The 52,784-nt window shown below is 48.4% G+C and carries 52 protein-coding genes and 1 pseudogene; 18 read left to right on the top strand and 35 right to left on the bottom strand.

Annotated features, from left to right (window positions below):
- Window positions 1-827: 827 nt before the first annotated feature.
- Together H6F93_RS01715 and H6F93_RS01710 are read left to right on the top strand one after the other, a co-directional pair.
- Window positions 828-1,727 (top strand): DUF4365 domain-containing protein, encoded by a 900-nt coding sequence (locus tag H6F93_RS01715; protein WP_190678689.1) that lies wholly within the window; start codon window positions 828-830, stop codon window positions 1,725-1,727.
- Window positions 1,728-2,010: 283 nt separating this feature from the next.
- Window positions 2,011-2,865 (top strand): hypothetical protein, encoded by an 855-nt coding sequence (locus H6F93_RS01710; protein ID WP_190678687.1) that lies wholly within the window; start codon window positions 2,011-2,013, stop codon window positions 2,863-2,865.
- 73 nt (window positions 2,866-2,938) lie between these two features.
- On the opposite strand, the gene H6F93_RS01705 is transcribed toward H6F93_RS01710, so the two are convergent.
- Window positions 2,939-3,094, bottom strand: a complete 156-nt coding sequence (locus H6F93_RS01705) for a hypothetical protein (protein WP_190678684.1) — start codon at window positions 3,092-3,094, stop codon at window positions 2,939-2,941.
- Between the two features lie 104 nt (window positions 3,095-3,198).
- On the opposite strand from H6F93_RS01705, the gene H6F93_RS01700 reads away from it, so the two are divergent.
- The gene (locus H6F93_RS01700) at window positions 3,199-4,677 is read left to right on the top strand and encodes an ApeA N-terminal domain 1-containing protein (RefSeq protein ID WP_190678682.1); all 1,479 of its coding nucleotides are present in this window, start codon (window positions 3,199-3,201) and stop codon (window positions 4,675-4,677) included.
- A 192-nt stretch (window positions 4,678-4,869) separates the two neighbouring features.
- On the opposite strand, the gene ltrA is transcribed toward H6F93_RS01700, so the two are convergent.
- Together ltrA and H6F93_RS01690 are read right to left on the bottom strand one after the other, a co-directional pair.
- The gene (ltrA, locus tag H6F93_RS01695; RefSeq protein ID WP_190678680.1) at window positions 4,870-6,582 is read right to left on the bottom strand and encodes a group II intron reverse transcriptase/maturase; all 1,713 of its coding nucleotides are present in this window, start codon (window positions 6,580-6,582) and stop codon (window positions 4,870-4,872) included.
- 1,377 nt (window positions 6,583-7,959) lie between these two features.
- Window positions 7,960-11,118: a tetratricopeptide repeat protein gene (locus H6F93_RS01690; protein WP_190678678.1), complete on the bottom strand. Its 3,159-nt coding sequence runs from the start codon at window positions 11,116-11,118 to the stop codon at window positions 7,960-7,962.
- 181 nt (window positions 11,119-11,299) lie between these two features.
- On the opposite strand from H6F93_RS01690, the gene H6F93_RS01685 reads away from it, so the two are divergent.
- Entirely contained in the window at window positions 11,300-11,479 is a 180-nt protein-coding gene (locus tag H6F93_RS01685) for a hypothetical protein (protein WP_206755697.1), read from the top strand.
- A gap of 2 nt (window positions 11,480-11,481) precedes the next feature.
- Here the strand turns inward: H6F93_RS01685 and H6F93_RS01680 are convergent, their stop codons facing one another.
- Both H6F93_RS01680 and H6F93_RS01675 read right to left on the bottom strand, forming a co-directional pair.
- On the bottom strand, window positions 11,482-14,997 hold the full coding sequence (locus H6F93_RS01680) for a HEAT repeat domain-containing protein (protein WP_199313419.1): 3,516 nt from the start codon (window positions 14,995-14,997) through the stop codon (window positions 11,482-11,484).
- Window positions 14,998-15,175: 178 nt separating this feature from the next.
- On the bottom strand, window positions 15,176-15,742 hold the full coding sequence (locus H6F93_RS01675) for a tyrosine-type recombinase/integrase (RefSeq protein WP_190678673.1): 567 nt from the start codon (window positions 15,740-15,742) through the stop codon (window positions 15,176-15,178).
- Window positions 15,743-15,944: 202 nt separating this feature from the next.
- On the opposite strand from H6F93_RS01675, the gene H6F93_RS01670 reads away from it, so the two are divergent.
- From H6F93_RS01670 to H6F93_RS34970, 3 genes are all read left to right on the top strand, one after another.
- On the top strand, window positions 15,945-16,121 hold the full coding sequence (locus H6F93_RS01670; RefSeq protein ID WP_190678701.1) for a ribbon-helix-helix domain-containing protein: 177 nt from the start codon (window positions 15,945-15,947) through the stop codon (window positions 16,119-16,121).
- A 301-nt stretch (window positions 16,122-16,422) separates the two neighbouring features.
- The gene (gene parA, locus H6F93_RS01665; protein ID WP_190678671.1) at window positions 16,423-17,061 is read left to right on the top strand and encodes a ParA family partition ATPase; all 639 of its coding nucleotides are present in this window, start codon (window positions 16,423-16,425) and stop codon (window positions 17,059-17,061) included.
- Window positions 17,058-17,420 (top strand): ribbon-helix-helix domain-containing protein, encoded by a 363-nt coding sequence (locus H6F93_RS34970; protein WP_199313418.1) that lies wholly within the window; start codon window positions 17,058-17,060, stop codon window positions 17,418-17,420. The genes parA and H6F93_RS34970 overlap by 4 nt, the downstream gene beginning before the upstream one ends.
- 392 nt (window positions 17,421-17,812) lie before the next feature.
- On the opposite strand, the gene H6F93_RS01655 is transcribed toward H6F93_RS34970, so the two are convergent.
- From H6F93_RS01655 to H6F93_RS01560, 20 genes and pseudogenes are all read right to left on the bottom strand, one after another.
- Window positions 17,813-18,625 carry a formylglycine-generating enzyme family protein gene (locus tag H6F93_RS01655; RefSeq protein ID WP_190678667.1) on the bottom strand — a complete coding sequence of 271 codons (813 nt, stop codon included), beginning with the start codon at window positions 18,623-18,625 and terminating at the stop codon, window positions 17,813-17,815.
- Window positions 18,626-18,793: 168 nt separating this feature from the next.
- Window positions 18,794-18,919: pseudogene (locus tag H6F93_RS01650) on the bottom strand (formylglycine-generating enzyme family protein); the annotation flags it as partial.
- 53 nt (window positions 18,920-18,972) lie between these two features.
- Window positions 18,973-20,073 carry an RNA-directed DNA polymerase gene (locus H6F93_RS01645; RefSeq protein ID WP_190678665.1) on the bottom strand — a complete coding sequence of 367 codons (1,101 nt, stop codon included), beginning with the start codon at window positions 20,071-20,073 and terminating at the stop codon, window positions 18,973-18,975.
- On the bottom strand, window positions 20,070-20,417 hold the full coding sequence (gene avd, locus H6F93_RS01640; protein WP_190678661.1) for a diversity-generating retroelement protein Avd: 348 nt from the start codon (window positions 20,415-20,417) through the stop codon (window positions 20,070-20,072). The genes H6F93_RS01645 and avd overlap by 4 nt, the downstream gene beginning before the upstream one ends.
- Before the next feature lie 123 nt (window positions 20,418-20,540).
- A complete protein-coding gene (locus H6F93_RS01635) occupies window positions 20,541-21,512 on the bottom strand; it encodes a formylglycine-generating enzyme family protein (RefSeq protein ID WP_190678659.1) in 972 nt (323 codons plus the stop codon).
- A gap of 80 nt (window positions 21,513-21,592) precedes the next feature.
- Window positions 21,593-24,253 carry a formylglycine-generating enzyme family protein gene (locus H6F93_RS33745; protein WP_242043260.1) on the bottom strand — a complete coding sequence of 887 codons (2,661 nt, stop codon included), beginning with the start codon at window positions 24,251-24,253 and terminating at the stop codon, window positions 21,593-21,595.
- Between the two features lie 62 nt (window positions 24,254-24,315).
- Complete coding sequence (locus tag H6F93_RS01625; RefSeq protein ID WP_242043259.1) at window positions 24,316-25,314, bottom strand: AAA family ATPase; 999 nt, start codon at window positions 25,312-25,314, stop codon at window positions 24,316-24,318.
- 78 nt (window positions 25,315-25,392) lie between these two features.
- A complete protein-coding gene (locus tag H6F93_RS01620) occupies window positions 25,393-26,640 on the bottom strand; it encodes an effector-associated domain EAD1-containing protein (RefSeq protein ID WP_190678654.1) in 1,248 nt (415 codons plus the stop codon).
- A 31-nt stretch (window positions 26,641-26,671) separates the two neighbouring features.
- A complete protein-coding gene (locus H6F93_RS01615) occupies window positions 26,672-27,445 on the bottom strand; it encodes an effector-associated domain EAD1-containing protein (protein WP_190678652.1) in 774 nt (257 codons plus the stop codon).
- Window positions 27,446-27,857: 412 nt separating this feature from the next.
- Window positions 27,858-28,091, bottom strand: a complete 234-nt coding sequence (locus H6F93_RS01610) for a hypothetical protein (protein ID WP_190678650.1) — start codon at window positions 28,089-28,091, stop codon at window positions 27,858-27,860.
- A gap of 512 nt (window positions 28,092-28,603) precedes the next feature.
- Window positions 28,604-29,266, bottom strand: a complete 663-nt coding sequence (locus H6F93_RS01605) for a Na(+)/H(+) antiporter subunit B (RefSeq protein WP_190678648.1) — start codon at window positions 29,264-29,266, stop codon at window positions 28,604-28,606.
- Window positions 29,263-29,853, bottom strand: a complete 591-nt coding sequence (locus tag H6F93_RS01600) for a DUF4040 domain-containing protein (RefSeq protein WP_199313417.1) — start codon at window positions 29,851-29,853, stop codon at window positions 29,263-29,265. Before H6F93_RS01600 ends, H6F93_RS01605 begins: the two co-directional genes overlap by 4 nt.
- Complete coding sequence (locus tag H6F93_RS01595) at window positions 29,846-30,151, bottom strand: monovalent cation/H(+) antiporter subunit G (RefSeq protein ID WP_190678646.1); 306 nt, start codon at window positions 30,149-30,151, stop codon at window positions 29,846-29,848. The genes H6F93_RS01600 and H6F93_RS01595 overlap by 8 nt, the downstream gene beginning before the upstream one ends.
- Window positions 30,148-30,405, bottom strand: a complete 258-nt coding sequence (locus H6F93_RS01590; RefSeq protein ID WP_190442083.1) for a hypothetical protein — start codon at window positions 30,403-30,405, stop codon at window positions 30,148-30,150. The genes H6F93_RS01595 and H6F93_RS01590 overlap by 4 nt, the downstream gene beginning before the upstream one ends.
- Window positions 30,402-30,785, bottom strand: a complete 384-nt coding sequence (locus H6F93_RS01585; protein ID WP_190678643.1) for a Na+/H+ antiporter subunit E — start codon at window positions 30,783-30,785, stop codon at window positions 30,402-30,404. The genes H6F93_RS01590 and H6F93_RS01585 overlap by 4 nt, the downstream gene beginning before the upstream one ends.
- A complete protein-coding gene (locus H6F93_RS01580; RefSeq protein ID WP_190678641.1) occupies window positions 30,782-32,224 on the bottom strand; it encodes a cation:proton antiporter in 1,443 nt (480 codons plus the stop codon). Before H6F93_RS01580 ends, H6F93_RS01585 begins: the two co-directional genes overlap by 4 nt.
- Window positions 32,221-32,580: a cation:proton antiporter subunit C gene (locus H6F93_RS01575; protein ID WP_242043258.1), complete on the bottom strand. Its 360-nt coding sequence runs from the start codon at window positions 32,578-32,580 to the stop codon at window positions 32,221-32,223. The genes H6F93_RS01580 and H6F93_RS01575 overlap by 4 nt, the downstream gene beginning before the upstream one ends.
- Window positions 32,581-32,948: 368 nt before the next feature.
- Window positions 32,949-34,361 carry a cation:proton antiporter gene (locus H6F93_RS01570; RefSeq protein ID WP_190678639.1) on the bottom strand — a complete coding sequence of 471 codons (1,413 nt, stop codon included), beginning with the start codon at window positions 34,359-34,361 and terminating at the stop codon, window positions 32,949-32,951.
- A gap of 162 nt (window positions 34,362-34,523) precedes the next feature.
- Entirely contained in the window at window positions 34,524-34,856 is a 333-nt protein-coding gene (locus H6F93_RS01565; protein ID WP_190678637.1) for a P-II family nitrogen regulator, read from the bottom strand.
- A 96-nt stretch (window positions 34,857-34,952) separates the two neighbouring features.
- Window positions 34,953-36,194 (bottom strand): sodium-dependent bicarbonate transport family permease, encoded by a 1,242-nt coding sequence (locus H6F93_RS01560; RefSeq protein ID WP_190678635.1) that lies wholly within the window; start codon window positions 36,192-36,194, stop codon window positions 34,953-34,955.
- Between the two features lie 422 nt (window positions 36,195-36,616).
- On the opposite strand from H6F93_RS01560, the gene H6F93_RS01555 reads away from it, so the two are divergent.
- A complete protein-coding gene (locus H6F93_RS01555; RefSeq protein WP_190678633.1) occupies window positions 36,617-36,781 on the top strand; it encodes a hypothetical protein in 165 nt (54 codons plus the stop codon).
- A 4-nt stretch (window positions 36,782-36,785) separates the two neighbouring features.
- Here H6F93_RS01555 and H6F93_RS35595 read toward each other — a convergent pair whose 3' ends face one another.
- Window positions 36,786-37,112, bottom strand: a complete 327-nt coding sequence (locus tag H6F93_RS35595) for a sodium-dependent bicarbonate transport family permease (RefSeq protein WP_524537877.1) — start codon at window positions 37,110-37,112, stop codon at window positions 36,786-36,788.
- Here H6F93_RS35595 and H6F93_RS35590 point away from each other — a divergent pair.
- Window positions 37,051-37,359: a hypothetical protein gene (locus tag H6F93_RS35590; protein ID WP_524537878.1), complete on the top strand. Its 309-nt coding sequence runs from the start codon at window positions 37,051-37,053 to the stop codon at window positions 37,357-37,359. The two genes, H6F93_RS35595 and H6F93_RS35590, sit on opposite strands and share 62 nt — an antisense overlap.
- A 469-nt stretch (window positions 37,360-37,828) precedes the next feature.
- On the opposite strand, the gene H6F93_RS01540 is transcribed toward H6F93_RS35590, so the two are convergent.
- The 8 genes from H6F93_RS01540 to H6F93_RS01505 all read right to left on the bottom strand — a co-directional run bounded on the left by H6F93_RS01540 (window position 37,829) and on the right by H6F93_RS01505 (window position 46,738).
- Complete coding sequence (locus H6F93_RS01540) at window positions 37,829-39,928, bottom strand: site-specific integrase (protein ID WP_190678628.1); 2,100 nt, start codon at window positions 39,926-39,928, stop codon at window positions 37,829-37,831.
- 498 nt (window positions 39,929-40,426) lie between these two features.
- The gene (locus H6F93_RS01535) at window positions 40,427-40,735 is read right to left on the bottom strand and encodes a hypothetical protein (protein WP_190678626.1); all 309 of its coding nucleotides are present in this window, start codon (window positions 40,733-40,735) and stop codon (window positions 40,427-40,429) included.
- A gap of 215 nt (window positions 40,736-40,950) precedes the next feature.
- Window positions 40,951-41,793, bottom strand: coding sequence for a hypothetical protein (locus H6F93_RS01530; protein WP_190678624.1), 843 nt, complete (start codon window positions 41,791-41,793; stop codon window positions 40,951-40,953).
- A 279-nt stretch (window positions 41,794-42,072) separates the two neighbouring features.
- Window positions 42,073-44,958 carry a DUF3987 domain-containing protein gene (locus tag H6F93_RS01525; RefSeq protein ID WP_190678621.1) on the bottom strand — a complete coding sequence of 962 codons (2,886 nt, stop codon included), beginning with the start codon at window positions 44,956-44,958 and terminating at the stop codon, window positions 42,073-42,075.
- A 244-nt stretch (window positions 44,959-45,202) separates the two neighbouring features.
- On the bottom strand, window positions 45,203-45,412 hold the full coding sequence (locus H6F93_RS01520) for a ribbon-helix-helix protein, CopG family (protein ID WP_190678620.1): 210 nt from the start codon (window positions 45,410-45,412) through the stop codon (window positions 45,203-45,205).
- A gap of 238 nt (window positions 45,413-45,650) precedes the next feature.
- Window positions 45,651-46,265: a Uma2 family endonuclease gene (locus H6F93_RS01515; RefSeq protein WP_206755696.1), complete on the bottom strand. Its 615-nt coding sequence runs from the start codon at window positions 46,263-46,265 to the stop codon at window positions 45,651-45,653.
- Window positions 46,243-46,557 carry a hypothetical protein gene (locus H6F93_RS01510; protein WP_190678615.1) on the bottom strand — a complete coding sequence of 105 codons (315 nt, stop codon included), beginning with the start codon at window positions 46,555-46,557 and terminating at the stop codon, window positions 46,243-46,245. Before H6F93_RS01510 ends, H6F93_RS01515 begins: the two co-directional genes overlap by 23 nt.
- Before the next feature lie 10 nt (window positions 46,558-46,567).
- Window positions 46,568-46,738, bottom strand: coding sequence for a ribbon-helix-helix domain-containing protein (locus tag H6F93_RS01505; RefSeq protein WP_190678613.1), 171 nt, complete (start codon window positions 46,736-46,738; stop codon window positions 46,568-46,570).
- Between the two features lie 167 nt (window positions 46,739-46,905).
- On the opposite strand from H6F93_RS01505, the gene H6F93_RS01500 reads away from it, so the two are divergent.
- From H6F93_RS01500 to H6F93_RS01465, 8 genes are all read left to right on the top strand, one after another.
- A complete protein-coding gene (locus H6F93_RS01500; RefSeq protein ID WP_190678612.1) occupies window positions 46,906-47,871 on the top strand; it encodes an acetate and sugar kinases/Hsc70/actin family protein in 966 nt (321 codons plus the stop codon).
- 1 nt (window position 47,872) lies between these two features.
- Window positions 47,873-48,145 carry a hypothetical protein gene (locus H6F93_RS01495; protein WP_190678610.1) on the top strand — a complete coding sequence of 91 codons (273 nt, stop codon included), beginning with the start codon at window positions 47,873-47,875 and terminating at the stop codon, window positions 48,143-48,145.
- A 27-nt stretch (window positions 48,146-48,172) separates the two neighbouring features.
- Entirely contained in the window at window positions 48,173-48,430 is a 258-nt protein-coding gene (locus tag H6F93_RS01490) for a hypothetical protein (RefSeq protein WP_190678608.1), read from the top strand.
- On the top strand, window positions 48,427-48,654 hold the full coding sequence (locus H6F93_RS01485; protein WP_190678606.1) for a hypothetical protein: 228 nt from the start codon (window positions 48,427-48,429) through the stop codon (window positions 48,652-48,654). Before H6F93_RS01490 ends, H6F93_RS01485 begins: the two co-directional genes overlap by 4 nt.
- 74 nt (window positions 48,655-48,728) lie before the next feature.
- Window positions 48,729-49,235 (top strand): hypothetical protein, encoded by a 507-nt coding sequence (locus H6F93_RS01480; RefSeq protein ID WP_190678604.1) that lies wholly within the window; start codon window positions 48,729-48,731, stop codon window positions 49,233-49,235.
- 4 nt (window positions 49,236-49,239) lie between these two features.
- Window positions 49,240-49,386 carry a hypothetical protein gene (locus tag H6F93_RS01475; protein WP_190678602.1) on the top strand — a complete coding sequence of 49 codons (147 nt, stop codon included), beginning with the start codon at window positions 49,240-49,242 and terminating at the stop codon, window positions 49,384-49,386.
- Complete coding sequence (locus H6F93_RS01470; RefSeq protein ID WP_190678600.1) at window positions 49,379-50,131, top strand: hypothetical protein; 753 nt, start codon at window positions 49,379-49,381, stop codon at window positions 50,129-50,131. The genes H6F93_RS01475 and H6F93_RS01470 overlap by 8 nt, the downstream gene beginning before the upstream one ends.
- A gap of 57 nt (window positions 50,132-50,188) precedes the next feature.
- Window positions 50,189-52,060: a hypothetical protein gene (locus tag H6F93_RS01465; protein ID WP_190678598.1), complete on the top strand. Its 1,872-nt coding sequence runs from the start codon at window positions 50,189-50,191 to the stop codon at window positions 52,058-52,060.
- Window positions 52,061-52,092: 32 nt separating this feature from the next.
- Here the strand turns inward: H6F93_RS01465 and H6F93_RS33615 are convergent, their stop codons facing one another.
- Window positions 52,093-52,245, bottom strand: coding sequence for a hypothetical protein (locus tag H6F93_RS33615; protein WP_206755695.1), 153 nt, complete (start codon window positions 52,243-52,245; stop codon window positions 52,093-52,095).
- A gap of 154 nt (window positions 52,246-52,399) precedes the next feature.
- On the opposite strand from H6F93_RS33615, the gene H6F93_RS01460 reads away from it, so the two are divergent.
- The gene (locus tag H6F93_RS01460; protein WP_190678596.1) at window positions 52,400-52,579 is read left to right on the top strand and encodes a hypothetical protein; all 180 of its coding nucleotides are present in this window, start codon (window positions 52,400-52,402) and stop codon (window positions 52,577-52,579) included.
- The last annotated feature ends 205 nt before the right edge of the window (window positions 52,580-52,784 follow it).

Below are 52,784 nucleotides of genomic sequence, written 5' to 3'. Positions count from 1 at the left end.
CTAGAGCAGCTATAGGCTTATGCTAGTGCACTTAGCTTGCTTCTACTTGAGTGACCGTGGCGTACTACAGAATGAGGCTGTTTTGCCTGATTTTCCTATTCGCCAACAGCAACAGTAGTGGAGAAATTTTGGCGATTAAGGCTAGAGAGCTTACTGTTTAAAGCTTTCAACGATTGTCTTAATTGAGCAATTGATAGTTTGAACTGTCCCATTTCTGACTGTTTCTGGGGTAGTCCATGCTGTAAAAGCTCGATTTTGCTTTGTTTTTGCTTACTTACTGCGATCAGACCGCTCATCATAAGTGGAACAGCTTGTCCCTAACGACCATTCTTTCTCGGCTGCTATACAAAGGCATAAATGAGCCTACTATGCAGAATCATTCTGTCGATTTACCTGTTTTGGAGTGATATACAAAGTTATTCTGCTTATTCTCCGAAGCTGAGTGGATAGGCAGAATCGTTCCGTCTAATCAATGTTGAATTGCCTGGTAGCCACTGTTAGTGCTTGGGAACCCTGTAGGTAGCACGGCATCCCAACTCTACGTTGGAGCCGACGAACACCGTTAGCCCGACGACGCGGCTTAGACCGCATTGTCGGACCGCTCAGGTTACTGGTGGTGACGGTACACAAAGCTTATTTGTTAGTACTCAAAATCACGTTGCTTGAGGTTTCTGTAGAATGATGTTCTGAGTTTGTAAGCGAGAGAGCCATTTAAAGAATCAGGGTTGCAGTTAGCCCGTAGATCAGTTGTTAGAATTGAGACTTCCACCTTCTAAGTGGATTCTTGCTAGATTAGCTCCTGCTTAGAGTTAAGAAAACTAAAATTTATGCCTGGAAAACGTTCTACCAATCTCCGTAAAGGAGATCGCGCTGAAGGGTTTGGTATTCAAGCACTTCGCTCATTTGCTGCTGTAGCTCCGGTTCCGAGAGAAGAAGATATTGGGATAGATATTATATGCACTCTTCTTCGCCCTGAAGGAGCATTACAATACGCTGAAGATTCGTTTTTTGTCCAAATCAAGTCTGTTTCAGTATCAGAAATAACATATGAGGATGACGACTACATCTGGTTATGTAATCTTTTGTTACCAATTTTTATAGCAAGAGTAGATCTTGGAGCTTCTAAAATTGAAATCTTTTCAATGCAACGAGTCTTCACGCGAGCAAAACGTTCGTGTAAGGGTGTCAAAGTATATCTAGGTGAAGGGGATTCTAATTCCGACCAAGACGTTGACTGTGTCCCATTAGGGCATCCAATACTTGAGTGGACAAGTGCTGACGAAGCTAAGCCAAGCTTTCATGAGGATATTTATCAGATAATGAAGGCTTGGGTTATGCATGAGCAAAAGAACAGATTGCTGCGTCAAGCGCATAGATGCCAGGAGCTTGATTGGACGACTAATAAGTTTCCTCGCATAGGTACTGCGAGAATCGGTGCAGATGATGAGGCTTTGAGAAATTTACTTGAAGGTATAGCTCCCTTTTTATTTCCACTTGCAGACTCTCTTTTAGGACAATTTTGTTCTGGCGATGTTGAAGTGGTTAAGCCCCTAAAGAGTGTTTTTGAGTTAGATCAACTCATACGATTATCTGGTGTTGAGACAGATCCCGCACCAACAATTTGGCTATTAGCAATCAAGAATTTAGCGAAAAGTATGAATGAGGAGGAGAGAAAAACTCAATTGCCTCAAATCCTTAAAGAATGGGGTTTTCCTGTCAATGAGTAGCCCGCACCCCAACAACCACGCTGCACCGGAACGTCCAATGTTGTTGCTTGGGTTGCAAAGGCTAGTGCGTCCGGTGGCGTGAACGTTAGGCTTCTCATGTTAATTTCATTCTCCGGACGAAATAAGCTATACAGGGATAGGTAATTATTAATGCGTAGCACTTAAGATTAATGATTCTAATTTTTTAGCCATAGTGGGAATCTTACATTGTTATATACCGTACTAGTGCCTCCAGAGTTAAGCACAGTGTAGTCTAGCTCTTTAACTGAAGAAGGATAAATATATGGATGATTTACAGTCGGGAGTTATTGGATTGTGCGGCAAATCTGATCAAGTTTTTGCTTTCTACTCTCCTAATGGTCCAGCCCATTTTGTGAAACAATCATCAGCCTACTATCTGGTGAGATTAAGGCTGTTAAGAAATCTAATTATTCAGTTTATTTCAGAGGGTGAAACTGATACTGCCAATTTCATCAATCTATTAGAAGAGCTCCGATGTGATCAAGATATCTGTCCAGCTCTACCCGAAGAAATTGTTTTGTCTGTTTCGTTGCCTCAGCTTTTGCTTGTACTGCAAGAGCGGTATAAAACTCAAGAAAATATTTGTAATTGGGTCATTTCGGCATTTGGAAAATTGATCTGTGAGCTAGAATCCGGTCGCATAAATTATTACGATGATTCTGATTTTGAGATCAGACCTCTAAGTGATGTTAGAAAACACGTTGACATAAGCCCAGCAACCCTAAAAGCAGCACAAGGCGATGAATTAATACATGAGAATATAAAAACATTGCTGAATCGAATGAGCGCTGCAATTGACAATTCTGATCCAGCTGGTGTTTTACATGCAAGTGCTTGTGTGTTTGAAACACTAGCAAAAGATATTGTCGGTCTCCCTAGCGTGCAAAACCAAACTTTGGGTGGTTTCTTTGAACGGTACCGAAGAGACTCGAAGTTACCAAATGAACTTCTAGAATACATTAATGACATATATCAACAGCGTAACAGGACACCATTGGCAGGGCATGGAAGCCTGAACAACCCGAATATTAACATCGCGCAGGCTATAGTTTTAGCTGAAATAACTTCTGCCCTTGTACGGGCAGAATATAAACTGCGAATCACCCAAGATATCTAGCACAGAGACGTAGTAAACTCACTGCAGAACGACTTGAGTATAAGGCGCTTATAATTCGCAATATTCAGCTTACCTAACACCATGCTGCACCGGAACGTTCAATATAGCGGTTGAGTCGCAAAGTTTGTTTGCGTCCGGTGAGCGGAAACGTTATGCAGTATCTAATATCAGTACTCAATGCCCGTTGCCAACCTAATAGTGGTTCAATAAGCGGGATGAAAACTGTCATTTGGGCACCCGGATTCCCTTTGATAGCTTGACGAGGATAAATTCTTCTTCCTCTAGTGAGCCTAAAATACTGGATGGGTGTTTGAGTTTGGAGAAAGGGCGTTAGTGAGGCAAAATTACGAAGGGTTTAAAAAGGCAGGGAGCTTCACGCTCACAAACGGCATTGAACTCCAAGGCGAACTATGTTTGCAGGGAGCGGCAACGACCCTCGATCTGTATTCAAGCTCTTCCTTTGATAGGCATGCGGGTGCAGATATTTTTGGCATGTTCTACGATCGATCAAAGGTATCGCTAATCAACTGCGTCACGATGTCAGGCGGTTCTGCAACAAGAGGTGGTGAAGCCTATCACTTCTCCAGCATTTTCCCTCACTTCGTTATCTTTGGTGATCAACGCATCAGTTCCTCTTGCCGGATAATTCGTGAACTGAGCTTCACTGTCGATGATGCAGCGACCCTGTTCTACGATTTTGACGCTTTCGGTTCAGTCTTTGACGCAAAGCCTCACGTGGAGCATATTGTTGAGGCTGAAGCGAAGAAGCTAGGAAGGGATATCGAGATTGGAAAATACCCCCACCTTTTTTATTTCACGGGTAAGTACGAGATATTTGGCGTTGATACAGTTCTCGGTAAGATCTCGGCGACACATAGCCCCTCATACACATTGCCAGATTCGGAAGGTATACACGTTGACAACACAATTAGAATCAACATAGCGTTCTACTTTGAGAAGACTGTCGATGAAGCGATAGGAAGCGTACTTGATATTTTAAGGTTCCTAGAAGTTATTGCAGGCAGACCGCAGAACATTTCTGACCTGCGTTTCTTCCCTGTGAGCGCCCAAGATCATCCCAAACCTCTTGATGTTTATTGGTGCATGCCACCACAGCGTGAACGTGACAACGAATCACGCAAGCCAAATTCATTTGATCTGCTTTTACAGGTGGCTAGTAATTCGGATGAGTTCAGCAATGTTCTGAAGCGATGGATGGAGCGGCATGACGAGTGGAGAAACGCGAGAGCCCGATTCTCTACAGCATTCGCCTATCAAGACAGTTACAATGTTGACCGCATTGTTGGCGCAGCTAACATGTTCGACATCCTTCCCTCGTGTGCATACCCGGAACCAGTCACACTATCGTCTGATCTTGCTGAAGCCCAAAACAACGCACGTAAGGCGTTCCGAACCCTACCTCCTAGTCCGGAGCGAGACAGCGTCTTGGGCGCGCTAGGTCGAATAGGTAAAGCCACACTTAAACGAAAGGTTCGGAGTCGTGCCAAGTTGATCACCGATGTTGTCGGCGATCGATTTCCAGATCTTGAATTGGTAGTGGATCAAGCTATCGACTGCCGGAACTACTATGTCCACGGATCGGATGCAAAAATCGATTACAGCATGCACTCCGCTCAGGTTCAGTTTTTTACCGATACTCTGGAGTTCGTCTTTGCAGCCTCTGACCTTGTGGAATCAGGTTGGGACATCACTACCTGGATAACACAAGGCTCTACGCTTTCTCATCCATTTGCACGATACTGCTTTAATTACTCACCGATGCTTAGCACTTTGAAGAAACTGCTCGAATAAGAAGGAGTATGCTACATAAAAATTCGAATAGGGATTGGAACAGGATACATGTAAAAACCTGCAAGATAACCCTCTAAGCCTTAATTTTTATAGCTTCTCGTGATTCAGTCTTAGATGGGGTGATTAAGTTGGCTAGGCGAGTCCTCTCACAAGAACCCGCCCGCCTTCAGAATCGTGCCTGAGAGTTTCCCCTCACACGACTCCTCTCCTGTCTAAATCCCCACGCCAAGGATGAATAGGGCAGTGCCCCCTCCTATCCCATTCGGTCTTGTGGAGGTGACAACTGCGATGAACCAATTGGAGGTTGTTATATCCGTCTTTACCCCCTCGAGCTTGTGGCCAAATATGGTCTTGCTCCAGAGAGTCTTGGATATCAAAAACGCCTCGGCAAATTGGACATCGGCCCTTCTGTCGTTTTAACAGAGTGGCATGACGAATGCCCGTTATGGGATGACAGCCTCGTCGAGTAGCCCAGTAGACCCAATCCCCGTCGTACCAGCTTTTGGCTCCTCTAACTTTAATGTGTCTTTGAATGGACACATCTGAGAATTTCGCTAATTTCCGGGTGATCTTGCCTGCCTGCCTGACCCCAAAGACCCAGTTTCTTCCCCCAACGGTGTGCCAATAGCGAGCTTTAACCCAAGCTTGGCTTTTGTTTGGGTGTCTGCGCTTCGCCCATCGTTTCAATTGCCAATAGACGACAGAGTCGAGGTAGGCGAAGGTGCGACTTGCCGAGTTGGAACGGTGGTAGTGTGCCCAGCCCAAGATGATGGGGTTGAGTGCCTCAATCAAGGTGTTCTGGGAAGACATTCGGTGTCGTTTGACCGTGTCGTTCAACGTCTGGACAAGCCGATTCAGTGATGTTGAACTGGGTTTTATCAGGGTTTTATAGGGGCGCTGGCTTTTGTTCATTCGTCGGCGGGGAGTGCGATACTGCCGCACCCCGTAGCCAAGAAAGTCGAAGCCAGTGCTATAGTCCGATCCCCCATCTAGGGTATGGGTGATCCGGGTTTTCTCCTCTTTTAGTTCTAACCCCCGGTCCCCAAGCCATTGGCTAATCAAAGATTTCGCTTTGACGATAGTGTCGAGACTGGCATGCAGCACCACAAAATCATCGGCGAATCTCACCAGGTGAGCTCCTTTGAATGCCATTTTGACTATTGTTTCCAAGCCATGTAATGCGATGTTCGCAAGGAGCGGGGAGGCATTGCCCCCCTGGGGTGTACCCTTCTCCGTGGCTTGAATACTGCCGTCTTGCAACACTCCAGCTTTCAACCATGCCCGACATTGCCGGGTTAGTGACGGATGACTGCTAGAGAGTTGGATGACGAGAGGTCCGTGAGAAATTTGATCAAAACAAGCGGCGATGTCAGCGTCGAGCACCCATTTGGGTTTCTGGCTGATACATCGATGGACCTGTTCAATCGCATCCTGGGGTGAACGACCTGGTCGAAAGCCATAAGAATTAGGCTCAAAGAGCGCTTCCCACTGAGGCTCTAAGGCAAGTTTGGCTAATGCCTGTTTTGCCCGGTCGCGCATGGTGGGAATGCCGAGCTTGCGATATTCTGATTTCCCTGGTTTTGGAATCAGCACCCGACGCACCGGGTCCGCATTCCTATCCAAAGTTATCTCTTTGGCAAGCTGTATCCGCTCCGCAGGTTTGAGGGAGTGTATCCCATCTATCCCGGCAGTCTTCTTGCCCTCATTTTCCTGGGTAACCCGGCGAACTGCCAGTACCCGAGCCGACCAGGATTTTAGCAGCAGGCGTTGAAGTGACTGGACTTTGCCAGTTTCACCTTGTTGTGAGGCGCGATAGATTCGCTGTTGAAGGCGGTAAACATTGCGCTGGACTTGCGACCAGTGAACTGTTTCCCAGGCATCAGATGTCTTAATAGACTCCGTCATGTTATCCCTCAATGTTGAAACTTGCCTCGACAGCAGTGTGTACGTCAGCTTATCCGCTGGCTTTCCCAACGGCATTTGCTTCTTACACAATCCTTCTCCTCTAGACATGTGCGCCATGAGGTGACTACTTTGACAGCATAAAACCATGCCAAAGAATGTCCTTGAGGAGTTACTTCGTTCCTAGAGGTTGGGCGTTTGGACTGATTTAGGCTCCTACTTTCCGCCGGGTGATAAGCTCGCACTCCAATGAGCTTCGCTAGACTCATTGAGAATCACCGTGTCCGTTTTGGACGAGGGGTATCAGATTCCATTTCCCCTCAGTGACATAACGACGGTTCAGTCGTAGGTTCGTCTTCTAGCCATGTCAGCTCACCAAGGAAGGATGACCTTTAGAATCTAAAGTCATTTCTCCGATTCACCCCGCTTTACGGATTGATGCTCAGTCTCTACCGCAGGGGTGCTGGTGCTAGGTCTATGCTCGACCAGTCAGACTGACCTTGGATGTAAAGTCCAGGGCTTACTGATCCATCCTCTAAGTTGTCAAGGTTCGGTTGAACCTCGCTAGCTGCACGTCTTTCCAGATTGGATTGACTTTCCAGCTAAACGAATCGCACAGCGAAGCTGTCATGAAGTGCAATTAGGGGGAAAGGTAGCGTAGCTGCAACAAAGTGCCACGCGATCGCTAGAACATTTGATAAATAAGGAACCCAGCAAGAAAACTCAAAAAATAGCAACTTGCCCGAAAATGATGCTTGGATTACCTACAAAACCTACGACAGAATCAGCATTTGAAGCCTTTTCAACTTCAGAACTTGCCCGAAAATGACCTTTTGTTGGTATGTTGAGGCAAAATTACAAAATTTTTCTAGAACTCTTGCAGAGCATAGCTTCTAGCCGTCGCGTGGTACTAAAATGCAGCTTCGCTACCTTTGCCCCAAGAAGGGGCGTAGTCAGGATCTGTGTAATTTAGTGCCACGAAACACCAAAAGGCTGATTGCTTCTGATGTTTAGGAATCAAAACTGTACCTCGTACTTCTGAAATCCTTGATTAGTACAGGTTTGGACTAGTTTAGGACTAAGTACTACTCAAAAATTGGTAGTACATCGCCTACTTCTGAGGATTTTAGGAGGCTGAACCCCTGATTCTGTCGTTGAGTAGTTGCGCCCCGCAGCAGCAAGTCAAATGCTTAATAGAACCATCTTCTGTACTGCTTACAAGACCAGCATTTCCATCTTTCGTGGCACATATCCTGATTACACCCCATTTGCATAATTCAGGCTTCAGCTTGGGTGGTTCTCTAAAGTGGATTATCGCTTGATTAGTGGCAACAAGAGCGAATCTAAACTCTCTCCCTACCCCTATCCGACACAACCCATCTACCCCTCTTCCTCCTTCAGCTCTGGGTGCAGTTGTTCTGCCCGAACGGTTAGACCAGCCGATAGAACTTGAGATTTACAGTCGTTGCTGGTACATAAAGCGGCTGAGCGGTTGACCTGTCGCCAGTCTTCTAGCTCTGCATAAGTTTTGGCGATCGCACTCAAAGTCCAAGCTTTGTCGTATGGCTCATCAATTTGCTCAGCGCTGGTGAGGGACTGCTCTAGCAGAGATTTTGCGGTGGCTGGCTCATTAAGCTGGCTGTATGCCTCAGCGATCACCCTCAAAGAATCAGCTTTGTAGTTTGGAAAATCAATTTGCTCAGCGCTGGTGAGGGCTTGCTCTAGCAGAGATTTTGCGGTGGCTGGCTCATTAAGCTGGCTGTATGCCTCAGCGATCGCACTCAAAGAATCAGCTTTTTCGTATGGCTCATCAATTTGCTCAGCGCTGGTTAGAACTTGCTCTAGCAGAGATTTTGCGGCTCCTGGCTCATCGAGCTGGCTGGCTGCCTTAGCGATCGCACTCAAAGCAAGGGCTTTGAAGGATGGCTCATCAGCTTGCTCAGCGCTAGTTAGAACTTGCTCTAGCAGAGATTTTGCGGCTCCTGGCTCATTGAGCTGGCTGGCTGCCTTGGCAATCGCACTCAAGGCAAAAGCTTTGTCGTATGGCTCATCAACTTGCTCAGCGCTGGTGAGGGCTTGCTCTAACAGAGATTTTACGGCGGCTGGCTCATTGAGCTGACTGGCTGCCTCAAAGATCGCACTCAAAGCAGGAACCTTGGAGGATGGAAAATCAATTTGCTCAGCGCTGGTTAAGGCTTGCTCTAGCAGAGATTTTGCGGTGGCTGGTTCATTGAGATGGCTGTATGCCTCAGCGATCGCACTCAAAGTCTCAGCTTTGGAGGATGGCTCATCAATTTGCTCAGCGCTGGTTAGAACTTGCTCTAACAGAGATTCTGCGGCTCCTGGCTCATCGAGCTGGCTGGCTGCCTCAGCGATCGCACTCAAAGCATTGATGTTGGAGGATGAATTAACATCCATTTGCGCAACGCTGGTGAGGGCTTGCTCTAGCAAAGATTTTGCGGTGGCTGGCTCATTAAGCTGGCTGTATACTTCAGCGGTCACACTCAATGCAACAGCTTTAAAGGATGGAGCAACAATTTGCGCAACGTTGGTGAGGGCTTGCTCTAGCAGAGACTTTGCGGCAGCTAGCTCATTAAGCTGGCTATATACTTCAGCGATCACACTCAATGCAACAGCTTTGGGGTATGGATCGTTGATGGAATTAATGACCTGGAACGCTTGTTGATTACCGACTTTTGCTAGCACAACGGCTGCCTGTCGGCGAGAACCATCGGACATCTTTTGCTTCAAGCCAATCAGTTGCGATTGCATTTGCCAGCGCTGCCCCGGTGGACTTAACCAGAGCAGGAAGCCTGACAAAAGCAGCATCAATGTGGCGAAAGCTGCCCATCCCCATCGCTGGAGTCGCCGCCAACTTTGTTTGAGCAGTTTCTCTTTGTCTCTGCGATTGGTGCCCCAGACGAGATAGGCTTTTTGCTGGCGCAGCAGCCACAGCTCACGCCAGGAGAGCAAATAGCGGCGGCTGCGTCCGTTGCCGAGCCATTCATTAACGCGGCGATCGAGCAGGTGATTGGCTCGTTCTGCGTCTTTCAGCTCCTGCCCTACCAATCGCACCACAGCGGGAATAATCCGCTCGTGTGCCAGCTCATAGCCTGTCGCATCCTGTCGCTCGATCGCCGTGATCAGTCGTACTTCACTAGAAGCAAGCCAATCAATCGCCTGTCTTAGCTCATTGGATCTGACAACTCCTTTGAGTTTGTCTTCTAGCTCTGCCAGCGTCAGCACACCCGCTCTCAGATTTTGCTCTCGATTAATTAGTGCCAGCAGCACCTGAATCGCGGCTTGATAGAGATTATTTAGCTTTAAGACCTCTAGCGTTTCTGCGAGATAACGATTGAGCAAACCTTCTAATCCGCCCATCTGCCGATAGGCTGCCTCTGTGAAAGCGCGTCGGGTTGAGGGCTGCTTGCGTACTGTTTCTGCCAAGATTTGCAGATCAACCGGTGAGATTTTGCCTTCTGATGAGGTGAGGTCTTCCTTCACTAGCCGGGTGACAAAGCTGCGATCAAACTCCCAGCCTTCGGTTTCGCCAATCACCCGCAGCACTTCGACGGCTGCCTCTGGCTCAAACTTTTCCAGCTTAAACACGTCATAGCGGCTCAGCACATAACCCATCGTCCGCTGAAGCTCATACAGCTCGTGCAGTAAATCGGCTCGAATGCCGACCAAAATCTTGAGCGGCGCGGGTGGTTTTGCCTCATACCAGGCGGTTAAGGCATCAATAAACGGTTGGCGATCGGCTTTCTGCCGCTGATGTACAAAAAACTGCTCAAACTGGTCAAAAAACAGCACAACGGGCTTTTTGAGCACTTGCGGAGCCGCGATCAGCAGCCTCGACAAAGGCACCGATTCAGTTTTGGCTCGATTGAGTCGCGGTTCGGCATCCAGCACGGCATTGACCAACGCCTCTTTAACCATCTCGATTGGATTGCGATCGCTGAACTTGATATAGATGCCGTGACACGTTGACTCTGTTTGATTCAGCTTTGGCAAGATGCCCGCCTGCAAAAACGAAGTCTTGCCACAGCCCGACTCACCCATCAGCACACCAAAGCGAAATTCTTGACGCTGAAGCGACTCCAGGCAGGCTACAACCGCATCAGACCGTTGCAGCTTCTCAAACATATCGGCATCTTCAGCCGTGAATGATCGCAGTCCTTTGATGACCTTCCGCTCACTGCCCTCCTGCACCTCCAGCTTGGCGGCACGGGGCATCGTTTTGACTGCAACGGCGATCGCAGTGAGAAAGATGCCTGCCAGCACCATCCAAAAGACATCTGCATACCAAGGCGGCAGATCCAAAGCAAAAAACCGCTGGAAAAAGCCGATGATAATGCCCCCTTCCCGCTTGAAGCCAAAGAATAGAGCAACGTCAAGCAACAGCAGCAGCGTAAACCAGTTGCGCTTTTGGATCAGCTCGGCAACCCACCGCACAAACTCGGCAGACTTCTCAGTAGTTGATTGAACGATATCTGTCGAGACGGCAGTAGACAAAGCAGGGGACTGGTCTTCACTCATGGTTAGGGGAGGTGCTCGGCTTTACGTCGCTAAGGGTTGATTCAACCTTATCGCTCAAATTTCCACAGCCTGAACTGCTTGCATGTAAATTAAGGTTTATGCAACTCCACCCCCAGCATTCGCTTTGTTTGGCAAAGCATCGCTAACGTATCGAGTGACATTACCAATGTGAGTCGATGTAATGGCAATGTCAGCCAATGCAGAAGGACGCGATCGCGTTACAACATCAATGAATGCGATCGCTTTGCTGCTGTTACAACTGTTTGTGAGCAGAGCTTATAGCGATCATGTGGCGGCGTATGACAGCTTCGCCAGCTTGAACCCTATAACTGTTGCTAAGCATAGTGATGAAATGGTCTGATTCTAGGAATCGGTCGCTAGTTGCCACAATAAATCAACTCCATTGCCTACCCCCAACGCCTCTGGATTGGACTCCAGCCATCGCACCACAACTGGAAGAATTTCCACTGTCCTCATTTTTAGCTTGGCAATAGCCCCTGCTGCGCTCCCTCGGACATTTCTATCTTCATCTTTAAGCAAGGAGAGGAGGGCTGCTATGACCTCATCTGACACCTTTCCTAGCTCGCCAATAGCATTTGCTGTGCTCCATCGGACATTGCTATCTTCATCTTTAAGCAAGGAGAGGAGGGCTGCTATGACCTCATCTGACACCTTTCCTAGCTTGCCAATAATCAATAATGCTTTCCCTCGGACATTTCTATCTTCATCTTTAAGCAAGGAGAGGAGGGCTGCTATGACCTCATCTGACGCTTTGCCTAGGTTACTAATAGCATTTGCTGCGCTCCATCGGACATTGCTATCTTCATCTTTAAGCAAGGAGAGGAGGGCTGCTATGACCTCATCTGACGCTTTGCCTAGCTTGCCAATAGCATCTGCTGCGCTCCATCGGACATTGCTATCTTCATCTTTAAGCAAGGAGAGGAGGGCTGCTATGACCTCATCTGACGCTTTGCCTAGCTTGCCAATAGTATCTGCTGCGCTCCCTTGGACATTTCTATCTTCATCTTTAAGCAAGGAGAGGAGGGCTGCTATGACCTCATCTGACGCTTTGCCTAGGTTACTAATAGCATTTGCTGCGCTCCATCGGACAATTCTATCTTCATCTTTAAGCAAGGAGAGGAGGGCTGCTATGACTTCATCTGACGCTTTGCCTAGGTTACTAATAGCATCTACTGCGCTCCATCGGACATTGCTATCTTCATCTTTAAGCAAGGAGAGGAGGGCTGCTATGACCTCATCTGACGCTTTGCCTAGGTTGCCAATAGCATCTGCTGCGCTCCATCGGACATTGCTATCTTCATCTTTAAGCAAGGAGAGGAGGGCTGCTATGACCTCATCTGACGCTTTGCCTAGGTTGCCAATAGCACCTACTGCGCTCCCTTGGACAATTCTATCTTCATCTTTAAGCAAGGAGAGGAGGGCTGCTATGACCTCATCTGACGCTTTGCCTAGGTTGCCAATAGCATCTGCTGCGCTCCCTCGGACATTTCTATCTTCATCTTTGAGTAAATCTAACAACGAAGTGATCGCCTCATCCTCATCTCCCAAAGCAGCCCGATATTCTTGCAGCCGCACAGCATCAATTTTATCTGCGGGAGCGTTCAACAATTTTTGCAGGGCAGGTTGCTCAAATTTTGTTTCATGAAGGTTGCTCAGGGTTTGGAAAACCTGATTTTTGATTTGAGTAGAAATGAGGGATAAGTCACTGGTCTCTAGTGCCACTAACTCATCCAAGATTCTTTCTGATAGATCTTCGTCTACAGAAATGTTTTCCATTAGGCACGCTCCCGCAAAAAATAAGTTGCGGTGTAGCCATTTACCGTAGGGATCTGAGGACTCTAAGATAGCTTTCAGGCACTTACCAGGATTACTCCTTTTTTGTTGGGCAATTAGTAACAGCAGTACCTCGCGCCAGTGAGGATCATGCAGATGGGTTTGGATACGCTCTAAGACAATTTCAAAACCTTCTTCTTGAAGATCACGAATCTCCTGGGCTGTCAGGTACTCCTGAAAGGTTTTGTGGACAAAGGAATAGCAATCTTGCCCCTGCTCATTCAATAAGCCGGTGCGCTCTCGAATATGGCGCAAAAATCGTTCGGCTTCAGACTTAGCCTCATTGCGCTCCAGTTTTTTCTGCTCCCGAATGTATTGGCTCAACTGATTGATCAATTCATCTCGATCAATCAGAGTCCCTCCCTCATTGTCGCCTGTGCCGCCCTGTGTATGAATCCAATAGGCTAAACGTTCCATCAAGCGGCGCAGATCATCTAGTCCCAAGTATTGCAACGCTTTGTGGGCAGTAATCTCCCGATTTTGATCCCAACTAGTTAGCAAAGTGTTTACAGCTTTGTCGTAGAGCCGATATCGATCTCTGGGAAGTTCTGCCTGGTAGCGGTGAATCAGAGCAATGATGGTTAAGAGAAGCGGGTTTCGAGCCAGGGTTTTGATGCGCTCGTTGTTTTCAAGGGCTTTCTTCAAGCTGCTTCTGCGACGCTCTGATTCAGCTCTATCGGGCGTGCGGTTGTCATACCAATTAGTGATAAACCGTTCAATCCTCTCGTTGTCGAATGGTTGCAATTGATAGTGGAAATATTCAGACGTGCGGAAAAAATCGCGCCGATATCCCGCTGGTCTGGAGGTAACGATCGCTCGATTCTGGCTGTACTGACCCAAAAAGTTTTCTATTTTTCGGACAATTTCCTGGCGCTTGCCCTCCTCAGCAACCTCATCTAGTCCATCAAGTAAGATGAGTGCCCGTCCGCTCTCGACCCAGGCTTCAAAAAATCCTCCTGGTAAAGGGATACAGGACATCGTTTTTTCAGCAAACTGTTTGGCATAGTCGAGGATACTCATCTTTGGATACAGTGCCAGTTCTCGAATGCGAATCAGAATTGGTAGCCAATCGGTATCCGCAGCAAGTCCTAACGGCTCCAATTTCCTCTCTGCCAGCATGACCGCAAAGTAGCTCATGAGAGTTGTTTTTCCCGATCCCGGTGTACCTAATAGCACCAGCTTCTTAGCATTACTCTGGCTCAATAGCTGAGATGCTAAAACCTTAGCTCCCGACCACTGCTGTCCTGCCTGCTGCGCCTGCTGCCGTTGCTCTTGAAGTAGAGCTTGCTGGCGATGGTTGCCATTCTCAAACACTCTCGTGTCTAACTCAAGCTGAGCCCTAGCTATTTCTGATAATGCTTGCGATTTATCTGTATCAACTGTATTAACCTCTCTATATCTTGTCTCAGCGATCGCATCCGGCATCACAAAGATCTTTTGCAGTTCCTTGGCTTCTTCAATCGCTGTTCCTTCTATTTCAATCCCAGCAAACTTCACATCGTCATACCAGTTTGCCAGTTGTTCACAATAGTCTTCTTTTGCAATTTGAAACTGGATAGCACTGGTTTTACTGAAGTAAGCATCGCTAAAAGCTTCTAGCCAGGGCTTTAATGCTTTGACATTTAGTTGTAACCCACAGTCGCTCTCTACCTGCTTGAAGCCAGCTATCAAAAATTCCAGCCTGGGCTTTCCCTCATTGCGAAAAGGGCGTTGCAATTCTGTTTGAATGGTTGAGTCACAGAAAACTGCTTGCTTAAATTGCCGAACCTGGAGATCGTCGCAATAGTAGAACAGCGAAAAATCCTCCAAACTGCGCGATACTCCTGCTTTCATAGCAGATTTAATCCCACAGGCGATCGCCTGTTGCAGGTCATTCTTCTCCAATCGGCTTCTAACTTGATTGCCTGTCTGGTCAAACAGCACATCAGCCACTTTTGTTACAGCCCATTCTCCCAAAATGCCTGCGATCGCCCCTACCATTACCTGATGCCTTTTTGAACCATTACTCTGCACGCATTCTGGCACAAGAAATCAGACGCGTCATTGATAGTCCCCAACTGTATGGAGGACTTGAGCAGCCAAGATATGTGTAAAACAGTGTCACCTTTTTTGGAGGGATTGTCGATCGATCTGTTTTTGTTTTGCCATCGCCCTCTACTATCAAACCTACACTTCTTGATGCAGGATCTCAGGGCACGGTTCCTCAAGCCACCTCAAACCCCACATCAGCCTGCTTTAACTTCTCATCCACCACCGCCTGGTCTACTCCCAAATAAGCCTGGAGCTGCGACAGCGACTTGTGCCCACTCACTCGTTTTAGTTCATGCAATCCCCAACCTCGCTCATGTAGGTGAGTCAGCCGAGATCGCCTGAAGCTATGCAAGCTCACCCCTTCAAAGCCCAACAAATCAGCCGCTAACTTAACGTGCTTCTCCACTGCCCTAGTGGTGATGTGCCCAGTCTTGGAACCAGACGAAAAGAGATAACCTGCTGCTGGCTTGATTCGCTTCAGCACCTTTTGCAGTGGCTCCGACATGATCACCTTGCGGGTTTCATTAGTCTTCGTGTTGGGAACTGGAAAAACGACATATCCATTTCTCAGATGCTCAACCCGCAGGTTTACCACCTCACCAATCCTGCCAGCGGTCAAATAGCAGATTTGGGAGATCGCCCGGTAAGGGTCACCCAGTTCACCAAATAAATCTTGTAGTTCATCCGGTTCCAAAATTGCAGCGCTGCCGGATCGATTCGTCTTCCCATCACGCGGCATAACTCATCTCAGAAAAGTCTCCTCCCCATCTTATTCGTATTCCGGATGGATTACGAACGCACTCACTGCGTTTCACCCGGGCTTTGCTGGAATTAGCTAGAGAATAACCCCTTATTGCTCAAAATGCCTTCTTATTGAGAATGCAAAATCTTCAACGTTTGTGCAGTGAGACTGGTTAGACTTAGGCTAAGAGTTTCTAAAGATGACAATGGGCAAAGAACCTAACCCAAATGTCTCGACGAGGGTGCTGTTAGAGCGGAAGACAAAGATTGAGGCGATCGCCACTAAGACCGGACGCAACTTATCCCAAGTACTGCACGAGGCGATCGCCCTCTACCTAGGTGAAAAAGACGCTTCGACGGTCGGGGCAATGCTTTAGGACATCCTGAAGCGGATTGAGGCAGTAGAACAGCAACAGTCAGCGGTTAAGCTGCTGCTATCAAGGTAGGAGTAGGGATTTGGGTAATACCCTTGAGACTCGTACAGAGCAGACTTTTGCATCCTTTACCGAGGAACACTTAGCCAAGTACTTACTTGATTGAGTGTTCACTTAATCAAGTAAGTCAGTACTTACTTGATTACTTAAATCATGCATTACTTGATTACTTGAGTAAGTAAAAAGCCCTGCTGCGATTGGCAGGGCATAGAATTCACTTATTCACTTATTCACTTGCTTACTTATGATAATTGCACTAGCTAGCCTTAAGGGTGGAGCTGGGAAGACTACGCTAGCAGTTCATCTCGCCCATGCGATCGCCCTGTCAAAGAAGCGAGTCTTGCTGGCGGATGCTGATCCTCAATCCAGTGCTTCAGATTGGGCAGCAGCTCGAAGTGATAAGCCTCCGTTTCCAGTTGTAGGCATTGCCCGTAACACCCTACATAGGGACTTACCAGAGTTACTAGAGAACTATGACCACTGCGTCATTGACACCCCGCCGCGTGTTTCCGCCTTGGCACGCTCTGCTATCCTTGCCTCAGACCTGGTACTTATTCCGTGCCAGCCTAGCAGCTACGATATCTGGGCTGCTGCGGAAACAGTGCAACTGGTTGAGGAGGCAAGAGGGTTTAAGCCAGATCTGAAGGCTGCTTTCCTCATTAACCGCAGAATTGTTAACTCTGCCATTGGGCGCGAAGTTGAAGAGGCTCTAAAAGATTATCCTTTCCCTATGCTCAAGACAGCGATCGCCCAAAGGGTAGCTTTTGCTGAAGCCAGCAGCGGCTACACAGTGCTGGAAACCGAGCCGAATGGAACAGCAGCCAAGGAAATCAAACAGCTTGCTAAAGAAGTCTTAAAGCTGATGGGGGTAAAAACGTGGTGAAGCGTCCCAGGATTGCCAAAAAACCAACAACGCCCCCACCTGAAGCTGATACATGGGTTGAAAAAGGCGGGCTAGACCCAGAGATAGAACCGGAGCCAGAAACAGAAACAGCGCCGGAGCCGGAGCCAAAACCAGCGCTACTGGCTGAAAAGACGGAGAAAGGCGATCGCATTGAACTTGCACAAAAGCAGAAGACTAAGGGTAAATCCGCTGGTGGTGCCTTCCCGCATCGAATCAGCTTCGACGTTGATACCTTACAGTACAAACGGCTGAAACGTGCGGCTTTTGAGGAAGATAGACCGATGAATGAAATTATTCGGGAAGCCGTGGAAGAATGGCTTAATAAGCGTAACTACTGATGTACTTGATTAAGTAAGCAAGTGTTTACTGAAGTACTTATTTACTTAATCAAGTGTTTACTGAAAAGTGATGCAGTACTAAGGGTGACGAGAGCGAAGCTGTCATGAAATGCGATTAGGCTGAAACCATTATAGGTAGAGGTATTGAGAGTAGTTTAAAGGCACTAAAAATTTCTGTTGTATCCATCATTTGCCTCTACTGGCTAACAAATTTACGTTGTTTCAGGCTTGGGATTCGGACTAATTGCATCTGGTGACAGTTTCGCTTCAATCACGCTACGATCGCACGCCCAAAGAATAGAGGCAACTTCATAGCCTACCTTCAGTGCATTTGATTTTTCATACTTTTGAAATCAAACTGTAAGAGGGCAAAAGGGCAAGAGGGTAAAGGGCTATAGAGTCCTCGGAGCACTACATACAACTCGAAAACCGATATCGCTGTCGCGGCTGTCGGGCGTATTGAGGTTGCGACAGGCAGAACGGCAAGGCCTCGGAGAGACGAACCAGGAGCCGCCGCGTAGTACACGGCTCGCGTGCTCATCTTCACTTAGCCAAGCACTTCCATCAATTGGTGCGCCTTCATAACTACCGTGCCAGTGGTCTTGACACCATTCATATACATTCCCGTGCATGTCACACAGCCCAAAGGTATTGGCAATTCCAAAGTGGTCTACAGGGGTAGTTTCGTCTCGAAGCTCACCTGTGGATCCTTCATCGTAAGTAGATCTGCCGTCGTAGTTTGCTAGATCAGTGGTCAAGGTCTTGCCAAAGTAAAACGGGGTAGTGGTTCCGGCACGACAGGCATATTCCCACTCGGCTTCGCTGGGTAGGCGATAGGGTCTTCCCGTGTAGCTTGATAAGCGGGCACAAAACTCTACTGCGTCGTACCAAGACACCTGCTCAATTGGGCGATTATCCCCCTTGAAGCTAGAAGGATCTAGGCTCAGTTCTTGCTTGACCTGTGGCAGTTCTGCTACAAAGCGCCATTGAGCCTGAGTCACTGGATAGCGTCCCATAAAAAAGGCGGAAACCGTTACCTCATGCTGAGGTCCTTCATCTCCTGCTCGTTCCAGTTCGTCATCTGGGGAACCCATTGTAAATCTGCCACCTGGCACCAAGATCATGTCTAGCCCTACATCATCTCCCAACTTCTCAACGAAGTAGCGGGCTTGCTTGCGCTCTCGATGAATCACGAGTTCTGTCATGTAGAGCAACACTAGGGTGATAGTGATTTGGGAACCAGGTAACTCTTCAGCGAACTTACCAAGCTACCTGGCTCGGTTTGGATTTTTGGATGCTTCATCGTACCAATGAGAGCATCACTGGAGCAGGTCTGGACTCTTCTCAACACTCCCGGCAGATCTTCCACCTGCTCAGTTCTGGCACAGAAGAGTACTCGGAGCACTACAAACAACTCGAAAACCGATGTTGTTGTTCGTGTTGTCGGGCGGGTTGTAGTTGCGATAGGCAGAACGGCAATTCCTCGGATAGTCGATCCAGGAGCCGCCGCGTTTGCCGACCTAACCCCAATTGTAAGATACAGCTAAAGTGCCTACTCAACTTCTAAAATAAAGGGAATCTTTACGGAGAGCGGTTTTGAGGGTGGTTTGAAGACCCAGCGATCGAAAATCTGTCGGCGCAGTCGATAAGTGTCTCCATGTAACAGGTGAGCCTCCCAACTTTGCAAGCACTGTACCAGTTTTGGGAGGGAGATTGTTCCTGTGGCGTAATCTTGCTGAAGCTGTTTGAGGCGATCGCGCACTCGCCTCAAGTTGTCGTTTCGCACTCGAATGCGGTCAGGCAATACCCGAAACCCCACAAAGTTAGCACCCTGTCGAGTTTCAAAGAGCTGGCTTTTGACAGGATGCAACTTTAAGCGCAGGGTGGTTAAGTAGTCGGCGATCGCCAGCCATGCTTCTTCTAAAAAAGCGCGATCGTCTGAAAACAAAGCGAAATCATCTACATAGCGCAAATACTTCTGAGCTTTGAGCTGCTCTTTCACGAAATGGTCAAAGCCATTCAGGTAAACATTGGCAAAAAACTGGCTGGTGAGATTGCCGATGGGCAGTCCTTTTCGCCGTAGAGGAGCCAGCAGCTCATCACCTGGAAAATATTCAACGTCACCTCCTTGAGGATTGCTGCCATCAATGATGCGCTCGATGAGCCAGAGCGTTTCAGGACATTTGATTTTACGGCGCAGCAGCGTTTTTAGAATGGCATGATCGATGTTGGGAAAATATTTACGGATGTCACATTGCAGGATGTACTGACTCGATCGAGCAAAGTGAATGAAGCGTTTAAGCGCACGATGAGTGCCATAGCCGAGTCGATTGGCATAGGTATCGGCAATAAAGGTGCGATCGATCAATGGCACGATGACATTGCATAATGCGTGATGAATTACTCTGTCGCAGTATGGTGCCGCAGAAATCAGACGAGGCTTGGGGTCTTGAATCATGAAGGTGCGATAGCCTCCAGGCGTATAGATTCTATCCACCAGTTCGGTTTGGAGGCGCAGCAGCTCTTGCTCCAGGTTGTAGTTAAATGCTAGAACGTTGGGTCTGTATCGCTTGCCCTGCTGTGCCTGACGTGCTGCTAACAACAAATTGCCAAAATCAGTTATCTGCGACCACAGGTTGCCATAGCGTTTCATGCAGGTTGCTGCTGCTGCTGCTGTTTAATCCATCCTCCCAAATCACCTCCAATTGAGTTGATTTGCTGACCCACGTAGGCGTAGCGTTTAGTGGAAAGAAGCTGAAAATCGAGCAGCAAGCGAGTCTGATGCCGCAAAATATCGATCCGGGTATTCAGAGCTCTCAGTTGAGGCAGTTTTTCTTTTGCGTAACGCGCCTGAATCAACCCCTCTAGCAAATCATAAAGACCAGCAATAATTCTGTCGCCCAACATGAATTTGTGGTCGCGTGGCAACTGGTTCAAAATTGGCACGTACCACTTAATCAGGTCGTAGGTCTTCTGAATAATGGGCAAATCGCTCACAGCACTTTCAAAATGTTTATCTCGAACATATCTTTTCAGCTTGCTGCTGACGAACTCTCAATTTTTAGAAAGTTTTCAGAAACTTAGGTGGCGCAAAGGGCAAAAGGGTAAGAGGGCAAAGGGTTAAGTCCTCGGAGCACTACAAACAACTCGAAAACCGATAAGGTCAGCCGTGTAGACGGGCGGGAAGTAGTAGCGAAAGGCAGAACGGCAAGTCGACGGAATGCGGAACCAGGAGCCGCCGCGTAGTACTCGCTCTGCATTCTCATCCTCACTTAGCCAAGCACTTCCATCAATTGGTGCGCCTTCATAATTGCTATGCCAATGGTCTTGACACCATTCCCAGACATTTCCATGCATGTCGCATAATCCAAAGGCATTCGCAATCCCGAAATAGTCTACAGGGGTGGTTTCTTCGCGATACTCTCCTTTGGGTCCTCGTCCATAAGAACCTGACCAATTGAGTTCTTTGTTATCCGTTCCCCGGTAATTCGCCAAGTCAGTTGTGATCGTCTCGCCAAAGTGAAAGGGGGTACTATCCCCACTACCTGCAGCATCTCCTGGTTGGGATAGACCAGACAGAAAGACAGGTGATGCTCGACAAGCATATTCCCACTCTGCTTCTGTAGGAAGGCGGTAGGGACGACTTGTATAGGTAGAGAGGCGCGCACAAAACTCCACCGCGTCATACCAGGACACTTGCTCAACCGGGCGCTTGTCGCCTTTGAAACGCGAAGGAGCTGGCTTTAGTTCTCGATTGACTTGCGGCAATTCTGCAACAAACCGCCACTGGGCTTGAGTAACAGGATATTTACTCATGAAAAATGCGGCTACACGGACTCCATGCTGCGGTCCTTCTGAGGGGGAGCGATCAAGTTCACCTTCTGGCGACTCATCAAAGTTGCCGGGATGGCTATCAAACAGACCAGGGGAGCGATCGAATTCACCTTCTGGCGACCCCATCAGAAATGCTCCTGCTGGAATCTGCATCATTTCGATACTAATGTCGTCGGTTAGCCGTTCTAGAAAAAACTGAACCGTTTGCTTTTGTCGTTGAAGCGTAAGCTTAGGCTGTTGATTCTGAGGAGCCGTCATAGTTTTGAATCGAGTCTGACTTCAAAATGAAAACTTTTGCTTAAAGCCCGCAAAGGGCAAAAGGGTAAGAGGGTAAAGGGTTAAGTCCTCGGAGCACTACAAACAACTCGAAAACCGATATCGATATACGTGCTGACGGGCGGGGCGTAGAAGCGACAGGCAGAACGGCAAGTCCACGGAGCGAGGATCCAGGAGCCGCCGCGTACTATACGATTTGCACTCTCATCTTCACCTAACCAAGCACTGCCATCGGTTGGTGCACCCTTATAGTTGTCATGCCATTGGTCTTCACACCACTCCAACACATTTCCATGCATGTCGAACAATCCAAAGGCATTGGCAATCCCGAAATAGTCTATAGGGGTAGTTTCTTCGCGATACCTTCCTCGGGGTCCGCCGTTGTAAATGTACTTGCCGTTATAGTTTGCCAGATCGGTCGTGACAGTTTCGCCAAAGTGAAAGGGAGTTGTGGTTCCAGCACGACAAGCATATTCCCATTCAGCTTCTGTGGGTAAGCGGTAGAGTCTGCTTGTGTAGACAGAGAGGCGCGCACAAAACTCTACTGCATCATGCCAAGACACCTGCTCAACTGGGCGTTTGTCGCCTCTAAACCTGGAAGGATCTGCTTTCAGTTCTTGATTAATTTGCGGTAACCCTGCCACAAACCGCCATTGGGCTTGGGTGATGGGATACTTACTCATGAAAAAGGTGGCTACATTGACCTCGTGCTGAGGGCTTTCTGAGGAATCTCGTCCTGGCTCATTTTCTGAGAAACCCATCAAAAATGATCCTGATGGAATGACAACCATTTCTAGCTGAAGATTACCGCTGAATCTCTCAACGATCGACTGGACGGTCTGTGCCCGTTGCTGGAGATTACTACCTAGTGTCTCAACCCATTGGTAGGTCTGTCGTCGCTGCTTGCGAATAATCCACTCACTGCGCTGCTCATCGCGTCTAAACAAATTCTGCAAGAAGCCTGATCGTTGCTGTTCCGTATTCCGCTCAAGAGTTGCCACCTCAAACTCAAACAGCTGCAAGTCTTCCGGTTCATTCTCAAAAACAATGGTGACAACTTCAACCTCTTGAGTCTGCAAAGTAGGGAAGATTAATGGATCGACTAATTGAGCAGTGGTAAATTCGAGGATTGACAGGTTGGGAAAGGGATAATCTGATGCTGTGAATTCTGAAGGCTGCAATTGATTGGCGATCGCTTCAAATTTACCTCCTAAGCCGCGTAATATCTTAGCTGTAACAGTTGCAAATGCATCGAGAAATGCTGTCTCTGGGGATAGGGGTTTTCCTCTCGTAGGGGTTCGCAATAATGCCTTAAACTCCGAAACTGATCTACCAAGCCCTTGAGCTACATATTTAGAGACCTCTTCCAATACCGTCAAGGCATCAATCACAAGTGTCCCTGCCCGTAGGCGATCGCGCACCTCCTCATCAACCAGTTGATAGGCAATCCGCTCTGCGTTTTCAAAACCTGGAACTTGTGAGCCACTGACCTTCAGCAATCCGCTCATCAACACTTCAGCCATATGCACTGCACCGGCGTTAGGGAGTAGGGACTGTTTGACCAATCGCATAATTGGCAACGTGATGACTGGAGCAGAAGCTAATAACCCTGCCAACTGGCGTGCAGTGGGTGAAGACGTTAGTAGAAACGAATCAATCCGCTCTTTTAGAGATGAAGGGGATTGAGATGATAGCTTTGACGCACTAAATGTCACTGGTGGAGCATCCCAAACAATCCCTAAAACACGAGCATGGCGATCGCCAGCTACAACTTTTGCCCAGCTTGAGATTGCCTCTTGCTCAACAGTCACAATTGGTAGCCGGACATTGCTGGAATTGAGTCCGGCTGCAAGCCGCTGTCGATCCCAATAAGAACGAGCAAACGGTTTTAAGTTATCACTGGGTAAACCGGGCTGTTTACCTTGAAATTCTACTGTTACTGAACGTGCCAGCGCTGTCCGAGACCACAGCCGTTCTGGAAAAACCTGGAAGACAACGGTCGGCAACTTAGCTGACCAAGCCGCAATCAACGCTTGCATCTTGCCGTTGTGCCATGCTGGTGCAACACAATCACTGACAATTACTACCAGGCGACGGCGATCGCCTGTCAGTAACTCACTCGGTTTATGAACCGTTCCATTCCGAGATGTTAGGGTGAGTGCGCTCGCAGCGGTCGATTGCAGAAACCAGACCCGCAGGTCACGAAACTCTCCGTAGCGAGAAAGCAATCGCTGTATGTCCACACCCAGCCGCTGCCATAAACACATGGATGGACTGGTATCAAACACCAGTGCTACATCCAACCATAATTCAGACTCAGGCTTGAGTATTGGCTGCCATATTCCTGTTTCGGCAATGCGATCGACAGTCGCCTCCTCATCCAAAATCGTTGGCAGCCCCACTGCAATTTGACGAGCCAGAGGACGCAATGCCCTCGCTAATTTGAGTGCCTGAGAGATGGCAGGTGCATCGGGGACTGGAATCGGCTTGTAGTTAGGCGGAAGTGCCAGCGTAGCTGTCTTTTCGACAGGTGCGGGAATGATTTCCGCCTGCGGTTCGAGAGGGGGTGGAGGTGGAGGGGTGGAAGGGGGTAGCGGTTCTGCCTCTTCAATCAGGATATCGATGTCTTCTGAGACAGGTTCAGCAGGAATATCCAAGGTTATCGTATCGCCATCTGTCTGAGCCGCCAGCCAAATCGCTTCAGCAATCTCTTCACTCGTCAACCCGAGCTTGCTGAGAGTCGAAACTAATCGTTGCAGCGGTAGACTGAGAGACGATTCGATGGCTAATCCTCCTCACTTAATCCCTTGAGTAGCAATGACTGAAGGCTGTCTCGCTCATCGCGATCGGGCTTCACTTCACGGGTTAGCAAGTAAATCACGTTTAACAGTTGATCGGTCGCAACATCTGAGGTTTCGGCTTCACCCTTTTTGACAAAACTGTTTACCAAATCTGTTACCTCATGCTGGAGCCTTGCCCAGCGGTCTTCATCCTTTCCTCTTTTCAGGTGTGCCTCGACAATCCGCTCAAGCGCAGCTTGATTTTGACTGGGGTCGGGCATCTTCAACCGCAAACAACGACGCAAAAAGGCAGGTGGAAAGTCTCGTTCCCCATTGCTGGTCATGATCACAAAGGGAAATTCACGGCAGGAAACCCGTCCGCCTTTAATCGTAGCGAACACATCCAGATCAGCAGTCCGCACGTTCACTGACTCGTATTCATCTTTAGCGCGTACTAATTCTGGAATTTCGTAGCTTCCTTCCTCAAATAGATTGAGTAAATCATTAGGTAAATTGATATCGCACTTATCGATTTCATCAATCAGTAACACCCGTGGCAAGTGCGATGGTAGGAATGCGGTTCCCACTGAACCCAAGCGAATATAGTCGCCCATTGGTCTTTCTCTCTTCAATTGGGCATCTTGCAACCGAGCGACGGCATCGTAACGATAGAGCGTGTCCTGTAGGGTCGATCGAGCATTAATGGGCCAGGTAAGGACAACACCTAGTTCTAGTTCATGAGCAACCGCATAGGCGAGTGAGGTTTTGCCTGAGCCTGGTTTGCCGGTCACCAGTAACGGACGACGCAGGTGTAGGGCAGCATTGACAGCGTTCAGTACGTCCGTGTAGGTCTCTTCTAGACGAAAACTCTTCCCCCGTTCCCTACCCCGGATGTCATGTTTCGCAAGTTCTTGGATTTGTTCCCAACGGCGATCGCTTTCCGCGCTTTCCGCCTCAAACTCCTCATCAGTCATAAAAATACGCCAACCTGGAGCCTCTGGCATTTTTGTTAATGCGCTCGATCTGCCATTACCAAGGAATAGTTTCCATATAGGGGCTGTCATTAAAGAACTCCAATCAATTCAAGTTCCAGGCCAAGAGAAAAACTGTTCTTCTTTAGGACGGGGGACTTCTGGCACATAGTTAGGATCTTCATAAAAGACTCCAACACAATAATTGCAGGTTCTTTGTTGCTCTTCTCGAATCAGGGGAATTCGATCGAGAAACTCAAACCGCGTGCTATCAATGAGCCGATTAAAAGTCGCTTCGATCGTCTCTCGTTGAGACTGCCCTTCGCACAGCCACAGAGCTAACGGAATCCCTGACTGAATTAATCTCTGCCAATTCTCAAGAAATTGCGCCTCTGGTTTGAGCCATCCTCCATAGCACCGAAACCCTGAGTAAATTTCAAAGTTCTCCTGATGTGCAGTGTTAGAATTCAGCCAGCCCAAATTCTGAAGCACTGAGCCAATCCGGTCAGGAACTTTCTGTTGAAATCGTTGCCACCCACGTTTCAGTTGATTGTGCAGATCAGCGGCTCTCCCTGGTTTATCTGGGTCAAAGCGATCTGAACATCCTACGACAATGGAACGGCTTCGCAATAATTCCCCATCCTGTCCACACCATTTTGATAAGGGGTAACACAGCGTATCAATGGGAATAAAAAGCTCGATAGTTAATTTCCAGGGATAAATCGGGTCAGGAAAAAGCCCAGAAAGTTTGCTGACTGTAAAATCTACAAGCTGTTTGAGAAATTTCGGAAAGTCCTTCAACTCAATTGAGCAATCATCTTTCACCAGGGATTCCTGAAGAATCTCATGAGTCTCTGTATTCCGGTAGCAAAGCTTAGGCTGAACCCGCAACTTCTGCTCACTCGGCTTTTGCCAAAAAATGGCAATCACGAGATGAGCCGAACGAGGATCTTCCTTCAGTTCGTCCTCCTCTACTCGTGCTGGAACTACAGTGTTAGGGTACGAACCTTCAATAACTCGGTTTGATGGCTCGACAGACAACCAACCTCCCCAATTAGGTTCATACGCCGACAGTACAGCTAAATTGTCCCTGACAAAACTTTGTAGCGCAGGATTTCCAGGATTTTGACGAGAGGCTCCATTCACTAGATCGGTGAGTTTGCCCTGAGCTTTTGCCCACCGCACCACCTCTTGAACTGCAAACTGATACTTGGACTGCCCCTGAGTAATCGAGTCTAAACTTTCACCGAGTTCATCCTCGATCATCAATTCCAGATCAGATTGCTCAGGAAACGCAGATATTAAAGCCTCCCTCAATTCTCTCTGTAAAGTCCTCCATCGGTCAGCCGTTAGCGCCATCTGCTGCTCTCGTTATGCTTCATTGTCTCTTTCATTGCTTCAGCCACAGCTTGGCTAATTCCTGTAGCTTGGGATTCCCTGGATTCGATCGAACCGCTCCTTCTAGAAAGGATTGCACCTTACCCTGAGCTTCTGCCCATTTCACCAGATCCCGAACGGCAAATTCATAGTTGGGTTGTCCTTGCGTCACCAAATTAAAACTTTCGCCGAGTTCATCCTCAATCATCAATTCCAGGTCAGTCTGCCGGGGAAATGCAGAGATTAGAGCTGCCCTTAATTCTTTGCGTTGCTCCACCGTCAGCGAGAGAAGGGAAACTAGATTGGGACTCACCGATGGCTCAGGCAAACCTACAATTTCCTCAAGCCCCCGAATCAACCGATTCATGTCCTGATGAAAATCCGGGTCAGGACGGGCATGGGCAGCATTGCGGTAAGCCAATTCCTGCAAATCACTGGGCAAATCATTGGCACTGGGTAACTGCGCTCCTCCCACCAAGAGTGGGATAACTGGAATAGCTCTTTCCAGAGCGACTGCAATCTCAGTACGCACCCAATCTTGAGACTGATTGAGTCGTTGCTTTAAGACCTCTAACCAGGTTGGTCCGATCACGGCAATTAGCACCTGGCAACGACCTACTTCCTGCTTTAGGTGTGTCCGAAAGTTCACACCGAAGGGAATTGAATGCACATCCTTGAAAACGACCTCTCGCCCAAAATGTTCAGCAAGGCGATCGTAGATGCGTCCAGTTACATCATTACTATCACTGCGTCGGTAGGAGATGAAGATTGCGTTTAAGGGGGGCATGGTTAAGAGGTTAGTCCCGGTGAGATTAGAGAATCATTCCTCAACTGCTATTAAAACCCCTAGGCGAACTGTCTTGCTAAATCGGTAAGCTTCTCTTCACAACCACTGCCCCCCAAACTTTGCCGAAAATGGTCACTGGAATTTGCTGTTTGTTCTTGCTAAAACTTCCACTAGAAGGTTTTACCAGTGGAAGCGAAAGGTTTAACATTGCCGAGTTTACTCATTTTCGGCAATGATGTTAATTGCTAACGTTCCTGGTCAGCGGTGTTCGGTGTTTTTACTACACAGCGAGCGGTTTCGGGAAATCCGCTGCACCAGGGTTGTTATGCGGTGATCGCTGAAGCAGTGTAAGTGTTTGGGTGTGGAGTACTGCGTTTCCTTCAACAACCTATTCTACAACTCAGTAACCACACTAGCTTCCTACCCATGCTCGTCCTACTCCATGTGCGCCCCATACAGCAGCACAAATTTTGAGGTTGATACTACAAGTCTCTTGTAGGTTGTGTCCAGTGCAAGTATGCAACTCATTCGGACCAAGCCCGTAGATAACAGCATTGAGTGATTCATACATCACTCGCCATTCATCGCCTGTCAGATTGAGCGACGGCAATCCCGCTTCAGTCTGCAACCGGACTTTTGATTCCAAATTGCGTGCGGCTTCAACATAACCTCCAAGTATATTTTGGATTACGCGTGTAGAACCTCCGCCGAAAACCTCTACAAAGACAAATGAAAGAACCCATTGCTCTCGTTCATTGAAGGCGATTGTAATATTCATCGACACACATGTTCTGCACTAGCAACTTATAGGCTATGAAACAAATTTAAAGACTATGCCCTACTGCTATTTTCAACTAACATTCCAGACAGACAAGGTAGCATAACGACCAAGATAAGCGGCAGCAGATAACCTTTGCATCACCACCGAAATCTCTCAACTGCCCGCTTCATCGACTTGTTAGCTAGCTGGTGCTACCAACTATCAAGCCGGGAAAGACGGTTCTCCACTCACTTGTGAGGATTAACACTAACCCTCAAACACTCGACTTTCTACATTGCACCGCTTCAACCACGCCTTCCAAAGCAAAATTAGAACCGTTGTCTTTTCGTTGCTTAGTGACGAAAAGACAACGGTTCTGGTGCAAGGCATAAGCGTACTTACAACAGTCCTCTATAGCGAATAAATATGAGAACGACGGCCCACGATCCCAAAGCTACTTTGATTGCTACCAAAATATTCAAAATTGGCAAAATTCCACCACTCAGCAAAGCGCCGAAATCACCGTGGGGAAGTTCAAATCCGGATAGCGTTATCACCGACAGCAAAATAAATACGAGCACGGATATCTTTTCCCAGGCAGCGGCGTGCCAATGCTGATAAATTCCCTGCATCCATTCCGTAGATGAGGTCATAGCAATCAGTCCGATCGCCGTTCCCCCAGCTACTCCAGCCGCAAAGCCGCCTCCTGGGCTAAGATGTCCACGAATCGCTAACTCAACTCCCACCAGGGCAGAGATGGTTGCGCCCAATCGCGCCAGAATAACGGAAGATTCATCGCTAAATTGGTAGACCTTTTTAGGTGTCCGTTCATTGGATAGAAGATACTTCGTTCCCATGATGGCGATCGTAAAAACCACCACTTCAAAAATGGTGTCATACAAGCGATTACGCAAAATAATACCCGAAACTGCATTCGGTACGCCGCTATCCTGAACCACCGCATCGACGATGGAGAACGGTAAGGTAGGAGCTGGATTTTCAGACAAAAATAGCATTTTGAAGAAGAATGCAATTCCTGCGACAATATAAACCCATTTCATCCCTTTATCTCCGATTGTGATGAGCTGTTGTAATTAAGCCGTACAGGAATAGAAGCCATTTCGGCTTGCAAAATCTCATAGATACGAGGGAGCCGTGTCGTTGTTGTGTAGGGAAGCATTGCTTCGGTCTGTGATTTCCCTTCTAAAGGCTCCGTATAGGCACAAATAGCATGTACATCCTTGTCCAAAAGGGCTTGATTCAGATCTTCCTCGTCTATGTAAGGCACGAGTTCGACTCGCATATAATGCTTGCCAAATACAATGCGCAGATTTTCCAGTAGTTGGCGGAAGGACTGTTTTTGGGGAGGTTCCGTTAAGTTGCTAGTAACAGCCTCATCTTTTAACACCCCCAACCGCAATACCAGGGACGATCGCACAGCCACCGCATACAGGCTAATCGCTAACAACGTTCCCACCAATGCCTCGGTTAAAGCCACGTCTGGAGCACCCAGTACCGTGTAGACAAGAGCAGCGATCGCGCCCAAAATGCCCCGAATCACGAGAGCATGATAAGGGTTCGTTTGAAAGATCACCATTGCAGCCGCCAGCGGCAACAGCGCAACGATGATATAAACATAGCTATCCATCACTACGCCTCCTAAAATTGAGGGTACGGCTGGGGCTGCTACTGGAGCAATGAGCCAAGACATAGCCCAACATCGTATTCCACAGAGCCAGGGAAAGAATTGCTAGGAGCAGGAGCGGCCACTCACGGGGGCGGAGCAGGAGCAGACCTGTAATGATGCTGATCGACCCCAAAGTATCTGATACCGAAAGGTTGTGGAGTTTGAACAGCACCGATCGCCGGGTCAACAGAGACGAAGTACCCCAGAACCAGAAGATTAACCCAACTCCAATACAGAGGTAGCTCAACAAGTTAATCATGAATCCCCCATCCGCTTGAGAATATGGGCCAGCAACATAAATCCAGCATCTCCCACACTCAGGATGATGACACCCGCAACACCCAGCATCCAGTCATCCCGCAACACCGAAATCAGCAGAATCATCACTGCGGCTTTCGTGGCCACACTAGAAAATGCCAGCATGGTTTGCCAAATGTCCTCATCCTTCCATGCTTCGTAGAGAGGGATCAGCAGCGCCACAATCATTGCCATCAACGCCAGATTGAGAATCATGGCTGTTTCCTCCTACATACGCGATGAACTTCGTACCAGCCGTCTTCGTGATACTTCAAGACGGTGGTTTTAGGGGTAAAGGTAATTAGAAATATGTCCAGGAAGATAAGACCAGGTGTTCGCCTTGTCTTAACCCGCTCCATAATAATTTCTTCCTGAGTATGGGGCTGCAAAATCAGTTGAATGGCTTCCGAGTAGGCTTGAGGAATGGCTCGAACAATTTTCCAGATTGCTTGTAGCAACTCCTTTAGTCGTGTGGGTGAAGTTGCGCCGCGAGGTAACAGTAATGCAACACTCACACCAATGATGATGTTTGCAACACTCAGGTTAGCCGTCAGTAGAAACCAGATTACTAATCGAAGAATGATATGTGCAATCATGCCATTGCCATCCAGAAGAGCGCGACTAAACTTAGTCCCATAACACCGACTAAATGTTCAAATTCCTCCAGAACACGGGGTAGTTTCAGAACCACCTGCCGGAAAATTGCCAGGTAAAGAATCCATCCCAGGAAGATGGTGCCTAAAGGCTTCACAATATTTGCGAAGGTATATGCCTCGTAATACACCACGTTAGCCGCGAACAATCCACCCAGAAGCAACACCATCGCAGCCCAAAAACCGGGTTGAAGAGAGGGTCGCTCTGACTCATCCAGGTTTTTGTGAGGCAAAAAGATGAACTTTGCAAACGAAATAGAGGTTCCTAACGCAGCAACGTTCATCGCAATCACCTGCCAGGGCAGCAAATTCTTCATGGTTAACACCTTTGCCCCAAAACCCGACAGCAAAGGAAATCCTGAAATTGAGAAGCTGGCAATCACGAGGGCAATCCAGAGGGGCGTATGGAGCGATCGCTGGTTAAGTTCTTTGAAACTGCGGCTGGGCAGTTTCCCCGCTTGAAGAAACAGAGAAGCCTTTACCAACCCGTGAGTCAGGGCATAGAACCCGCCTACCTCTGGAGCTGCCAGGATGAAGCCCAACTGCGACACCGTATGGAATGCCAGCATCCGTTTTACATCCTTCTCAAAGACCGCATAGAATACCCCTAATAGTGCCGTTCCTACCCCAAAAAAACGCACAATTGGGTCCATCTCTTCTAGAAAAAGGGCGAAACGTGCCATCGGCAGAATCCCTGCCTTGACAACCATTCCAGACATCAGTGCCGAAACGGGCGATTCTGACTCAGAGTGGGTGAGTGGAAGCCAGAGTCCTGATACAAATACGCCTGCCTTAGTCAGCAAACCTAAAAAAATGAGGGCGATCGCTTCATAAGGTGCTCCCCGTAACCCTTCAAAACCAAAGGAATGATGCGCTTTATAAACCAGTACTGCTCCCACCAAATAGAACAGCATCGCGATGTTACTAATGAATAGATAGCGCAGTCCAACCCAGATCGATCGATCTGTTCTTGGATAAGTAATGAGCAAGAATGCAGCAATACTCAAAACCTCTAGTGCTACATACAAACTAATCAAATCAGAGCAAACCAGCGCTGCATTCACACTGCCGTGAAGGATCAGGGTTTGTGCAAAAAAGAAGGCAGAGCGGTCACTTTGCCAGCAATAAAAAATGACAGCAGTTGTAACCAGAGCATTGGTCAGAATAAAGAAACTTGCTAACGGATCTAACAGCAGGCTAACCCCAAAGTTATCCAGTAACCGTAGCGTAATGGGTTCGGATGCAAGAAATAGCCATATAGAATAGGCAACCGAAGCTAGAGTGCCAGCCAGAGCAAGCGAGCGCGAGAGGCGAGGTAACAGGTAAATCAGAAACCCTACCGAAAACGGGAATCCAATCCAGGCTAAAGTAAGGGCTGTCATAATGTTTGATTCCGCTCAATCTCGTTGCTTTCCAAGGTGGGATTATCGCGCGACAGCTTCATCACACCGACCAGCATCAGAGCCTGGATCGAAAAGCCAATCACAATTGCCGTTAGGATGACCGCCTGAGGTACGGGGTCAGCATAGGCTTGTGGCGTCCCCTCAGTGACAATAGGCGTAAACAAACCATCTCGTGCTGCTATGACGATGTAGTAGGCAATCACCCCAGTACTCATCACATCCATCGAGATGATTTTCATGACCAGGTTCTTCTTCAGAATGATGCCGAAGAACCCCAGTAAAATAGTGGCTAAAGCACAGGCTTCTAACACAGATTCTTCTAATAACATCTGCATAAGTACTTTCAGAAAATACGTCACACAAGATCAAACGACACTTGCATGGCTCGCTAGAACCATCTAAAAGATTGATTTTTATCTATGATTAAACGGAAGACGATAGTAATCTAACTATGCTCCGTTTTGGTTACTCCGGCTATCCTTGGTTCCAAAAATCATGCTTTTGTACAGCTGAATAGGGGCGATTGAAATGACGCTGCAATCACCCCGTAAGGAACAACGTTGAGCCGCCTGAGTATTGGTGAGGACGTAACCAACAGATGCGCTGTCGGTGTCTAGAGTCAAATAGGTGCGAGGTCAGCGGCGTTTACCCAACCACGTACTGCAATCATCCGTTTAGTAAGCAATGTAACGTTGCAAAGTTGTTACTCACTCGCTGCCTCTACAGGCGTGGTGAGTTCTGGGATGGGCTCAGTGGATGAACCAAAGGCAACCCGCAAAAAAGGTGGAGCCAGAAAAGTTGTCAAGATCACCATGATAATAATCGACACCTCCAGAGGCTTGTCCAAAACGCCGCTAGCTGAGCCGATGCCAGCAAACACTAGACCGACCTCCCCGCGAGGAATCATCCCAACCCCGATCGCGAAGCGATTGATTCCGGGTAGTCCAAACACTCCCCAGCCCGTCACCAGTTTGCCAACGATCGCCACCCCTACCAAAAAGACAGCAATCAATAATCCTGCCCGATTCTCCGGTACCGCCGGGTTTAAAACACCGAGGTCAGCACGCGCTCCCACCGTCACAAAGAAGATGGGTACCAGTAAATCGGCAATCGGTTTAATTAATTCATCTAACTCGTTCCGGGCATCGGTTTCATCGAGCACTAAACCCGCAGCAAAGGCACCCAAGATCGCTTCGAGATGAATGGCGTTCCCTAAAAATGCCATAAAGAAAGCGAAGATGAATGCCGGAATCACAATATTTCCACGCGTCTTGAGCGTCTCCACGATCGCCACAAAACTTTTGTTAAAGACACCCCCCAGCAAAATTGACCCAACCAAAAATGCCGTAGCGCTGACAATCAAGTAAATGACATTAGCAACATCGATCTCACCGGTCTTGGCTAAGCTGGCGACGACAGCCAGGACAATAATGCCGAGGACATCATCAATCACCGCCGCGCCAACAATGATTTGCCCTTCTTTGGATTTGAGTTGACCTAACTCTGACAACACTTTAGAGGTAATGCCGATACTCGTTGCCGTTAACGCCGCCCCCGCAAAAATCGCTGGAATTGCTGCGACATGAAAGAGCATCATTAACCCTGCCGTGCCCGCCGCAAACGGTGCCGCGACTCCGACACAGGCAACAACCGTGGCTTGAATGCCCACTTCCTTCAGTTGCCGCAGATCGGATTCTAATCCAATCTCAAACAGCAGAATAATCACGCCGATTTCAGCCAGAACCGAAATCACTTCACTTTGCGACTCAAAGATCCGGGTCAGCGCATCCGGTGCCAATTGATTCAATCCTTGCAGCGCCGTCATAATCACCGAGTCAGAGGCAGACAGCCCCCCTTCGGGAAAGATCACCAGGTGCAACGCCGAAACGCCGACAATTACACCGGCAACCAGTTCCCCCAGAACGGGCGGAAAATCCAATCGCCTAGCGACTTCTGCGCCGAGCTTGCTAGCTAGATAAATCACCACTAGCGTCAGCAAGACACCAGACAGAATAATGGGTGAATCCTCAGCAACAACGGTCGCTAGGACTGGTATCGGAGTTATGAGAGCGGCGATTCCCCCATTGAGAGGAGGCAGAATATTGGACAGAATCATGAGTTTAAAGTGATGAAGGTTAAGGGTCTGAGGAAGTCATAAAACGGCGGGGGGTTACGAAAAAAGCAACCGATCAAGGACGGTCATGCTTTGGCTTTTTGAGTAACGGACAACAAAAAGCCGGGGTCATGACCCGGCCATTTAGGTCTGCGTCGCTTCGATTCAACAGCCGTCTGGTCCACAGAAACTGTGCCCGTACAGTACCTCCGCGTCACAGATATAGATCATGCCCGCATAATCGAGGAAAAACTTGATTGCGACCTGGTCCGCAATATCCTCAGCCATATCCCGATCTGGGGTGAGTATCTCGAACTTGATATTCGCCGTGGTATCAGAAACACTGGGTTGTCCCGATGAGCGCACGTTGCGACTGCCTTTACCGCCAGTTTCCACCACCGTATAACCCGTCGCTCCGGCTTCTTCAATGATCTTGGCGATCTTTTTCAGCAGCAACTTTTCTGTGACGATGACAAGTTTTTTGGCTGGCTTGGCCATGTTGGTTACCTCCTTACCTATGCATACTGATCTTGTCTATTGAGTTGCTTGGTCTGTCGAGTCAAGGGAGTGTTGACAGACCGCGCCCGTCTGGAATTAGATGCCGCCGAGCGCCTGTGCGAGCCCGAGGAAGAGCGGTATACACAAGCCGATTGCAATGGGTGTACCGATGGCCGTGGAGGCACCGATGTAAGCGGAGGGATTGGCTGACGGGATACCGGCTCGCAACGTGGGCGGACCTGAGATGTCTGAACTGGAAGCGGCGATGACGGCTAGGATCACCACACCGCCCATGCTGAATCCTGTGGCGTAGTGGGCAACTAGTCCGAGTCCGAAGGCGATGAATCCATGCACTAGCGGTGCCACTACGCTATACACGACGTACCACTGGGCTACCTTGCGCAATTCGCCAATCCTTGACCAAGCTTCCATCCCCATGACCAGCATCAAAACCGAAAGCAATCCGCGGAAGAGGGGATCGTAGAAGCTTTCATAGACACCTTCCGGACGGGTGAACAGTCCAAGAGCAATGCCGAGTAACATTGCCGATAGAGCAGGACCCTGGAGGCTTTCCTGGACGATTGGCCATATCTTGACCCGATTATTTGCAGGAGCCTTCTGCTTACGATACTCTTGTCGGCTGCTGGGATAATCACCTGCGCTACCGGAAGACGTGCCTGCGGTACTGGAATAATCACCTGTGATACTGAACGTGTCTGCGGGGATAGATGCGCCTGCGGTACTGAAAGCCACACCTGCGGAACTAGGATATTCTCCTGCGGGACTGGGATACTCTTGCTTGCCGAGAGACTCTTGCTTGCTGAGAGACTCGCCTGCTGCACTACGCTTCTTCCTGTGATTGAGATAAATGTTGGCCACCACAATCGCCGTGACGAGTGCTGGGATATCCATGAAGGGATAGAGTGCGGCAGCCCATGCCTCGTATTGCATGTTTTGTTCTTCCAGGAGTGTCAGGGCAGCAGCCATAGTAGAGCCACTCACCGCACCAAACAAACCCCCGGTCGCAATCGCGTCGACGGTTTTCACCTTCGGTAGCTTGGCTAACGTATAGCGCGCGATGAATACAACAAGAATCCCTACTGCTACAGCAAACACTGCGGGTAAAATCATTTCCGTCAGGTTGGAATTGCGGATCGCAATTCCACCAGTCAGACCGATTTTCGTGAGCAACATGAAGATGATGATCTGACAAATCGCCTCTGGAATTACCAATTGGCTACCGAGAGCGGCAATGACCATCCCCCCAATCAAAAAACCGAGTGTTGGGGACTGCAACTGCTTAACAAAGTCCATCAGAAAAAAGGACAAAAAATCCACGAATACCTCCTTCCGCCTCCTCTGAAGAGGAGTGACTATTGTGATAGGTGAGCTTTAAAGGGTAAGGGAGAAGCGTTTCACTCCTACAGCACAGGTGTTCCGCGAGAACAGGTCGCCAGGGTATTTAGAATGAACACTCTCCCAATGGGGCTGGAAGATTATAGCTGTCCGGCACTAACATCCATAGAGTTTTATCTACTGAAGTTAGGACTTCCATGTACTTAAGTCTATCGTTGTACTTGAGTCTATCGTTAAATCCGTACAAATTTGCGATCGCTCTACATGAATCTGCTAAGTAATATCAAATGCAAATCATAAGGTTTTCTTTATATTTCTAGAAAACCCGTGTGCATATTTCTGGTCAATCTGAATTGCGGTCGCAGAGTTTTCTCACTGCGACATGCTCTCCACCAAAGAGCCAAATGACTGTCATTCTCCCTTTTTGGTGGTTTGCGCCGTCCTTTGTTGTGATTGGACTTGGAGTGTTGGGACTATTCGTCCAGCAAACATCCGTTAACGGAACATCAATTAAGCGCTTTACCGAGTGGTGCGAGACAGATCGTTCTTCGCGCCACTTACCTGGCTAGACCTTCACAACACCCCGGTCGCAGCAACAACCCCTTGGCTAGATTGGACTAGCTGACCTGGTTGCATCTGCGGAGCACAGAGATCCGCGATCGCACCTGCCCTGTGCAACCAGAGAGCGTCTGTCTCTTCTCGCCGACCGATTCCACAGCGCGCGATGAATACAACGAGAATTCCTAATGCTACAAAAAACAGTGCGGGTAAAATCATCTCCGTCAGGTTGGAATTGCGGATCGCAATTCCACCGGTCAAATCGGTTTTGATGAGCAGCATGAAGACGATGATCTTACAAATCGACCCTGGAATTTGCAGTTGGCTAACCGAGAGCGGCAATGACCATCCCCCCAATCAAAAAGCCGAGTGTTGGGGACTGCAACTGCTTAACGAAGTCCATCAAAAAATAGGACCAAAAATCTACGAATACCTCACTCTATTGGGCACACAACTATGCTTACAACAAGATGTGTGTGAAAACTGGCAAGATAATCCTCAAAGCCTTGCTGGATTAGGTTTCTATGACTCCATTCGGCAAGTGCATCAAGCCGTTGAGATTCTGTCTAATCTCTCTAAAGCGTTCTAACTGTCCCTCAAGTTTCTAATTGTCAAAGGACTTGACTTAGTTGTTTCAGAATTTAGTGAACGAGGTGCCAGGGGAAAGAGGACGTACTATCAGGAGCACGGAAGGACAACTTCTCTAAAGCCAGGTCTCCAGTTCTCATGAATAAACCGCGCGTGTACTGCTCTTTAGTTAACCACAGACAAATTAGATACTTCGGCAAAGCATCGTATGTGGAAGCTGCGACACACGTTTAGATATACGATTCTTTGCCGAAAAGAGGCATTTTCGGCAAAAATCCATACAAATATCGTTCCCCGTTTCATTAGTTGACACGCAATGTTCCTTATTTGAGATTCACCTGGTTCCAACGCAGTCCGATCTCCTTTTTTGCTCCACAAGACGTGATCGCCCCTCCATCTCCTCACACTTCTAGCTCTACCCCCAACAGTGACGACAGTTTCCCCAGCTCTTCAGAGGTCAGTGCAGATCGTTAAGCCTGTTCTACTAGTTTCAAAACATCCTGAAGCTCCTCGGAACTCAGTTGACTCAAGTTTTCCGCCAACTTCAAGAGATTAGGCTTCGCGATCGCAGTTTCAGGAGAAGCTTCCAACTGTTGAAACAAGTGACGGTCGATCGCCTCATAAATCGGACGCAGTTTCTCCTCGGGTGTGCAACGCTCATACATCTTCCGCAGAGTCTCGACACTGTGACCCATGGCATAAGCTAATGAGTGCAGCTCCTGGTCACTCAATCCGACTTGAAACGCCCAAGTCGCCCAAACCGAGCGCAGCATGTGAGGTGTGATGCGCTTCCCTAGAATTTGATAAGACGTGCGCTCGAACGAACCTCCAAAAGAAGTACCATTGGCAGGCAAGCCTGTCTTAGGAACAGGAAATAAGTAGCCAGATCGCCAAATAGGAGACTGCCGCCGATTTGGAGCTTCACAAACGTCCTGTGGTTCAAACTCTGCTCGCCCTTTGGTCACCCAACGTCCCCGCCGTCCCCTCAATTGTGAATCCCACCAGTCATAAGCCTGCAAATTCTTTTTGCCTTCTGGCATCCACCAGCCACACAGGTAATGGTCGAGATGATCGTAAAAGGCAGTACCATCTTCAAACTGGCGATCCGGCAAAATCATTGAATAAACGCCGTATGTTTCGTCAGTTTTGAACGAAGTTAGTTCAAGAATCCAGATTCCCTGGCAGTAAACTTTGCCTCTGTAGGAATAAGTCCTGTACAGATAGTTGTCCGCTAGGGTGCCGTCGTAGTTTTTCTCTCGTTCTTCTGATGGTGGCAAAGGGAAATAACAGCCATCCGCCGGAACATCAGAAGGACGATCAACCGGACAAGACAATGCGATTTTGGTTGTTCGATAGGCTCGCTGCCGCCGCGGAGGAGCATCAGTGACGAGCGTCCACTTCAAATAATGCTGATGGGAAATGGCAATCACATCACCATCGCGAAAAACCCCATCTTTGCGCCGTGGACGGCACTCCAGCCTTAGAGGTTCAACAATTTCACGTCGGATAGTCGTCAGTGCCGTTTCTCCCTCAACCGCGTCAGGCCATTTGCGCTCTTGATTGGCAACGTAGGTTTTGGTTCTCTCCCACTTCTTCTTCAAAGCCACAACCTTACTAATTTCAGTCTCCAAAGTGATGAGGACAGGAATAGAGCGATAATCACCTTTTTGACTAATCTGATGCCGATAGAGATAATGTCCAATCCGTTGCAGTGCGACCAACTTGGCAAGTTGAGTGCGTGGGCTGGTTGAATTGTTGCGGTCTCGGATAAATTCAAAGTACTGGCACAGCCACGTTTCCAGGTAGAGTTGCTTCTCCTTCCAAAGCTTTTGTTGTTGTTGGTAACTTAAACCCTCAAGATCGTCCTCCGAAACCAGAGGGACGACATCTTCTAGTCTCAGTTGCTCAAGTGGCACAGGCTCTTGCTTATGCCTGCAAAAAAAACCCAACATTAGCCGTACATCTTTCATATAGGTGTCACGGGTTGAGGGCTTGACTGGGTCAAAAACTCGTCCTGGGTATCGGGGAGCAACAAGATAGTGATCTAACCCTTCAATTTGTGCCTGTAAGGCTGGAGGTGTTTCAGCGTCAGTTAATCGATAACGAAGGTACGGACCATTACGACTAGTCAGCGGCAGGTCGGAGTAGTGCCGTCGTCCACTAATCCGTTGAGGTGGGCGGCATTGATTTTGAATCCTTAGCAACCGCTCACACGGCCACCAAGACTGCTGCTCACACCATTGCAGGAACTGCTCAATCCGATTTCCATAGGTGTTACGGCTTGCTTGAGTGACATCGGCTTTGTCAAAAGCGACTTTCAATAACTCCCGTGCTTTAAGCAAACGTTGCACGGAAAGTTGCTTAGTGTAGTCTGTTGCGTCCGCAACATCAATACTACTCATCTTGCGCCCAAGGCTTGTTCTTTTAAATCCCCATTGAGGCAATAAAAGGCGAAACAAGGCAGAGCGAAACTCGTTAATAATTCGCTCTGATTGCTGAGCAGAATGTTGATTTCTAACCTCCTCAAAATAAAGCTCACAAATCTCGTAAAGCATCAAAAACTTGGTCATAATAAATCTCCTTCAGAAACTAGTAAATTTGCTTTGTATCAAACAGCTATTATTGAGTAGCTAAATAAAGACGGTGTAAGCCTCTCCAGAAAATACTGAAAATTGAATATTTATTATTAAACGAAACCAGGCAGGTATCGTTCTTCTTCCGGTACGTACCGACCTTATTTTCACTATTTAGCACCTAACACTTGATGAATACTTGATTTTGGACAAACTCGCCGGACTCGATTTAATAAATAACTTCGAATTAGGTAATATATAAGAGGTCATAAATAAAACCTGAAGGCTTGGAATTACAGGTTTATTAAGCTCTTCTAAAAGAGGTTTACTTAGGAGAACAAGAATGGACGTCACCCCTACAAGCGGGCAATGCGTCACTCCGCTCCACTCGCACACGTCATGGCTCGTTTCCGCTCAGCGGCGATTCTCGGACGTTGTTTTCCCGGACTCAGCAAGTTGAGGAAAATCACCCCTGAGCGATTGAAGCTTGTAGAATTAGGGTTGATTTGATGGCTCAACTGTTTTGGAGACAAGCTCTTCCAGAATTACTTCTTGCCCTAAGTTCTCTTTCAGCTCTGCGCCGACACGAGCAAATCTCTCCAATAATTCGCTTGCAGAAATCTCCAAATCTAGGCTTATTTCTTTCAATAAGCTTACAGCTGTAGGGGTCAGGCTGTAGGATGCGATCTTCTTGAGTTCTCCATAGTTCGTTTCTGGAATTCCACGCTGAGAACGCGCGGTTTTTTTCTGGCTCAAAAAGTGAAGAGAGTGCGGTTTTTTCTGAGATTTTTTTGAACTACACACGGTTTTTTCCTTCAAAAATAAGGGCTTGTTAACTATAAAAGTCAACCAGCCCTTAGTAGGGTTGATTAATATTCAATGCCTGAATATTCTGCTAGCTAAAACAAAATGGAACGGCGACATATTCCATATTGATTAGCTTGTGCAGACCTTCACAAATTACCAAGTTTCTGTTTCAGATCCCAAGAAGTGTACGACTAAATTGATTTCTGTAACGATTACGTTACAAAATCAGAACCCACTCGATTAGGACGTCGTTTAGCCTTACGTCCAGTAGGTAGCCGCTTGCCATTCTCAAATTGGGGCAATATCCATAAGGAATTGGTTCTACACTCTCGTCCCCAAGCTCTTAATGCCCGCTGAAAACCGACATAGGCTCTGCTGTTCCTGAAATAGACATCGTCTGCTGCTTCTGCATAAGCGAAACAAAGCAATGCTTCTAAATCACCTAGAAGATCGTCTGCATGATTTGCGTTTGTGGTAGATAAAGGCAAAGTTCTAGGATTCGCAGTTTCTAAAATCTTGGCGATCGCTCGGCAGTTGGTATCGACGGTCACTTTGCTCTCTCGATTGCTTGCCTGTCCAGTAATCAACCCAGAATGCCAAAGCATGTTTTCAAAGTTTTGCACTTCCCAAGCAAACCAAACCGATTCAGGTGTAGGACGATTTGCTGTTTTGAGTAAAGCTACTCGCTCAAAAGTAAAATGAGCCAGATCAAGAACAGCTTTTGAAAGCTCTGCCCGCACTTCAACCTTTGCCTCTGCAGAATATATCGGCTTGGGGGGAATAGGAATTTGTTCTGAGTCTGCTGCTTGGCTTTGGGCTACCAGGTAGTCGAGCCACTCAGCTTGAGCAGTTTGTAGACAAAGGAGTTTGCCGAATTCATCCATTTCGTCTTCGGTTCCCGGTTCGAAACTCCACTTAAACCGAATGAACTCGGGCAACATACTTAAAAAGAACAAATAATCCTGCCAAGTCGGAGACTGGTTCTGAAAGCGCTCCAGAATTTTGGGTAGCTCCGTGTGTGAATTTGGAGCAAATTTGAACGTGGAATCTACCATAGATATCCTGAGATTTAAGACTGCCCTAACTACTAAATGGTGGTTTGTGCCGAAAATAGACTGACGAGCTAGGATTTTATCCTTTGTACGCAATTGATATTTGCCGGCAGATTGATCTGAAATCCATGATAGGCGAGACTTTTAACCATTGAGTTTTTTGTAGAATTGTCAAAATTAGAACATAAAATGCAGAGCATCCAATGCTTTCAGGCTTAGTGTTGTTTTTTGTTCCGTTAATCAAAGAATCCTAAGATACGGTGGATACACCCTGATTGAAATTCATTGAATTCGGCGCAAATCGGAGACTTTCTCTCTGATTGGATAGAGTTCTCCTGCCCACAGAACAGCAGCAAAACTACCATCGACGGTTTGCACAGTTCCACGCCAACCACGATTGCGCTTTTTGCCGACTGTCAACCCTTGCCAGTTGGAAAAGTCGGAGCGGTCGGCAGAGTCGGCACTGTTTTGAATGCAGTCGGCAAGTGCCGACCCTTGCCCTATCTGGGTTTGAGTTCTGTAGTCGGCTGGTCGGCAGTCGGCAGAGTTGGTAAACGTATTTTCTGAATTCATCGCAGTTTGAGCAGATGTATTTTCAGAAAAAGATGAAAAATGTGCCGACTCTGCCGACTCTCTTTCAGAAACGTTGATATTACTGAGTTGTAGCGGTCGGCTAGATTGCCGACTCCTGCCGACTGTTGCCGACTCTGCCGACTGATAGGGTAAATCATAGGTTCCATCCAAGTTTTGGAGAACCTTACCTTTTTCTTTAAGCTGCGATAGCAGCGGTTCAAGGTAGTCGCGTTTAGCTTTCTCCTTTCTGCCGACTGGCTGAGCATTGCAGATCTGCTTGAAGGTCATTGGTAGTTTGCCAGCGGACTGCCAAGTTTCCAGCTTCTTAAGTAGTCTAAGCAAATCGCCTGTCAATTCCTCATCAGGGCTGTTATGCGCCATGAGAAGCTTAAATTGTCCAATAAAGTAGTCCGTCCAAACACTTGCAACCATTACGGTGTGGTCAGAAATTGTTGGCTCCGGGAGCTTCCCATCAAGGGTTGCATTCACGATGTGAATCCACAGGCATAAGCGTGCGAAGTAGCTTTCAAACTTTGGAATAGCTGCTTTGAAAGCAAGACTGTCTGATTCCCTGGCTTGAACTACTAGAGCGTTTTGATAACTTTGCCAGATAGGTTTTGCTTCATTGCTGAGAAGGTAGTCAGACTCTGCTGGCACCTGTTGAAGTCCTACATACAAGCGTTTCAGCAGTTCAGGCAATCTGCTGTGTTGGTCATTGTCCAGGTTGATGAATGGGGTTGGAATTTTAGGAGCGCAAAACAAATATCTTGACCATTCGCCCAACGCGTCGTTGTGATCACCCATCAGATCTTTCAGTGCTTCAAACTGGATCGAGCCAGTTCGACAGATGCCGGAGCGGTGAATATACAAGCTTTTTGTGCTAACACGGTCACGGGTTAGGGGCTTGCCGTTAAATTCTTGCAAGTCGGCTTCGAGTTCACCACCGTCGCCCTTTCCTTTACTAAATCGCCCCCTGGTCGTGACAAATCCAGATCCTTCGTCTTTGTAGAGCAGTAGCCCACGAGGATTTTGAGCATGAATTTCAATCCTTGCTGCTAGCGTGTCATCTGTGATAACAAACCGCCTGCGTCTCGGCTCAGGGTCGTTAAAATCTTTGCCAGCAGCATCTCTGGTGCTGAACCAGTTTTGATATTCCCTTTGATACTGCTGGTAGGCTTCCCTTTCCAGGTCGAAAAGCGGGTCTAGGATTGCTCCTTGAGCTGGTGATTTTTTCTCGCCAGTCAGAGCTACACACAAGGTTCTAAGGATGGCAGGTTGCGTATATCCAGCGCTCGGTTTTATCACAATCCGGCTTGTCGCAAACTGTGATGCAGCGGCTGGTATCAATGTTGCCCACAATAGTTCTGGTGCAGTCGGCATTGCGTCGGCTACCCGGATCAATTCGTTTGCCAGCTCCCCATCACCGCCATACAACCCTAATTTGATGTCCTCCCTGATGTCGGCTTTTGCTGTTTCAACGAGAGCATCTAAATTCTTGCCAGCATTTTCTAGCTGTTGCTTGCGTTCAACACTCTTTAGCGCAACTTCGTAGAGCCGTCTCAGTTCGCTAGAATGTCGCCCCAAAAGAGTAGACATCTCTAGTATTTTTAGCTCTACATCGTGAGACGTGATGCCCTCTTGCGCCATTGAAGTGAGAATCGCATTGACCTCCGCTAGCGACAGGCTACTGTCCATTTGCTGAGGCTTTGCACCCTTCCACTCTCGCTTCTGCTCAATTGCTGCCGTCAGAATCTGAGCAATTTCTAGCTTCTGTTTGCCTTCTGTCTTCAGCTCGCTAACCCAATCATCAAGGTCGGCTCCACCGTCCTTTTTTGGATATCCCCAGCGCTGCTGTTCTCCAGGGTAGGCATACAACCATTGCATGTCTGCTGCAACGTTCTTTAGAGCCGATGCAACTTCATCCATGTGTGCTAAGCCTTTCTGATCCTGGTCAGGACAAAGAATGATGCTAGCGTCTTTAAGAACTTTGATTGCATCTGGGTTGTACGCTTGTAACTTGCCAGCACCAGCTATCAAGGTTGTGGCAGTCAGTCCAAGTCCATTTAATGTGTCAGCCGTTTTCTCGCCCTCTACAAGAAAGATTGGCTTACCATGGGTGAGCGCTTTTAGGACAGCAGGCAGGTTGTACAAAGGGATCTGCCCTTTAACTGTCTTTGTGCCGCTCAGCCATTGCCGACCGTCCCAGTAGGATTGAAAAAACTTCTTCTTTCCGTCTCCACTATCAACTCTTTTGACTTTTACTACTGGTTGCCCACTAGCATCAACATAAACGTATTCTTTCTCACTTTTGGGTCTATTCAGTTTCTGCCAAGACTTTGGTTGCTCGTCGCAACGGACATACTTGCCAGTCCTGCCGTCTGAATCAATGCCGATGAACTTGTAAGTTCCGATCGGCGTATCAACTTCGTCTGGCGGCTCTGGGATGCTACTCGTTCCACCCTGTCCTTTCGTATGACAAAGGACGGTTTTCAAATCGCTAAACCAACGACAATCTGTGTCGTGGTCGCGCCCACAGACAGGGCAGACTCCATCTTTTTGGCTTTTCTGGTCGGGCTTTCTGGAGGTGCTTACCATGCTGCACCTCCTCGCGCTAATCCAAAATTCACGATGCCAACATTGACATCTACTCGTCCCGATAGGGTACGATAGAAGTAACAAATCATTGAGTTAACGTTCCAGCCTTTGGCTGGGGCGAGATCAAAACCCTTGCTGTCCTTGTCGCCAAACTAGTCAGCGAGGGTTTTTCAATTTTTGCGAACCGAACGACAACAACAACAAGCAGTTAACTCTCACCTCAGTGAGGGTAACTAGTTGGTGATCACGGCTCAGCGTGGTTAGCTGAGGCTCTTTTGCGAGATTCAGTAACTAGCAGTTCAGCAAACTGTGAACCAAAATGAGCTAACAGCGCTTCCCTAACCAAGCTGGAGCGATCAACTCCTCTTTTCGCAGCCAGTAGCTCAAGGGCTGCAGCCTGGTCATTGCTGAGCCTGAACCCTAATGGCTTTGTTGTGAGCGAAACACCTGGCATCTGAACCTCCTAATGGGGTGTGAACACCCGCGAATGAATATGCCCAAAAAATCAGAAATTTAGTGCGATAGCCGAATGGTAGATCAAAAGAACTGATGGGTCAATAATTTTTGCCAATTCTATACCGCCAATAGCGCTAAATTACGATATAATGCGCGACCTTCCGCTAAGGATAGCGTACAGTTCTATTGCTTAAGAAGAAAAGTGCTGCCCGCGCCTCATGATGGACGGTTTTTGTTTAGCCTCTTGCCCTAAAGACTTGAGCAACAGACAGTTTCAAATTTGGGAAGACTTTAGAGCGCACAGTCTCATCGGCAGAGAATGTGCCGAACTCCTCATAGAATCTGCCTCCTAACGTCCAAACAGAGATATAGCCTTCCAAAGCGTTCACAATCCAATATTCTTGAACACCTGCATCTGCGTACTCTGCTCGCTTGGCTCCAATGTCTACTTGAGCATTGCCAGGGCTGACAACCTCAATCGCCATCAATGGCGGATTGCCAACCCTAAACACTGCGGTCTGATCTTGGAGTGCTTCCCATTGCTCAGTCGTGCAGACAAACACATCAGGTACACGTCCGCGAATCTTTCCTCCCGACGGGGGAATTTGCACTTGAGCGGCATAAACTCTTGCAACTAGCAAAAGCCCCTGATCTTCAAAATAGCCCTCTAGCTTGCGATACAGGTACATCGCAATGTCGGTATGCCGTCCCCTGGGTGGATTCAACTCCACAATCTCCCCATCAATAAACTCAGTGCGCCTACCGTCGTAGGGACGCTGCAAATACTCTTCGTAGGTCAACAGTTTCGCTTGGGTCATGGCGATCGCCTCACTCTTCCTCACTGCTTCCATTTCCATTAGAGCGGTTGCCGTACATCTCTTCAATCATTCGCCGCATCTCAGCACGGTCTGCTGCTGCTAGTTCTACTTGTGAGAAGAACATTTGAGTTAAGTCCTGAATGTGCTCATCAGTGCGCTGCCCTGACTCCTCAAGCAACCGTCGCGTTTCAGCAAGTGCATTGCTGTTAGCCTCAATTGCCCTAGCATTTGAGGCAATCTGCTGATCGGTCGCCTCAGACCGCAACGTAAGTTGCTCTAGAATTCGCTCGATGCGGTCTAACCGCGACGGTTCTGATGTTGTCATGGCGATTGCCTCACTTACCCTTTGTTTGTTGCCGTTCCCTTGCTTGCAACGTAACTAAGGCTGCTGCAAGGTTTGCAACCGTTCTAACTTCTTGATTTGCCCACTCTTCGAGGATCGCGTAAACGTCATCCTCAACCGAGATGGTCATGCGCTTAGTCATGTCATTCGTTTTGTTTTGCATAGATCATAGTTCTCTTCTGTAATAAATTGTGATCTTATGCTATCAGCATAATGTTCATCTAATGCCATTCACATAATCTGCATATATTTATGCTAATATCGCCAGCATAAAGCGGCAAACGCAGGCAGATGACCGCAAGCCGACGCAAAGTAATTCAGGAGAGAAGAATGGCAACAGAGATCGCCACCAGGGGCAAACATACGCGCCTGGTCAGCTTTGAAAACTCGAATAGCTGGATTAAGCGCCACGACAGTGAGGGAACGCTAGTAATTCAGGCAGGCTACCGGGAAAATCCAACCGCCTATGCCCGGCACGATGATGAAAACCCCATCGTGATCATTGATGGGCAGCTCCCCCGCTGGTATGGCGCTTTAGCCTGCCAAGGGCAACACGTTCGGATTCATGGGCGCTCGAAGATTGAAACTGCTCGCGAGGCGTTTTCCGCCTGCCTGCGTCCATCCGATGACGGCAGAGATCTAATCGTGGTTTCGTCTCACTGGGATGTTCGAGCGTTAGATTCCCTCAAAGCTGCTCTAGAGGGTCAATACAAAGTTATTCGCAATGGGGTTGAGATTCGCTGCGTCGTGACTCAAGTGCTTCCCGTGTTGGAAGGGATGGGCACATACAACGCGCTTCAGCCATCCCTCCGCCCTGGCTCTACTCTTCTAATTGAGCTTGGCTTTGGTACCGCTGAAGAGTTCCTGATTGATGCCTCTGGCGAGATCGTTGACGGTCGCCCAGTCGATAACCTGGGCATCTACAACCTGGTGAATGCGATTGCCGATGACCCAGCAGTTCGAGCCCTGGCAACAGATGCCAGTGGAACGATCAACATTTCGCTGATTTCTCGCTGTCTCCAGTGCAACACGCTCGGCAAGATTGATGAGCGCAACTGGCAAGCGATCAAAGCAAAGTACGTTGCCGAATACCTCAAAACCTTTCAGGGCTACATCAAGACCAACTACGCTGCACAATCTCAGGCAATCACAAACATTGTTCTAACGGGTGGTGGTGCTGCATTGCTTAGCTCAATTCAGCCGAAAGTAGCGCAGGTTTTCACCATTCCAGATCGCCCTCAGACTGCATCTGTTCGCGGCTCCTATGAGCATCAGATGAGCCTGGTTGGGGTGTGAAATGGCTCAAAAATCCCGGTCGGCTCAGTTGACAGCAACCGCTTGGGAGTACTGCCGGGTACTGGTTGAAGCCGGAGAGTATTGCTCCATTGATGATGTAGTTTCTGACCTCATCATGCAGGCAAGACGGAGTACTACTCATCCGCCGACCCCAAAAGTAATTCAACCCGCATCCATACAGCCAGTTCCCATCAGTACTCCCCCAGTACTTGCCAGTACTGAGCAAAAGCCAGAGAACCCTATCCAGGCTTTAGCTGAACTCAGTTTTGATTAACATCCACCCCACATGACAGGAGGTCACATGCCATCTATTCGACTCTCAGGAGATGTAGAGGCGATCGCCCAAACGGTTTCAGAGCAGAGAGGTTTAGGCAGTACCAGGACGGCAATAGAGGCGATCGTTCGCTGTTACTGGCAGGACTATTTAGGCGGGAAGCGTCCCTCTATCGAGCCAGCAGATCCTTCGCTAGCGGGCGGCTTTGCCGATACCGCAAGGGTCGCCTCTGCTGCTGAATCTGTGTCTACCGACTTTCGATTCACAGAACCCATTGAGCTATGAACCAGCAACTCAAACTCATTGCCGCTCTATTCCTCCGAAACCTCAACAGCCAAGCCCCGATTGAGCTGTTTGTCGCTGCGCTGCTGGCGCTCTTGATCGGTTTAGCACTGCCTTGGGTGTTCAAGTTGCTAGCACTCACCATCTTCCTGGCAATGGTCATCGGGTCAATTTTTCTACTGATGTTGGGGCTAACCAAACTGTTTCGAGGACTGCTCAACGATTAACCAGCCGCCTCTCCACCACAGATCAACGGCTGGCAACTCCCACAAACACCAAATTCATAGGAGATTCTTTCATCATGGCTCACAAAGCAGAATTACTCGGATATCAAGGCGCTACAGGCGATTTTTTTGACACGCTTCAGGAGCTCTACGGCGCAAGGCTGGAAGCCATCAACGTAGATGAAAAGCTGCTCCTTTTAACGAGCATCTTTGCCTATCACCTCAACAGCACCGGCGAGACGATGGAGGATGTCTGGCAGCCGGATCTTGATAGTCCTCGCTCCATCGAGATATTCGGCATTTTGAAGGGGCTTGAGGAATTCGATTCGTTTCGTCAGTTCGCCTTTGCTGAGGCGCTGCTGAACCAGGTTAAATCGTCCTACAGGCTGCACGAGCAATTCCTAAAGCAACTCACAAAGGCAGGAGTCGAGGAAGCGTTAGCGGCTCAGGTTGCCGCAATCCTTGCGAGTGGCGGCGATCGCACCGAAGCAGAATGTGAACTGGTGAGTGAAGCCTGGGCGCAAGTTTTCAAGGTTGATGAGCGCCTTGCTAAGCGGATTGAGCAGGCAATGGGGCAGGAGTAAACGCATGACTCATCAGTTTTACGCCCGAATTAGTGCAGGATGCCTCGCTACAATCCTGCTCCTGATTGGGATTGCCTACGTCAAAACATCTCCATTCGGTGACTTAATCCACGACCGCCTGGAAGCGGCAAGAGAGCGACGAGATGGCTAAATTTACAACGAATAAACCGGGTGGTTCTACCGATTCTAGCCCTGCTAATACGAGGGGGAAGAGTGAGTTTGATCAGCCTGAATCAAAAGGGTGGGAGGGGTTAGATGCTGCTCTAGATGCCATGCACGATGTGCTTACCCTTCTGCCTCACATTTACCTATGGGTGACCGGACGAGGGGCAGCAATTCTGTACGGGATTGCCACGATCTACTTTGTGTTTGTGTCGGCTGAAGGCTACTGGCAGGTGCTCGATCCCGGTGCCCCGAGCTTTGTGTTGAAGCCCTATGGCGGTGATGATGCTAGTCCTTTAGACATCGTTGTTGCTGCCGTTTCCATTAGCTTCTGGTTCTCATTCCTGTTCAGTGCTGTCATCAACGCTATTCAAGCGCGGGTGTTCCGAGGCATTGCTATCAATATTGCGAAGCAGCGGTTGCGGGAAGTTGAGGGGGAAGTTCTACCCGACAAGCCTAAGAAGGCGATCGATATTGTTGGTGTGCGGTGGAAGCAATACAAACGAGCTGGGATGTTGGAGATTCGCAAGCAAGGCTTTGTGATTCTGTCCACCTATGCCGTTGACATCATCATGAGCTATCAAAACCATCCCTTCGGTTACTGGTTTGGAGTCACCATCTCCCGCCTGGTCTGGTTCATTCTGTCGGTTGTGGCGGCTGAGCTGTCAGGCTCGATGTTCTGGGATGCAGTGGAGGACTTCAACCGTACTCGCAAGACCAAGACCGCTAATTGATTTGTTGAACGGAGCGGGAAAACCCGCTCCTGTTGATGCTTTTAGAGGCTAACGCCGATGAATTTTGAAGACTACTTACTTCAGGGGAAGATCTTAGACGCGCTGCGGTATCGCGTTGGAGTTTTGCAGCGCAGCGCAGACAAAGAACGCAGTAATTGTGATGGGGCAAGACTCGTCAGCTTAGGGGCGATCGCCCTCTCCCTGCCGTTTGTTGCTCCACTGCCGGGTGTGGGAGTGATGGCTGGCATTGCTGGGTTTAGCTATCTAGGTACGGTTTGGCGAGACTTTCAAACTTCTGGCAAACTGTGCCTGCTGCCGGGGAGTCGAATTGGTGCAGGGGACATTCTGAGCATCTTTGGACTGGCAGGGGAGGAAGTATCACCCAGGGAGCAGCAACTAATGCGGGTAATGGATTTCCTGCCCTATGAGCAGCGGATTGAGTATGCCGTCCTGGTTGATGATGAACCGGCGATCGCTGACCTCTTGAAGCGACTGCCAGCGCAAGATCGGCTGGCTGGCTATGCCTACATGGTGCGTCGAATGGCTTTAGGTGATGTCAAAGCATTGGACTTGGTTGAGGTGAAAGCGGCGATCGCGGCTGAACCAGCAGAGCCAAGTGATTCCGCTCCAACTGCCCAACTACAGCGACCAGGCGCAGCTCTACCAGCGGTCGAAGGCAGCACTACTCAAACAGAGCTAAGTGATCGCCCTGCTGTGAACCTTGCCCTCAATCCAGAAATCAATGTTCATAACCATTTGGGGCGGTATGGCAGCGCTGCTCCAAAAACTGCATCCCCCGCGCAGGCTTACCGGCAAACAGAGGCACCCGACCTGACCATCTACCCAGATGTGAGGGAACGGATGAAGGCACTGTTAAAGGCAATGGCACAGAGCGGCTGCCCACTTGGAACATTGCTCAATCAACCCTTCTGCTGGTTCTGGGGCAATAGTCAGAGCGGCAAGACCACCCTTGCGACTCTGCTGGCGATCGCTCGAATGGGCATGGGGCATGAAATTGGTTACTTCTCAACGGATAGTGATGTTGCTCCGCTGCACTGGACCCGGATGGAAGATTCTCCAGAAGGTTACTCCTTTGCGCTCGATGACGTAGCCCGACGCATCAGCAAAGCTCCAAAGGGTTCGCTGAAGGGCGAGGGCTGGGTGTTTGATGAGATGTTCGCTGCTTATGGCACCTATGAACTGGAACTGAACCCACTGCTCAATGCTGCCTTGATGAAGCTAGCTAAGACCTGCGGGACGTTAATCGGCATCAGCCAGGTAGATACCAGCGGTGCACACGGACTGAAGAACATTGACGCAGCCTGGCGATCTGAGCGTGTCAGCATCCAGGCAATTCATGAGGAGGATGAGCTGGGCGATCGCAGCCCAACTGGTCGCTACATCGTGACTCGCGGGGATGAATCGTTCGAGTGGAGCATCCCTGAATGGATGCTCACCGAGCTAAACCAATGGGGACATCCTGATCCGGTTGTTTGGCTCCTAAACCGTTTTCCTGAACTGTGCAAGGGTCAATCTGGCATTCAACCAGCGCATCGTTTAGAGGCAGTTGTAGCAAGATTAGACAAACCTAAAGACAGCGCAGATGGGTTTAGTTTCAATGCGTCTGGATACGACTTAGAAACGCTAGAAAAGCTGTTTGAAGAAGTGATTGGTGAGCCTGAACTAATCACTCGAACTGCACCTGCAACCAAGCCCAATGAATTACCAAATGAAGCAATCGCCATCCACGAATATGCACTGAAGCGGTCTGACGAGTGGGTGAAAGTTCGAGATATTCAGAGGGCAAGCTTAGCGGCACTGAAAGGGTATGGAGTTGAGCAGATCAGGGAATTAATTCTACTACTTGAAAAGCATCATAAAGGTGATGCAGACGATGATAGCCCGACAGCATACAAGCCTGTCAGATAAGCCCCAAAATGCCTCTACCCGACGCCCGACATTCAGCACTCGATACCCGACAGGTTACTCGACAAATTCCTAAAACCCGTATCTGATAAACCCGACAGGTTACCCCATAACTTTTTGCCACTGTCGGGTAGCTCCCGATACCCGACAGCACCCAACAGGATACCCGACAGTTTTTTGAGCAGCACCCGACAGCGCTAAAAAAGCAAAACCCCTCGTCTTTGTAGCGAAGTGTTTTTATCAGGAATATGCGGCAAGACTCCTCAATTTCTTTAGCCTTCACTAAAAATTTCTGAAGTCGTTTATCGTTGAAGTCAATGGTCAACAATTAAAGGAGCAAGAATGATAACGCGCATTGACATTGTTACGTACTCCATTAATGGAATTACTGAAGAGGAAACCGCAAGAAAAACGGTCTATGAGTTACTCAACCGCCAAGTGTATGAGCAATTTTTAGCTACAAGACTAGACATTCAAAGGCAAATTGAAGCTGTAAGGCTAACCATCCCAACTATCTTTTAGTGGCTTGCACTAACCCCGCCGCCGCTGGCTTTTATTGCCTAACTGCTTTTCTTGTACAAAACGTTGCCCTGATGCGCCTTTGTATAGTAGTGGTTGCTGTTGGCGAACGTACTACAGGTGTCTCATGGCGGTGCCAGTGCTGCAAAACGTGACACCCGAAGTTTAGGTAATGGTTCTCCCTTAAGCCAAGACACAATCCGAGCAA

Origin of the sequence: Leptolyngbya sp. FACHB-671 (genome assembly GCF_014695745.1) — a bacterium.
Taxonomy (GTDB): domain Bacteria; phylum Cyanobacteriota; class Cyanobacteriia; order Elainellales; family Elainellaceae; genus JAAUTN01.
This window is presented reverse-complemented; position numbering and strand designations above follow the sequence as displayed.

Bases quoted from the DNA above. Each gene is read 5' to 3' on its own strand.
- ltrA (WP_190678680.1), bottom strand. From the start codon at position 6,582: ATGACGGAGTCTATTAAGACATCTGATGCCTGGGAAACAGTTCACTGG.
- H6F93_RS01460 (WP_190678596.1), top strand. From the start codon at position 52,400: ATGATAACGCGCATTGACATTGTTACGTACTCCATTAATGGAATTACT.
- H6F93_RS01500 (WP_190678612.1), top strand. From the start codon at position 46,906: ATGGCAACAGAGATCGCCACCAGGGGCAAACATACGCGCCTGGTCAGC.
- H6F93_RS01625 (WP_242043259.1), bottom strand. From the start codon at position 25,314: ATGCCAGAGGCTCCAGGTTGGCGTATTTTTATGACTGATGAGGAGTTT.
- H6F93_RS01475 (WP_190678602.1), top strand. From the start codon at position 49,240: ATGACTCATCAGTTTTACGCCCGAATTAGTGCAGGATGCCTCGCTACA.
- H6F93_RS01715 (WP_190678689.1), top strand. From the start codon at position 828: ATGCCTGGAAAACGTTCTACCAATCTCCGTAAAGGAGATCGCGCTGAA.
- H6F93_RS01530 (WP_190678624.1), bottom strand. From the start codon at position 41,793: ATGGTAGATTCCACGTTCAAATTTGCTCCAAATTCACACACGGAGCTA.
- H6F93_RS01600 (WP_199313417.1), bottom strand. From the start codon at position 29,853: ATGGATAGCTATGTTTATATCATCGTTGCGCTGTTGCCGCTGGCGGCT.
- H6F93_RS01615 (WP_190678652.1), bottom strand. From the start codon at position 27,445: ATGCCCCCCTTAAACGCAATCTTCATCTCCTACCGACGCAGTGATAGT.
- H6F93_RS01540 (WP_190678628.1), bottom strand. From the start codon at position 39,928: ATGACCAAGTTTTTGATGCTTTACGAGATTTGTGAGCTTTATTTTGAG.
- H6F93_RS01510 (WP_190678615.1), bottom strand. From the start codon at position 46,557: ATGACAACATCAGAACCGTCGCGGTTAGACCGCATCGAGCGAATTCTA.
- H6F93_RS01595 (WP_190678646.1), bottom strand. From the start codon at position 30,151: ATGATTAACTTGTTGAGCTACCTCTGTATTGGAGTTGGGTTAATCTTC.
- H6F93_RS01565 (WP_190678637.1), bottom strand. From the start codon at position 34,856: ATGGCCAAGCCAGCCAAAAAACTTGTCATCGTCACAGAAAAGTTGCTG.
- H6F93_RS01470 (WP_190678600.1), top strand. From the start codon at position 49,379: ATGGCTAAATTTACAACGAATAAACCGGGTGGTTCTACCGATTCTAGC.
- H6F93_RS01670 (WP_190678701.1), top strand. From the start codon at position 15,945: ATGACAATGGGCAAAGAACCTAACCCAAATGTCTCGACGAGGGTGCTG.
- H6F93_RS01590 (WP_190442083.1), bottom strand. From the start codon at position 30,405: ATGATTCTCAATCTGGCGTTGATGGCAATGATTGTGGCGCTGCTGATC.
- H6F93_RS01480 (WP_190678604.1), top strand. From the start codon at position 48,729: ATGGCTCACAAAGCAGAATTACTCGGATATCAAGGCGCTACAGGCGAT.
- H6F93_RS01675 (WP_190678673.1), bottom strand. From the start codon at position 15,742: ATGCCGCGTGATGGGAAGACGAATCGATCCGGCAGCGCTGCAATTTTG.
- H6F93_RS01620 (WP_190678654.1), bottom strand. From the start codon at position 26,640: ATGGCGCTAACGGCTGACCGATGGAGGACTTTACAGAGAGAATTGAGG.
- H6F93_RS01645 (WP_190678665.1), bottom strand. From the start codon at position 20,073: ATGAAACGCTATGGCAACCTGTGGTCGCAGATAACTGATTTTGGCAAT.
- H6F93_RS01490 (WP_190678608.1), top strand. From the start codon at position 48,173: ATGCCATCTATTCGACTCTCAGGAGATGTAGAGGCGATCGCCCAAACG.
- H6F93_RS01525 (WP_190678621.1), bottom strand. From the start codon at position 44,958: ATGGTAAGCACCTCCAGAAAGCCCGACCAGAAAAGCCAAAAAGATGGA.
- H6F93_RS01570 (WP_190678639.1), bottom strand. From the start codon at position 34,361: ATGATTCTGTCCAATATTCTGCCTCCTCTCAATGGGGGAATCGCCGCT.
- H6F93_RS01690 (WP_190678678.1), bottom strand. From the start codon at position 11,118: ATGAGTGAAGACCAGTCCCCTGCTTTGTCTACTGCCGTCTCGACAGAT.
- H6F93_RS01585 (WP_190678643.1), bottom strand. From the start codon at position 30,785: ATGATTGCACATATCATTCTTCGATTAGTAATCTGGTTTCTACTGACG.
- H6F93_RS01505 (WP_190678613.1), bottom strand. From the start codon at position 46,738: ATGCAAAACAAAACGAATGACATGACTAAGCGCATGACCATCTCGGTT.
- H6F93_RS01555 (WP_190678633.1), top strand. From the start codon at position 36,617: ATGACTGTCATTCTCCCTTTTTGGTGGTTTGCGCCGTCCTTTGTTGTG.
- H6F93_RS01465 (WP_190678598.1), top strand. From the start codon at position 50,189: ATGAATTTTGAAGACTACTTACTTCAGGGGAAGATCTTAGACGCGCTG.
- H6F93_RS01685 (WP_206755697.1), top strand. From the start codon at position 11,300: ATGGCAATGTCAGCCAATGCAGAAGGACGCGATCGCGTTACAACATCA.
- H6F93_RS01575 (WP_242043258.1), bottom strand. From the start codon at position 32,580: ATGCAGATGTTATTAGAAGAATCTGTGTTAGAAGCCTGTGCTTTAGCC.
- H6F93_RS01655 (WP_190678667.1), bottom strand. From the start codon at position 18,625: ATGACAGAACTCGTGATTCATCGAGAGCGCAAGCAAGCCCGCTACTTC.
- H6F93_RS01705 (WP_190678684.1), bottom strand. From the start codon at position 3,094: ATGACAGTTTTCATCCCGCTTATTGAACCACTATTAGGTTGGCAACGG.
- H6F93_RS01495 (WP_190678610.1), top strand. From the start codon at position 47,873: ATGGCTCAAAAATCCCGGTCGGCTCAGTTGACAGCAACCGCTTGGGAG.
- parA (WP_190678671.1), top strand. From the start codon at position 16,423: ATGATAATTGCACTAGCTAGCCTTAAGGGTGGAGCTGGGAAGACTACG.
- H6F93_RS01635 (WP_190678659.1), bottom strand. From the start codon at position 21,512: ATGACGGCTCCTCAGAATCAACAGCCTAAGCTTACGCTTCAACGACAA.
- H6F93_RS01605 (WP_190678648.1), bottom strand. From the start codon at position 29,266: ATGAAATGGGTTTATATTGTCGCAGGAATTGCATTCTTCTTCAAAATG.
- H6F93_RS01580 (WP_190678641.1), bottom strand. From the start codon at position 32,224: ATGACAGCCCTTACTTTAGCCTGGATTGGATTCCCGTTTTCGGTAGGG.
- H6F93_RS35590 (WP_524537878.1), top strand. From the start codon at position 37,051: ATGAAGACGATGATCTTACAAATCGACCCTGGAATTTGCAGTTGGCTA.
- H6F93_RS01485 (WP_190678606.1), top strand. From the start codon at position 48,427: ATGAACCAGCAACTCAAACTCATTGCCGCTCTATTCCTCCGAAACCTC.
- H6F93_RS01520 (WP_190678620.1), bottom strand. From the start codon at position 45,412: ATGCCAGGTGTTTCGCTCACAACAAAGCCATTAGGGTTCAGGCTCAGC.
- H6F93_RS01710 (WP_190678687.1), top strand. From the start codon at position 2,011: ATGGATGATTTACAGTCGGGAGTTATTGGATTGTGCGGCAAATCTGAT.
- H6F93_RS01515 (WP_206755696.1), bottom strand. From the start codon at position 46,265: ATGGAAGCAGTGAGGAAGAGTGAGGCGATCGCCATGACCCAAGCGAAA.